Genomic DNA, 57,671 nt, shown 5'->3' with positions numbered 1-57,671 from the left:
GCTCGGAGTCGCGCAGATCGACCAGGACCAGATGGACGTCGGTGCCGCCGGAGAGGACGGCGACGCCCGCCTCGCGCACATCCGGCTGGGTCAGGCGCTCGGCGAGGATCTTCGCGCCCTCCAGGGTGCGCTCCTGGCGCTCCTTGAAGGCCGAGCTCGCCGCGACCTTGAAGGACACCGCCTTCGCCGCGATCACATGCTCCAGCGGGCCGCCCTGCTGACCGGGGAAGACCGCCGAGTTGATCTTCTTGGCCAGCTCGGCGGTGGAGAGGATCACGCCACCGCGCGGACCGCCCAGGGTCTTGTGCGTGGTGGTGGTCACCACATGGGCGTGCGGTACGGGCGAGGGGTGCAGCCCGGCCGCCACCAGACCCGCGAAGTGGGCCATGTCGACCATCAGATACGCGCCGACCTCGTCCGCGATCCGGCGGAAGGCCGCGAAGTCCAGCTGGCGGGGGTAGGCCGACCAGCCCGCGATCACCAGCTTGGGGCGGTGTTCCTTGGCCAGCCGCTCGACCTCGTCCATGTCGACCAGACCGGTCTCGGCGTCCACGTGGTAGGGCACCACGTTGTAGAGCTTGCCGGAGAAGTTGATCTTCATGCCATGGGTCAGATGGCCGCCGTGCGCCAGGTTCAGCCCCAGGATGGTGTCGCCGGGGGAGAGCAGGGCGAACATCGCGGCCGCGTTGGCCTGTGCGCCCGAATGCGGCTGGACGTTCGCCGCCTCGGCGCCGAAGAGCTCCTTGACCCGGTCGATGGCGATCTGCTCGACCACATCGACATGCTCACAGCCGCCGTAGTAGCGGCGGCCTGGATAGCCCTCGGCATACTTGTTGGTCAGGACCGAGCCCTGGGCCTCCATCACCGCCGCCGGAGCGAAGTTCTCCGAGGCGATCATCTCCAGGGTGGACTGCTGGCGGTGGAGTTCGGCGTCGACAGCAGCGGCGACGTCCGGGTCGAGCTCGTGCAGGGAGCTGTTGAGAAGCGACATCGAGGTCCCGATCGAAAGAGGAGGGTCAGTTTTCGGCGAAGGCGGTGTACTCGTCGGCGGAGAGCAGCTCCTCCGGCTCGTTCGCCACCCGCACCTTGAACAGCCAGCCGCCCTCGAAGGGGGCGGAATTCACCAGCGCCGGATCATTCACCACGTCCTCGTTGATCTCGGTGACCTCACCGGAGACGGGCGCGTACAGGTCGCTGACCGACTTGGTGGACTCCAGCTCTCCGCAGGTTTCACCGGCGGTGACGGCAGAGCCGACGTCCGGAAGCTGGACATAGACGACATCGCCGAGCGCGTTGGCCGCGAATTCGGTGATGCCGATCGTCGACACGCCGTCCGCGTCGGCGGCCGACAGCCACTCGTGCTCCTTGCTGTAGCGCAGCTGCTGGGGGTTGCTCATGGTCCGATTCTCCTGGATACGGGGGAGTGTTTGGGAAACGGGTCTTAGCTGGTGGGACGAGACGCCGGGGACACCGATGGGGTCACGGCGCCGAGGGGACGCGGTGGGCCGGAGGACGCGGATGGGACGCGGTGGGCCGGAGGACGCCGATGGGACACGGGCCGGGGCCCGCTCAGCGCTCGCGCCGGTAGAAGGGGAGCGCCACGACCTCGTACGGCTCCCGGGTGCCCCGGATGTCCACCGAGACCCCCTCGGTGCCGGGCTTGGCGTACTCCACGTCCACATACGCCATCGCGATCGGCTTGCCCAGCGTCGGCGAGGGCGCGCCCGAGGTGACCTGGCCGATCCGTGAGCCGTCGGCGGCCACCACCGCGTATCCGGCGCGCGGCACCCGGCGGCCCTCGGCGATCAGGCCGACCAGGGTGCGCGGGCTGACGGTGTCCGCCTGGCGGGACGCGGCCTCCAGGGCCTGGCGGCCGACGAAGTCGCCCGGCTTGTCCAGCTTCACCACCCGGCCGAGCCCCGCGTCGAAGGGGGTGGTGTCGCTGGTCAGCTCATGCCCGTACAGCGGCATGCCCGCCTCCAGCCGCAGGGTGTCCCGGCAGGACAGCCCGCAGGGCACCAGGCCCACCGGCGCCCCGGCCTCGGTCAGCGCGTCCCAGACCCGCTCGGCGTCGTCCGGCGCCAGGAACAGCTCGAAGCCGTCCTCGCCCGTGTAGCCGGTGCGGGCGATCATGGCGGGGACGCCCGCGACGGTGCCGGGCAGCCCGGCGTAGTACTTCAGCCCGTCCAGGTCGGCGTCGGTCAGGCGCTTCAGGATCCCCGGGGACTCGGGCCCCTGGACGGCGATCAGCGCATACGCCTCGCGGTCGTCCCTCACGGCCGTCTCGAAGCCGCTCGCCCGCTCGGTCAGCGCGTCCAGCACCACCTGGGCGTTGGCGGCGTTGGCCACCACCAGGAACTCCTCGTCGCCGAGGCGGTAGACGATCAGGTCGTCCAGGATGCCGCCCTCGGTGTCGCAGATCATGGTGTAGCGGGCCCGGCCGACGGCGAGCGCGGACAGCCGGCCCACCAGCGCGTGGTCCAGGGCCTGCCCGGCCCGCGGGCCGATGAGAGAGATCTCACCCATGTGGGAGAGGTCGAAGAGCCCGGCGCGGGTGCGCACCGCGGTGTGCTCATCGCGCTCACTGCCGTAGCGCAGCGGCATCTCCCAGCCGGCGAAGTCGGTCATGGTGGCGCCGAGCGCACGGTGCCGCGCGTCCAGCGCGGTGCGGCGTGGGGTGGGCGGGGCGTCGGTCACGATTCAGGCTCCAGAAGGTCGGGGTCGCGCTACGGCGTGGACGGACGGCAAGGACGCGTGCGTCCTCCCCATCTGTCATCGGAACCTGAGAGGTTCGCCGTGACGCCCGTAAGGGGCCCGGCTTGCACCTTGGGTGGAGCCGCGCCCGCGCGGCCCGCTTTTCAGATCTGCCTCGTCCGCGCGGTATCAGGGGCCTGAGAGATTCAAGGGAGGGCTTGCTCCTTCGGCGCCCTGGACGCCCGGCATGGATGCCGGTGACCAAGGACTCTCCCGCGCGGATTCAAACGGCCGGTATGGAGTTGCGGCCACATCATCGCATGTATGGCCGAGAAGGGAAGCCCCGAACCGAGCGGGCGCCGGGCGCCCGGCGGAGGCAGCCTTGATGGACATTACCTTTTCTTGACACTCTGCGGGTACGAGCAGCGTTGACCGACCTGGGAGGACGATCACGGTGCATGGGCAGGAAACGTACGCGACAACACAGAGGCTCCTGCCGGCGCGGCGTGGCCGTACCCCCTCCGGGTCGACGGCACGCCCCGGCCGAAGAGCCCCGGTGCACGATCTGCGCGACGAGGCGCGGGACGGCGGCGCGGGCACGCGGGAGCTCCGCTTTCCGGCGGGGGACGTGCTGGTCGCCTCCGGGCTGCCGGGCAGTGGCAAGAGCACGCTGATCAACCGGACCGTGCCGCTCCTGGACGAGACGGGCTCGGTCGTCATCAGGGTGGACTCGCAGAACACCCGCGAGGCGTGGGAGCGCCGGCTGCCCGGCTGGCTGCCGTACGCGCTCTACCGCCCGCTGGTCCGGTACACCCACTACGCCGGGCTGCGCCGGGCGCTGCGCTCGAACGTGAGCGTCGTGGTCCATGACTGCGGTGCGCTGCCGTGGGTCCGCCGCTGGCTGGCCCGGGACGTACGGCGCCGGGGCCGCAGCCTCCATATGGTGCTGCTGGACGTGGACGGCGCGGTGGCCCTGGAGGGCCAGGCCGCCCGCGGCCGCGGGGTCTCCGGCTACGCCTTCGGCCGCCATCTGCGCGCCATGCGGCGGCTGATCACCGGGATCGAGGAGGGGCGGCCGCCGGAGGGGTGCGCCTCGGCGGTGCTGCTGGACCGGTCGACCGCGAGCGCGCTGCGCTGCATCTCCTTCGAATGAGCCCCGTCTCCGGGGCGAGTGGGCCCGGTCTCCCAGGCGGACCCCGGGGGAGCCCGAGTGGACCCCGGGCGGCTCCCCGGTGAGGTGGGGGAGCGTCAGACGCCCCGTGGCCGGAAATCGGCCACGGGGCGTCACTCGCCGTCACGGCGGCCCGGCCGGGCGAGGTGGGGAAGTGCTGTGGAGATGCCGTCGCCCCGCTGGCCCTGGGCCGTCCAGCCGTTAGGGTGCTTTGGGCAGGTCGGACGAGATGGCGGTTGGACGAAGATGAGCTTCCCGGAGCAGTACGGTATGGCCCCGGATCACGGAGGATTCCCCGGCGGCGCGTATGCCGCGCATCCGGCCTTTCCCGGCAATGAGCTCGAAGAGGTGATGGCCGCCTCGATCGACGTCCCCGGAGCCGGGGCGCGCATCGTCGAGACGCTCTCCCGCAGCCATATCTGGGTGCCGCTGCCCAACGGCGGGGGCCCGGACAGCCCGAGCCTCGATCTGCCCACGATGGAGATCGAGGGCGGCGCGTATGTCCCGGTGTTCAGCTCCGAGCAGCAGTTCCTCCAGCTCGTCGGCTCCCATATGTCCTTCACCGTCGCCCCGGCCGTGGACTTCGCCCGCGGGCTGCCGCCCCAGCTCGGCATCGCGGTGAACCCCGGGGGCGCGGTGGTCGTACCGCTGCCGCCGCCCGCGGTCCGGGAGCTGTGCCGCGCCGGGCGCACCGAGCTCGACGGCCCGGCGCCCGGTGGCCGGGTGCGGCTCTTCGAACCGGACTGGCAGGACGAGCCGGTGGACTTCCTGGCCGCCGCCGGGATCGAGTTCGCCAAGGACACCGGGGTGCGGACCGCCCGGCGCGCCCTGGCCAGCGTCGAGGGCGGCGAACCGGCGCTCTTCGTCGGTGTGCAGGTCGAGGCCCCGGGCCCGGAGGGGCAGGCGCTCGCGGTGGACGCGCTGGGCCGGGCCCTCGGCTCGGTGCCGGTGCCGTGGAAGGTTCAGCTGGTGCTGCTGGACGTGGCGCAGGGGGATCCGGTGGCCGACTGGATGGTGTCGCGCGTACGGCCGTTCTACGACCGTGACCTCTGACGCGCCCCAGGGTCCGCTGCCGGGGCCCGTAAGCTGGTTTGATGACCAGGCGGGGCGCGGGCACGCGCCCCGGGGAGGTGCGGGCAAGGCCGAGAGAAGGGGCGGACCCAGGTGAGCGCGGGCGCGGATTGGGGGGCGGTGGCCGGCCAGGTCGAGCGAGCGTTGCAGCAGGTCGCTCCCGGCCGGTACGACGCCTATGAGGCGCTGCTCCGCGCCATCGGCGAGGGCCAGGTCTGGATGTTGCTGTGGCACGGTGCGCCCGGCTCGCCCGATGCCCAGTACGGGAACATGGATGTGGACGGCCTCGGTTACGCCCCGTGCGTGACCTCCGCCCAGGAGCTGGCCGCCAGTGGCTGGAACCGTGCGCATGAGGTGGTCGACGGGCGCCTCATCGCCGACTCCCTCTACCGCGACCGCTACGGCCTCTGGCTCAATCCGCACGCCCCCGGCGGCGGAGTGGGCATCCCCTGGCCGGATCTGCGCCGGATCGCGGGCGGTCTCGACCGGCTGCCCGCCGGGCCGCTGCGGCTGAGCGACCCCAGCATCGACCTGCCCCAGTTCTACGCGCTGTTGGGGCAGAACGCGCATCGCACCGCCGCGGTGCGGTCGCTGCGCCGCGCCTGGGTGCAGCCCGCGCTGGGCGCCCCGTATCTGGCGATCGGCCTGGATCTGTACGACACCGGGGCGGCGGCGGTGCAGTCGGTGCGGGTGATGATGGAGCAGTCGATCAACGCCGTGCCGGACGGGCTGCCGGTCTCCACGGTCGCGCTCTCCGACGAGTACGACCCCGTCGCCATGTGGATGCGGGCCAATGCCCGCCCCTTCTTCGACCGCGATGCCTATGGCACCGCGCCCGCCGCGCCGCCGTCCTACGGCTACGGCTATCCGCCGCCGCGCCCGGCGTACTGATCCCCGCCTCGCGTACTGATCCCGCCTCGCGCGCCGATCCATGCTTCGCGCGCCGAGCCGCGCCCGCGTACCGTTTGCCGTCTCGCGTGCTGAATCTCGCGTACCGCGTCTCGCCCACTGATCGCCTCGCGCACCGATCCGAGTCCCGTGCACCGCTCCGCGCACCGATTGACGGGATTGCCCGCCCGGCCTTCCGGTCCTATGGGGCCGAATACCCCATAGCGGGCGGGATGTTACTGCTGCGTTCTCGTGTCGCGACCGTCCGTATAGCGGAGGGGTACTCCTCACATCACGGTTAGGCATCCATTGCCCGGGAGTACTGGCGGGTGATCACAAACGCGTTGAAGACTCCCGCTCCAAGGGGTGCGGTTCCTGCGTACGACCCCTTCCAGAAAGGTTCCGTACCAGAACGCGACTTTCACCCAGGTTGTGAACGAAGCCGCCACAGCGGCGAGTCGTGGGCCGGTCACCACCGGTCGAGAGGGGTCTCCACCACGATGACGGCACCATTGCACGGCACGAGCACGGACAGCGATCCGGTCGCGACTGCCGATGTAGCGGCGGATGTGGTCAAAGCGTCCGTAGAAGGCAGATCGCTGCGGCAGATCGCCTGGTCACGCCTGAAGCGGGACAAGCTCGCCCTGGCGGGTGGCATCGTTGTCGTGTTCCTGGTTCTGGTGGCGATCTTCGCCCCGCTGATCGTGGGTCTGCTCGGGCATCCGCCCAATGAGTTCCACCAGGAGGAGATCGACCCGCTGTTCGGCACCCCGAAGGGGTCCCTGGGCGGTATGAGCCCGGACTTCCTCTTCGGCGTGGAGCCGTCCAACGGCCGCGACGTCTTCAGCCGCGTCGTCTACGGCGCCCGGATCTCGCTGCTGGTGGCCTTCCTCGCGGCGGTGGTCGCGGTGGTCCTCGGCACCATCTTCGGCATCATCGCCGGTTACTTCGGCGGCTGGGTGGACTCGGTGATCAGCAGGGTGATGGACATGCTGCTGGCCTTCCCGCAGCTGCTCTTCATCATCTCCCTGGTCTCGGTGCTCCCCAACGACCTGCTGGGACTGACCGGCAGCGGGGTGCGCATCGCGATCCTGGTCTCGGTGATCGGCTTCTTCGGCTGGCCGTACGTCGGCCGCATCGTGCGCGGTCAGACGCTGTCGCTGCGCGAGAAGGAGTACATCGAGGCCGCGCGGAGCCTGGGCGCCGGCCGGCGCTACATCCTCTTCCGCGAGCTGCTGCCCAACCTGGTGGCGCCGATCACCGTCTACACGACGTTGATGATCCCCACCAACATCCTCACCGAGGCCGCGCTCAGCTTCCTCGGCGCGGGCGTGAAGCCGCCCACCGCCTCGTGGGGGCAGATGCTCTCCAAGGCGGTCGGCACCTATGAGGACGACCCGATGTTCATGATCATCCCGGGTGTGGCGATCTTCGTCACGGTGCTGGCCTTCAACCTCTTCGGCGACGGCGTCCGCGACGCGCTCGATCCGAAGGGCACCCGATGACGGCGCGGCGCGCGACACCCCCTGCGGACCGGTCGTACCCGAACACCTCAGCCCCTGCCGGGTCCGGCAGGCGGCTCCCCGAAGAATTCCGCGGCGGAATGCCTAGGACCGCTACCCCGGAGGTTGCAACAGCTATGAAACAGCTCTCGAGAAGCAGGCGGATCGCCGGAGCGGCGGCTGTCGTCGGCGCTCTCCTGGCCACCGCCGCCTGTGGTGGCGGCGGTTCCGACGACGAGGGCTCGGGCGCCGGGTTCAACGCCGCGGTGAAGGGTGTCGCCGCCAAGTCCGCCAAGAAGGGCGGCACGCTCAAGTTCGTCAACAAGCAGGAGTTCGACTCCCTCGACCCGCAGCGTCAGTACTACGGGTTCGCCTGGGACTTCTCGCGCTTCTACGCGCGCCAACTGATCTCCTACGCGCCCAAGCCGGGCAACGCGGCCAATGAGCTGGTCCCGGACCTCGCCACCTCCACCGCCAAGATCAGCAACGGCGGGAAGACCTACACCTACACCCTGCGCGACGGGATCACCTGGGAGGACGGCTCCCCGATCACGGCGCAGGACGTCAAGTACGGCATCGAGCGCATCTGGGCCAAGGACGTCGTCTCCGGCGGCCCCGGCTATCTGCGCCAGGTCCTGGACCCCAAGGGCGAGTACAAGGGCCCGTACAAGGACAAGTCCAAGGACAAGCTGGGCCTGAAGGGGATACAGACGCCGGACGCGAAGACCGTCGTCTTCAACCTCGCCAAGCCCAACGGTGACTTCGAGCAGATGCTGGCGATGCCGACCGGCTCCCCGGTGAAGGCGGACAAGGACACCGGCGCCAAGTACACCAACCGGCCGTTCTCCTCCGGTCCGTACAAGGTCCAGTCGTACACCCCGGGCAAGAGCCTGTCGCTGGTCCGCAACACCGCCTGGAAGAAGGCGTCCGACCCGATCCGCCCGGCCCTGCCGGACAAGATCACGGTCACCTTCAACTCCAATCTCGAGGCGATCGACCGGCTGCTGATCAAGGGCGACTACGACGTCTTCCTCAGCGCCACCGGTATGACCCCCTCGGGCCGTAACGACGCCCTCAAGCAGCACAAGGGCAACGTCGACAACATCACCACCAGCTTCGTCCGGTACGTCGACTTCACCACCAAGGTCAAGCCGTTCGACAACATCCACTGCCGCAAGGCGGTCGTCTACGGCACCGACTACAAGTCGCTCCAGACCACCCGCGGTGGCCCGCAGGCCGGTGGTGATCTCGCCACCAACATGCTCCCCAAGAGCGTGAAGGGCGCGGACAACTACGACCCGTACGGCATCCTGAAGCGCGGCGGCAAGGCGGACCCGGCCAAGGCCAAGGACGAGCTCAAGCAGTGCGGTAAGCCGAACGGCTTCTCCACCAGCATCGTGGCCCGCAACGACCAGCCCGCCGAGGTCGACGCCGCCGAGGCGCTCCAGGCGTCGCTGAAGAAGGTCGGCATCACCCTCAACGTGGAGCCGATCCAGGGCAGCACCTCCGCCAGCATCACCGGTTCGCCGTCGGTGATGAAGAAGCGCGGCTACGGCCTGTCCATGACCGGCTGGGGTCCGGACTTCCCCACCGGCCAGGGCTTCTCCCAGCCGCTGATCGACGGCCGCTTCATCGAGCAGACCGGTAACTACAACGTCTCCGAGACCAATGACCCGGAGATCAACAAGTACTTCGACGACGCGCTCAAGGAGACCGACCCCAACAAGGCCGGCGCGATCTACCAGAAGATGAACCACAAGGTCAGCGACCTGGCCGTGCAGATGCCGTTCATCTACGAGAAGAACATCACCTGGCGCAGCTCGCGGCTGACGAACGCCTTCTCGTCGGCGGCCTACAACGGCCGCTACGACTACTCCCAGCTGGGCGTCGTCAAGTGACGGCAGGTCACCTGACCCGCCGCACACCCCCCCCATCGCCGCACCCGATAGGCCCGAAGGGCAGGTGATGGCCGCGGGCGGTGGTCCGTGATACCCCTCGACCGGGGTATCACGGACCACCCCCGGGCCGCGCACAGTGCTTGCTTATCTCATCCGGCGCTTGTTCGCCGTCGTCGTGATGTTGTTGGTCGTCACCCTTACGACCTTCGCCATCTTCTTCGTGATCCCGAAGTGGGCCGGTGCCGATCCCGCGCTGCTGTTCGTCGGCAAGCAGGCCGACCCCGCGGCCATCGAGGGCATCCGGCAGAAGCTCAGCCTCGGTGATCCGGTCCTGGTGCAGTTCTGGCACTTCGTCCAGGGCCTCTTCGTCGGCCGGGACTACGCCAACGGCACGGACGTCACCCACTGCCCGGCGCCCTGCTTCGGCTACTCCTTCCGCACCGAGCAGGCGGTGTGGCCGCAGCTCACCGACGCCATGCCGGTGACCCTCTCGCTCGCCGCGGGCGCCTGTCTGCTGTGGCTGGTCGGCGGCATCACCACGGGTGTCGTCTCCGCGCTGCGCCGGGGCACCCTGTGGGACCGCTCGGCGATGACGGTGGCGCTGGCCGGCGTCTCGCTGCCGATCTACTTCACCGGTCTGCTCTCGCTGGCGATCTTCAGCTACTCGCTGAAGTGGGTCAACGTGGACTACAAGGGGCTCGGTGACGATCCGGCGATGTGGTTCGAGAGCCTGATCCTCCCGTGGATCACGCTGGCCTTCCTCTACGCGGCGATGTACGCCCGGCTCACCCGGGCCACCATGCTGGAGATCATGGGCGAGGACTACATCCGTACCGCCCGCGCCAAGGGTCTGCGGGAGCGGGTGGTCATCGGCCGGCACGCGATGCGCTCGACCTGGACCCCGGTCCTCACCCTGCTCGGGCTCGACCTGGGCGCGCTGCTGGGCGGCGCGGTCCTCACCGAGACCACCTACAACCTGCCCGGCCTCGGGCGGCTCGCGGTGAACGCGATCACCGAGAAGGACCTGCCGGTCATCCTCGGCGTCACGCTGATAGCGGCCATCTTCATCGTGGTCGCCAACCTCGTCGTGGACCTCCTGTACGCCGTCATCGACCCGCGAGTGAGGCTCGGATGACCGATCTGACCAAGTCCTCCGAACAGCCCGGGAACGGCGATCTGCCGGCCACCGGTACCGCCGCCGTGGGCGAGGTGGCCGCGGCGGGCTCGCCCGCCCCCACCGCCTTCCTCGAGGTGCGCGATCTGCACGTCCACTTCCCGACCGACGACGGTCTGGTGAAGTCCGTGGACGGGCTCAGCTTCCGGCTGGAGAAGGGCAAGACCCTCGGCATCGTCGGCGAGTCCGGCTCCGGCAAGTCCGTCACCTCGCTCGGCATCATGGGGCTGCACACCGCAGGGCAGTACGGCCGCCGCAAGGCGCGGATCTCCGGTGAGATCTGGCTCAACGGCCAGGAGCTGCTGAGCGCCGACCCCGACGAGGTGCGCAAGCTGCGCGGCCGCGAGATGTCGATGATCTTCCAGGATCCGCTGTCCGCGCTGCACCCCTACTACACCATCGGCCGTCAGATCGTCGAGGCGTACCGGGTGCACCACGAGGTCAGCAAGGACGTGGCCCGCAAGCGCGCGATCGAGCTGCTGGACCGCGTCGGCATCCCGCAGCCCGACAAGCGTGTGGACAGCTATCCGCACGAGTTCTCCGGCGGGATGCGCCAGCGCGCCATGATCGCGATGGCGCTGGTCAACAACCCCGAGCTGCTGATCGCCGACGAGCCGACCACCGCCCTGGACGTCACCGTCCAGGCGCAGATCCTCGATCTGATCCGGGATCTCCAGAAGGAGTTCGGCTCCGCGGTCATCATCATCACCCATGACCTGGGCGTGGTCGCCGAGCTCGCCGACGATCTGCTGGTGATGTACGGCGGGCGCTGTGTCGAGCGCGGTCCGGCCGACAAGGTCTTCTACGAGCCCCAGCACCCGTACACCTGGGGGCTGCTGGGCTCGATGCCCCGTATCGACCGCGACCAGACCGAGCGGCTCATCCCGGTCAAGGGCTCCCCGCCCAGCCTCATCAATGTGCCGTCCGGCTGCGCCTTCCACCCGCGCTGCCCCTACGCCGATGTGCCGAAGGACAACATCACCCGCACCGAGCGGCCGGAGCTCAGGGAGCTGCGCGGGAAGGACGCGGGCGGCGGGCACTTCTCCGCGTGCCATATGACGCAGGAGGAGCGCACCCGGATCTGGACCGAAGAGATTGCGCCGAAGCTGTGACCGACACGAAGGATCCGAAGATGACGGTCCCGGAGAAGGCGACGACGTCGCCCGAGCCCCTGCTCAAGGTGTCGGGCCTGGTCAAACACTTCCCCCTCAAGAAGGGGCTGCTCCAGCGGCAGTCCGGTGCGGTGCAGGCGGTCGACGGGATCGACTTCGACGTCCGGCAGGGGGAGACCCTGGGCGTGGTGGGCGAGTCGGGCTGTGGCAAGTCCACCATGGGGCGGCTGGTCACCCGGCTGCTCGAACCCACCTCGGGCACGATCGAGTTCGAGGGCAAGGACATCACGCATCTGAACACCGCCCAGATGCGGCCGATGCGGCGTGATGTCCAGATGATCTTCCAGGACCCGTACTCCTCGCTGAACCCCCGGCACACCGTGGGCGCGATCGTCAGCGCGCCCTTCCGGCTCCAGGGCGTCACCCCCGAGGGCGGGGTCAAGGCGGAGGTCCAGCGGCTGCTGGCGCTGGTCGGGCTCAACCCCGAGCACTACAACCGCTATCCGCACGAGTTCTCCGGCGGTCAGCGGCAGCGCATCGGCATCGCCCGCGCCCTGGCGCTCAAGCCCAAGCTGGTCGTGGCCGACGAACCGGTCTCGGCGCTGGATGTGTCGATCCAGGCGCAGGTGGTCAACCTGCTGGACGACCTCCAGGAGGAACTGGGCCTGACGTATGTGATCATCGCGCACGACCTCTCGGTCATCCGCCATGTCTCGGACCGGATCGCGGTGATGTACCTGGGGAAGATCGTCGAGCTGGCGGACCGCAAGGACCTCTACGAGCGCCCCATGCACCCGTACACCAAGGCGCTGCTGTCCGCGGTGCCGGTGCCGGACCCCAAGCGGCGCGCCAAGCGTGAGCGGATCCTGCTCAAGGGCGATGTGCCCTCGCCGATCGCACCGCCGTCCGGCTGCCGCTTCCACACCCGGTGCTGGAAGGCGACCGAGGTGTGCAAGAGCCAGGAGCCGCCGCTGGTGGCGCTGGCCACCGGCCACCAGGTGGCCTGCCACCACCCGGAGTCCGTGTCCGAGGTGGAGCTGCCGCCGAGCGCCGCTGACTGAGCGGATCGGCGGAAGCCGGCCGCGGTTCGGTGGCGCCCCGAAGGGGCGCGGGGCGGTGCCGATGTGCGGCTCCGCCGCGCGGGCGCGACCGGTCACGACGGTGCCGCAGACGATTGACGGCAGGGTCGGGGCACTTCCAGCGGAGCGCTTGGGCACCGCAGGACGAGCCCGGTGCCGAGGCGGCACAGAAGGTGACGAAGAAGACCGACAGCTGAGACGGGACGGGGCCCGGACGGGGCCGGGGGCATGCGCGGATAACAATGTCGGGTGCCTTCCGAACTGTTCACCCCGTCCGTTCAGCACGCCCTCGAAGTCGCCGGGATCTTCGTCTTCGCGATATCCGGCGCGCTGCTCGCCGTGCGGAAGAACTTCGATGTCTTCGGCATGGCGGTGCTCGCCGAGGTCACCGCGCTGGGCGGCGGTGTCTTCCGTGACCTGGTGATCGGCGCGGTGCCGCCCATCGCCTTCACCGACCTCGGCTACTTCCTCACCCCGCTCGTCGCCACCGCCATCGTCTTCTTCCTCCACCCCGAGGTCGAGCGGATCACCGCGTCGGTGGGGGTCTTCGACGCGGCCGGGCTGGGGCTGTTCTGCGTCGAGGGCACGATGAAGGCGCATGACTACGGGCTCGGCCTGACGTCATCCGTCACCCTCGGCATGGCCACCGCGGTCGGCGGCGGTGTGCTCCGCGACCTCCTCGCCCATGAGGTGCCCTCGCTGCTGCGCTGGGACCGGGACCTGTACGCCGTCCCGGCCATCGTCGGCTCCTCGATAGCCGCGCTGCTGCTCCACTTCGACGCCCTTACGGCGGCCACGAGCGCGCTCGCGGCCGCCGTCGCGTTCGCGGTGCGGCTGGCGGCGATGCGGTTCGGCTGGCGGGCGCCGAGGGCGTGGAACCGGCGCAGCACGGCGACCGAGGAGACCTGAGCGGGGTACGAGGCTTCCATGCCCTTGCGGTTATATAGCCCTGTCGTTATGTTGAGGTCATGGCCATACCGTTCGATGTGCTCGCTGAGCCGAGCCGACGGCAGATCCTGGACCTCCTGCTGGAGCGGCCCCGCCTGGTCGGTGAGCTGACCGAGCACCTGGGGCTCACCCAGCCGGGCACCTCCAAACATCTGCGGGTGCTGCGCGAGGCCGGTCTGGTGCGGGTCCGCCGGGACGCCCAGCGCCGCTGGTACGAGCTCTGCCCGGAGCCGCTCCGCGAGGTGGACGCCTGGCTCGCGCCGTACCGTCGGCTGTGGACCGACCGTCTCGACGCGCTCGAACGACACCTGGACACGATGCCGGAGCCGCCCGCCGCGACCGGCGAACCCGACGCACCCGACGGAGAAGCGCCATGAAAGACACCCTTGCCCAGACCGGTGGCGGCCGCTCGGCCCTGCGCCTGGAGCGCCGGCTCGCCCATCCCCCGGAGAAGGTGTGGCGCGCGCTGACCGAGCCCGCCCAGCTCGCCCACTGGTTCCCCTCCGAGGTCCGGATCGAGCTGAAGCCCGGGGGCCGGATGGGCTTCGTCTTCCCCGGCCGCGAGGCCCCCGACATGGACGGCGTCATCACCGAGCTCGACCCGCCCCATCTCTTCGCCTTCACCTGGGGCGAGGACGAGCTCCGCTGGGAGCTGCGCCCCGAGGGCGACGGCTGTGTGCTGACCCTCACCCACACCTTCGGCGACCGCTTCGGCGCGGCCAGCTTCGCCTCCGGCTGGCACGCCTGCATCACCGGGCTCGCGGCCCTGCTCGGCGGCGAGGAGATCGCCCACGGCGACATGGCCGAGCTGCACGAGCAGTACGTCGAGGCGTTCGGGCTCGCCGAAGGGACGGTGGAGACCACCGAGGACGGCGGCTGGCGGCTGCGCTTCGAACGCCAGCTGGTCCGCCCCGCCGAGACGGTATGGGGGGCGCTCACCGGCCCCGTCGCCGACACCCCCGAACCGGCCGCCGGGGCACCGGTCCCCTTCGGCTTCCGTACGGACGCGGTCCCGGCGGGCCCGATCACCGAGGCGCGGCCGCCCCGGGTGCTCGCCTACGAGTGGGAGCGCGGCGGCCGACCCGCCGGGACGGTCCGCTGGGAGCTCACCGAGGGCACCGGCCACGGCGCCCGCCTCATCCTCACGCAGACCGGCCCGGCGGCCGCCGAGGCGGAACGCGCCGAAGCCCAAAAAGCCTGGCGCCACCACATCGGCCTCCTGGCCGCGAAGCTGTTGAAGATCAGAAGCTAGGTTGTGCCCACCCACCGGCCCGCACCCGCCCACGAAACCTCAGGTGAGAAAACCGCTCAACGCAACCGCCAGCTCCGCGGGCGCATCCTCTTGCACCAGGTGCCCCGCGCCCTCGATCAGCCGAAACCGGGCCCCAGGAATCCGAGCGGCAAGCTCCCGCCCCCGCTCGACCGGGATCCATGAGTCATCCGCCCCCCAGCAGACCAGTACGGGCAAGCGGATCTCGCCATAGCGGTCCTCGATCTCATCCGTGAACCGCTGATCGTTCTGCGCGATCTGCCGATAGAACGCGGGCTGCCCCGCCTCCCCGCACCACGGCCCCACCAGCCGCTCCAGCACCCCGTTCCCTGGCCCCACCGCGCTCGCGGAGCCCACGTACTCCCGCACCAGCGCCCGATGCAGCCCCGCGGGCAGCCGCTCGAAGACCTCATGGTGCCAGCCGAGCAGCCGATACGCGGGCGACCCCCAGGGCGCCAGCGCGACCACGTCCACCAGCGCCAGCCGGCGATAGCGCGCACCGTGCAGCAGATGCGCCCGCAGCGCGACACAACCGCCGAAGTCATGGGCGACGACGGCCGGTTCCGCCCCGGCCCCGGTCAGCCCCCACTCCTCCAACAGCTCACCGAAGACCCGGCCCTGGGCGGCCAGCGAGACATCCTGGTCGGCCCGCATCTCGGAGGCCCCATAGCCCGGCATGTCCCAGACGAACACCCGATGCCGCTCGGCCAGCGCACGGGCGACGCCCCGCCATACGTACGACGAGAACGGCGTGCCGTGCAGCAGCACGACCGGCGGTGCGTCCGGTGCGCCGAGCGCGGCCCAGCGGACCTCGCCGGAGGAGCCGCGGTAGGTGCGATCCAGGGTCCACTCAGCATCTGTCATGAGTGAAACCGTAGACACTCCTTACAGTCTCTGTCGAGGGGTTACGGCAAAGCGGCACGAATGGGCGGTGGGGGAGCCCCGCGCATCCGCACTGGGCACGCGCACCTGGTACGCGCCCCCTCGACGGCCTCGTAGAATCGAGGCCACCATGGTTTATCTCGACCACGCCGCCACCACCCCGATGCTCCCGGAGGCGGTGCGGGCGATGACCGCCCAGCTCGCCGTCACGGGCAACGCATCCTCGCTGCACGCCGCCGGCCGGCGTGCCCGCCGTACCGTCGAGGAGGCTCGTGAATCCCTGGCCGCCTCGCTGGGCGCCCGCCCGAGCGAGGTCGTCTTCACCGCCGGGGGGACCGAGGCCGACAATCTCGCGGTCAAGGGGCTCTACTGGTCCCGCAGGGACGCCGACCCGGCCCGCGTCCGGGTGCTCGCCAGCCCCGTGGAGCACCACGCCGTGCTCGACGCGGTCGACTGGCTCGCCGAGCACGAGGGTGCGCGGGTCGAATGGCTGCCGGTCGACTCCGTGGGGCGGGTGCACCCCGAGGCGCTGCGCGAGGCGATCGCCCGCGACCCCTCTGATGTCGCCCTCGCCACCGTGATGTGGGCCAACAACGAGATCGGCACCGTCCAGCCGGTCCGCGAACTCGCCGACACCGCCGCCGAATTCGGCATTCCGCTGCATGCCGACGCGGTCCAGGCGTTCGGCCAGCTCGAGGTCGACTTCGCCGCCTCGGGGCTCGCCGCGGTGACCGTCAGCGGCCACAAGATAGGCGGCCCCTACGGCATCGGCGCGCTGCTGCTCGGCCGGGAGCACACGCCCGTGCCCGTGCTGCACGGCGGCGGCCAGGAGCGCCAGGTGCGCTCCGGGACGCTCGACACCCCTGCCATCGCCGCCTTCGCCGTCGCCGGGGCCTACGCCACCGAGCACCGCGAGGAGTTCGCCCGCGAGGTCGGCGCCCTGCGCGACGCGCTGATCACCGCCGTCCGTACGGCCGTGCCCGACGCGGTGCTCGGCGGCGACCCCGACCCGGCGGGCCGGCTGCCCGCCAACGCCCACTTCTCCTTCCCCGGCTGCGAGGGCGATTCGCTGCTTCTGCTGCTGGACGCGCAGGGCATCGAATGCTCCACGGGCTCGGCCTGCACGGCCGGTGTGGCCCAGCCCAGCCATGTGGTCCTGGCCACCGGCAGCGACCCCGACCTGGCCCGTGGCACCCTGCGCTTCTCGTTCGGCCACACCTCGACCAAGGCCGATGTGGAGGCCGTCGCGGAGGCGATCGGCCCGGCGGTGGAGCGGGCGCGCGGGGCGGGGCTCAGCTGACGGCTCCGCCCGGACCGGCCCCATCCAATCACGGAATTCGAATTGTTCCGACGGCCATTTCACATAACCTACGGAACACCAATCTCCGCTTGAAAAGCCGGAGAGCCGTGGGAAAGGATTTACCCGTCAACGGACCTGGCATGCGCGAAAAGCGCACAGGTTTTCTTCACGGGGAAATCCAGGAGTTCATCGATGTCGCAGCCTTCGCTGCCACCGCACCACCAGTCGCCGCACCAGCCCGCACAGCCGCGGGGGGCGCGGCGGGCGCCGTCGCGGGGGCGGCGCGCCAAACCGGCCCTGAAGCTGATCGTGGGCGGGGTCCTCGCGGCCGCCCTGGTGAGCGGCTGTGGATCCGGGGGCGATGACGACGGGAAGAGCGGGGGCTCGTCGTCCAAGGGCGCCCAGGCGAAGACGCTGGGCAAGGTCGCCATGCCGAAGGTGGGCAAGGAGACCAACACCATGGGCACCTGGGTGACGGACACGACCTTCGCGAAGGGCGACGTCAACAAGATCGTCGGCTACTCGCTCGACGGCGCCAAGTCGCGGTGGGAGATCCCGCTCGGCGGGCAGCTCTGCTGGGCCTCGCCGCATATGACCAAGGAGGGCCTGACCGCGGTCCTGTTCCGGGACGGCGCGGGGGAGGACGCGCTGTGCACCCGGGTCGGGCTGGTGGACCTGAAGAAGGGCAAGCTGGTCTGGCAGAAGGAGGGCTCGGACAGCGAGGGCAACGCCGGGGTGCAGTTCGACGAGGTCACCATCGGCGGTGGCACGGTCGCCGCGGGCGGCACCGGCGGCGGGGGAGCCTGGTCGCTCGACGGCAAGCCGCTGTGGAAGCCCGCGTACCTCGCGGACTGCGACGACGACGGCTACGCGGGCGGCGATGACAAACTCGTCGCGATCCGCGGCTGCGACAGCGCCGAGGACTCAAGCGAGCAGCGCCTGGAGGTCCAGACGGTGGATCCCGGGACCCGCGACGTGCTCTCCTCCTACAAGCTGGACGAGAAGGTCGAATACGCGCATGTGATCTCGACCTCGCCGCTCGTGGTGGGCGTCGACACCGGCGACTCGGACGCCGGGACGGGCACCACCGACATCCTGACCATCGACGACAGCGGCAAGCAGGGCAAGCTGCTCAGCACGATCGACATCCTGGCCAAGGGGTACCAGCCCAACTGCCCGGCCACGAGCGTGGAGGGCTGCGGCGAACTCGCCCTCGACAAGGCGAGCGGCACCCTCTACCTCTCCTCGGAGGTGGATGTGGACGACGGCGGCCCCGGGGAGCGGATCACCGGCCTGAACCTGAAGACCGGCAAGGAGACCGGGAAGACGAAGATGGCGGAGAGCCGTTCGCTGATCCCCGTCCGGACCGATGACGACGGCGCCCTCATCGCCTATCTGGGCTCCATGTACAGCGAGGCCGGCGGGGTCGTGCGCGTCGATCCCGAGAACTTCGAGATGGAGACCATCCAGATCCATCCCGACGACATGAAGGACGCGGAGTCCGGCATGGATGTCTACGGGGACTGCACCATGATCTACGCCGGTAAGAAGCTCTACATCGGCGACGACCGGGCGACCAGGCCCACCAGCGGCGATGGCGCGGGCCGTCCGCTCGCCGTCGTCTTCGGCCCCTGAGCCGTGCCCATGCCCATCATGTCGAGGTCCGTGGCACGCGCACCGCTCGCACCAGCCGTATATAGCGATCCCAGTCCCAGTGGCGGCCCGGGTCGGTGTGATCGGTGCCCGGCACCTCCACATGGCCGACGATGTGCTCACGGTCCCGCGGTATGCCGTACCGCTCGCAGATCGACGCGGTCAGACGGGCCGAGGCGCGGTACATCGCGTCCGTGAAGGAGCGCGGCTCGCTCACGAACCCCTCGTGCTCGATGCCGATGCTGCGCTCGTTGTACGGACGGTTGCCCGCGTGGAAGGCCACATCCAGCTCCCGGACCATCTGGGCGATATGCCCGTCGCGGCGCACCACATAGTGCGCCGCGGCGCGGTGTCCGGGGTCCCGGAAGACCCGCACCGCGTCGTCGTAGCCGCCCTGGACCACGTGGATCACCACCCGGTCGATGACGTAGTCGTCCGGCCGGTCGGCCCACCGCCAGTTGGCCCCCGAGGCCGCGATCCACTCCGCGCCCGGCTGGTCGACCACGCCCGCCTTGCGGGGCTTGTCGATCCCGGGCAGCCGCCACCACATCCGGCTCAGCTCGTCCCGCGCGGCGTAGACCGCGATGGCGGCCGCGCCGAGCCCGGCCGCCGAGCCCCCGACCAGGAGGGTGCGCCTGCTGACGCGGCGTCCACCGCCGGGCGTGGTCTCGCTCGTGGTTTCGCTTGTCGTCTCGCTCACGGAACGGGGCTCGCTCACGGAACGCTCAACGCGCGGGGGAGGCCGTACGGTTCCGGCCGTGGGGATCATGGCGGGAACGCTTCGCTCGCGGTGGTGGCCCCCTGGTCCGCCGGGTAGATGAACGTTGAACTGTCTCTGGGGCTCCGTACCGTCGAACGGGTTCACCGGAACGTGTCCATCCGCCCGACGGGACATCCCCACTGGAATCTGTCCGTTGGAATGTGTCCATCCGCTCGACGAGGAGCTGACGGTATGCGCATCGGATTCGCCCTTCCCCAGTTCGGGCCGCTCGCCCACCACCCGGAGGACATCGCGCGGTTCGCACACCGGGCCGAGGAGCTCGGCGCGGACAGCCTGTGGGTAGGGGACCGCCTGCTGGCCCCCGTGGACCCGATCGTCGGCTATGCGGGCACCGATGTGATCCCGCCGGAATTCCGCGCCTCGCTCGACCCCTTCACCGTCCTGGCCGCCGCCGCCACGGCCACCGAGCGGGTCCAGCTCGGCACCAATGTCATCAACGCCCCCTGGTACCCGCCCGCGGTGCTCGCCCGCTCCCTCACCACCGTCGATCTGCTGAGCGCGGGCCGGCTGCTGGTGGGACTCGGCACCGGCTGGTCCCCCGAGGAGTACGAGGCGGTCGACATCCCCATGGCCGAGCGCGGCCGGCGCCTCGACGAATGCCTCGACGCCCTGGACGCCTGGTGGACCCGGAACCCGGTCGAATACCGCGGCGACCACTGGACCGTGCCCGCCTCCCATATCGACCTCAAACCGGCCTCCCGCCCCCATCCGCCCGTCTACCTCGCCGCCTTCGCGCCCGCGGCCATGCGCCGGGTGGCCCGGCGCGCCGACGGCTGGCTGCCCGTCGCGATCGTCCCCGCCGCGCCCGGCGACCCCGATCCCATCGCCGCCCTCGCCGGACAGCTCGCCGGGGTGCGGGAGGCGGTCGAGCGGGAGGGCCGGGACCGGGCGGCGTTCGACGCGATCCTGCGGATCAACCCGAACGCGGACGCCTCCGTGGACGACATCGCGACGGCCCTGGTCCGGGCCGAGCGGGAAGCGGGCGTCCAGCACGCCTTCGTCGATCTGATCTACCTCGGCAAGAACACCGACCAGGCCCTGGACCTCGTCCAGCGGGTGCTGGAGCGGGCCCGCGCGAGCTGAGCGGGCGGTGGCCGACCGCTCCGCATACCCATTTAGCCGTTGCACATGGAGCGACTTATGCTGGCCGGGTTATGACTGACTTCCCCGGTGCGCCCACAGGTCCCCGCGACGGCCGACGGCTGCGCGTCCTCGCCGCCATGTCCGGCGGTGTGGACTCCGCGGTCGCCGCCGCGCGGGCGGCCGAGGCGGGCCACGATGTGACCGGCGTCCATCTCGCGCTCTCCGCCAACCCGCAGTCGTTCCGGACCGGCGCCCGCGGCTGTTGCACCATCGAGGACTCGCGGGACGCCCGGCGCGCCGCCGATGTGATCGGCATCCCGTTCTACGTCTGGGACCTCGCCGAGCGCTTCCGCGAGGACGTGGTCGAGGACTTCATCGCCGAGTACGAGGCGGGCCGCACCCCCAATCCGTGTCTGCGCTGCAACGAGAAGATCAAGTTCGCCGCGCTGCTGGACAAGGCCCTCGCCCTCGGCTTCGACGCCGTCTGCACCGGGCACTACGCCACCGTCGTGGAGCGCGCGGACGGCTCGCGCGAGCTGCACCGCGCCAGCGACATGGCCAAGGACCAGTCCTATGTCCTCGGCGTGCTCGACGAGCGCCAGCTCGCCCATGCGATGTTCCCCCTCGGCGACACCCTGACGACCAAGGACGAGATCCGCGCGGAGGCGGAGCGGCGCGGGCTGGCCGTCGCCAAGAAGCCCGACAGCCATGACATCTGCTTCATCGCCGACGGCGACACCCAGGGCTTCCTCGCCCGGCACCTCGGTACGGCCGAGGGCGACATCGTGGACGAGGACGGTCACAAGCTGGGCACCCACGAGGGTGCGTACGGCTTCACGATCGGCCAGCGCAAGGGGCTGCGTATCGGCCATCCGGCGCCCGACGGCAAGCCGCGCTATGTCCTGGACATCTCCCCGGTGAACAACACGGTCACGGTCGGCCCCGTCGAGGCCCTGGACGTCACCGGCCTCACCGCTGTCAAGCCGCGCTGGTGCGGGGCGCCTCCGGTGGGCCCCGGCAGCTACACCGCCCAGCTGCGCGCCCACGGCGGCGAGACCGAGGTGACGGCCGAGCGGATCGGGGAAACCGAGCTGCGGGTGACCTTCACCGAGCCGGTGCGGGGCGTGGCGCCGGGGCAGGCGATCGTGCTCTACGACGACACCCGGGTGGTCGGCTCCGCCACCATCGCCGCGACCGAGCGCGCGGCGGCGGTCGCCTCGTAGCGGCGGCTCCTCCGGGCCCCGGAGGAGACCCGAGGCCCCCGGAAAACCCCGCGGAACCTCATGGGGATATCCGCTTTTGGTGAGAAAGAAGCCGAAAGTCAGGATTGGGTGGTTGATCTCCGTTTGGCGCGATCAGTTTCTCTGAAATTAACGTGCGTCCGGCCATTCCGGTGGCATGCGTCCCGGGAATCTGGGAATGCGCCCCGCGGACACGGGTGCCGTGGTCCGCTGTCTCAGCACCGGAGGTTCCGTTATTTCTGCGCAACCTGTACAGAAATTTGGCGACAATCCAGTTGATGTCAGGGACACTGATCACTACACAGAGGAGTACGTACCCAGCTTCGTCGAAAAGTGGGACTCGCTGATCGACTGGGACCGGAGGGCAGAGAGCGAGGGTACGTTCTTCATCGACCTGCTGCGGGAGCGCGGCGTCAAGAAGGTCCTCGATGTGGCCACGGGGACCGGCTTCCATTCGGTCCGGCTGCTCGAGGCCGGATTCGAGACCGTGAGCGCCGATGGCAGCGCCGAGATGCTCGCCCAGGCATTCTCCAACGGGCTCAAGCACGGTGACCACATCCTCCGCGTCGTCCAGGCCGACTGGCGCTGGCTCAACCGCGACGCCCACGGCGAGTACGACGCCATCGTCTGTCTCGGGAACTCCTTCACCCATCTGTTCTCCGAGCGCGACCGGCGCAAGACGCTCGCGGAGTTCTACGCCATGCTCAAGCACGACGGAATCCTCGTGCTCGACCAGCGCAACTACGACGCGATCCTCGATCGCGGGTACAGCAGCAAGCATGTGTACTACTACTGCGGAGAAGACGTCGCCGTCGAACCGGAGTACGTGGACGAGGGGCTGGTGCGCATGCGCTACAGCTTCCCCGACGAATCCGTCTACCACCTCAACATGTTTCCGCTGCGCAAGGACTACACGCGCAGGCTGATGCAGGAGGTCGGCTTCCAGCGGATCGAGACGTACGGCGACTTCCAGCACACCTACCGTGAGGAGCGGCCCGACTTCTTCATTCACGTCGCGGAGAAGGAATACCGCACGACGGAGGCGCCGGAGCCGGTCGGTTCGGTCACCGGGAACGCGGAGTATTCGGGCGCCGTCGGCACCGCCCGCGACTACTACAACTCCGCGGACGCCGACGCCTTCTACTGGCGGGTCTGGGGCGGCGAGGACATCCACATCGGCATCTACGACCGGCCCGACGAGCCGATCGCCGAGGCCAGCAGGCGCACCGTGGCCCGGATGGCCGGGCAGCTGGGCCTGACGGAGTCATCCGTCGTCCTCGACCTCGGAGCGGGCTTCGGCGGCTCGGCGCGCTACCTGGCCGAGACGTACGGCTGCCGCGTCATGGCGCTCAACCTCAGCGAGGTGGAGAACGAACGCCATCGCACGCTCAACGCCGAACGGGGGCTGACCGAGGCCATCGAGGTGATGGACGGCTCCTTCGAGTCCATCCCGCTGCCGGACGACAGCGTGGACGTCGTCTGGTCGCAGGACGCGTTCCTGCACAGCGGCAACCGCGCCCGCCCCCTGGAAGAGGCCGCCCGCGTCCTGCGCCCCGGCGGCCATCTCATCTTCACCGACCCCATGGCGGCCGATGGCTGCCCCGCCGAAACCCTCCGCCCCATCCTGGACCGCATCCATCTGGAGACCATGGGGTCACCCGAGTTCTACCGCCGTGAACTGGCGCGGCTCGGCTTCACCGAGGTCGGCGGCGGCTTCCAGGAGCACCGCGAGCATCTGATCACCCACTACGCCCGGGTTCTGGAGGAGACCCGCCACCAAGAGGCCGACGGCCTCGCGGAGCACGTCAGCGCCGACTACCTCACCCATATGAAGAAGGGGCTGAGCAACTGGGTCGAGGGCGGCAGAAACCGTCATGTGACCTGGGGCATCTTCCACTTCACCCGCTGAACCGCGCGGGCCGGTGCCGGAGCCCCAGGGGTCCGGCACCGGCCACCGGGGCGCTCACACGGCGCTCCAGGGACGCTCATGGGGTGTTCGCGGCCGGCGGGAGGCCCGCGACCTGATGGTGCAGCGCGGCCAGCGGCGCCGCGAGGTGTCCCTGGCCGGAGGCGGCGGAAGGGCGCGGGGTCTCGCCGGTCACGACGAGGGCGTGCCGCCAATAGCGCAGCGAGAACGATCCGGCGCGCGCTCCACGGCGGAACAGGGCGCGCAGACGGGCGCGGAACGCCGGTGTGTCGTCATGCCCGCCGATGCGGGCATAGGCGCCCACGAAGTGCCCGAGCGCTTCGGCGCGCCGATCCGGACAGCCGGTCACCAGGGCCTCGGCGGCCAGTGCGCAGGCGTCCACGACGCCGGAGTAGAACGACGCGACATCGCCCACCTGGTGGGGCTGCGGCTGGCGGCGCCGGTCGCCCGAGGCGGCCAGGGCGTGGAGCTCGGCGTAGGCGAGGACGGCCGCGGTGGTCGGGGCGGCAGGGGGCACGGGCACCGCGCCCTCGACGACGGCCCGGACCAGGCGGGGCGGCAGACCGGCCGGGAGCGCCCAGCGCCAGTACCGCACCAGATGATCGTGCGCGTCCTCCGGTGTGCCCACCCCGGCGAGGAGGGTGAGCCGGCGCAGCCGTTCCGGCGCGGGGCAGCCGTCCAGTGCGCGCAGCGTGGCCCGGCGCCAGGTGAGCGTACGCAACTGCTCCCGCACCGCGTCCAGTTCACGAGTGACGAGCTCGTCCAGCGAGCGCTCCCCCGCCATGACCGCGGCGATCGCGGCGATGGGCGTGCCGAGCGCGCGGAGGCGCTGGATCAACTGGAGCCTGGGCAGCGCGTCCGCGGCGTACCGGCGGTGGCCGCCCGGACTGCGTCCGCTCTCGGGCAGCAGCCCGATGTCCGAGTAGTAGCGGATGGTCTTCACCGGCAGTCCGGTACGCGCGGCCAGTTCGCCGATGCCCATCGCGTCCCCGCCCTGTGTGCCGCCCGTCACAGCTGCTTGAACCTCCACCGCGCAGGAGCCATTAGCGTCCGCGGCGACCGCCGTTGTCCGAGTGTGCCCGGGGCGGCACTCGCCGAGGAGGATCATCACATGCGGATTCTGATCGTGACCGCCGGTTCACGAGGGGACGTCGCACCGTTCACCGGTCTGGGACGGCGGCTGCTGGACGCCGGGCACGAGGTCGCCGTGGCCGCCCATGCGCCCTTCAGCGGACTCGTCCGCGGCTGCGGTCTCGACCACCGGCCGCTGCCGGGCGACCCCCGTGAGCTGATCCGCGCCAGGAGCCGGGCGGCATCGCCGCGGGAGGCGCGGGCGGTGACGGCGGCGTTCCTGGACCGGCTCGCCGACGGGGTGGTGGGGGCCGTGGCGGACGGCACCGACCTGGTGCTCACCGCGTTCGGCCCGGCGGGGCTCAGCCGGGCGGCGGGCGAGGCGTGCGCCGTTCCCGTCATCGGCACCTATCTCGCACCGTCCTTCGCCACGAGGGAGTTTCCGCTGCCGGGCGCGTCCGGTGTGGCTGGTGCGTCTGGTGGACCGGGTGCGCCTGGCGTGCACGGTGAGCCCGGTGGACCCGGTGTGTCCGGAGGGCCCGGCGCGCCCGGAGACGGCGGCCTCGGGCCGGAGGGCAACCTGGCCGCGGGCCGGGAGCTGCTGGCGCGGGCCGGGGGGCTCCAGGCAGAGGTCCTGACGCGGCTGAGGGCCCGGCTCGGGCTGCCCGCCACCGCGTCGCCGGAGCCGGACGCGGAGATCCGGCCGGTCCTCCACGGCTTCAGTCCGCTGGTGGTGCCGCGCCCGGCGGACTGGCCGTCCCAGGTCGAGGTGGCCGGCTACTGGTGGCCCGCCCGCCCGCGGGACTGGCAACCCCCGGCCGAGCTGACCGACTTCCTCCGGGCCGGTCCGCCGCCGGTGTTCATCGGGTTCGGCAGCATGGCGCCGGGTCAGGGGGAGCGGCTGGGCGAGCTGGTGACGGCGGCGGTGGCCCGCGCCGGGGTGCGTGCGGTGGTGCAGGCGGGGTGGGCCGGGCTGACGGCGTCCGGCGACGACGTCCTGACGGTCGGCGACCTCCCGCACGACTGGCTGTTCCCGCGCACGGCCGCCGTCGTCCACCACGCCGGGGCGGGCACCACCGCGGCCGGACTGCGCGCCGGGGTACCCGCGGTGGCGGTCCCCGCCATGGCCGACCAGCCGTTCTGGGCGGCACGGCTGCACCGGCTCGGAGTCGCCCCCCGGCCACTGCCGCTCGACGCGCTCACCGCCGAATCCCTGGGCGCGGCGATCACGGCCTGCCTGACCGACCCCGCCCTCGGCCGCCGGGCGGCCGACCTCGCCGAAGCCGTCGCGGCGGAGGACGGCGCGGCGGCGGTGCTGGCCCACATCGGCGCGGTGGGCAGGGGTGAGGCGGGGCATGGCGACAGGACGTCCGGGGAGCCCGGCGCGTCTTGAGCCTGCGGCGGGCTGCTCCCCTCCCCGCCCCTCCCCGAAACTGGGGCTCCGCCCCAGACCCCGAAAAGCAGCATCGGTATGTGGCTGCGCCGCGTGGCAGGGGCTTGGCCCCCGGGCCACGGGGTCCAGGGGCGGAGCCCCTGGTTACGGGAAGGGGCGGGGAGGGGAAAGATCCGCAGCACGGCGCGACCCGTGGCGCGGGGCGGCGGGGGTGTCCGACCCGGCTCGTAGAGTGACGCGCATGAATATCTGTGTCTTCTGCTCCGCCGCCGACCTCGACGACCGATACACCGCCCCCGCCCGCGAGTTCGCCGAGCTGATCGGCAAAGGCGGGCACACGCTGGTCTGGGGCGGGTCCGATGTCGGGCTGATGAAGGTGATGGCGGACGGCGTGCAGGAGCACGGCGGGCGGCTGGTCGGGATCTCCGTGGAGTTCCTCGCCGCCAAGGCCCGGGAGAACGCCGACGAGATGGTGATCGCCAAGGACCTCGCCGAGCGCAAGGCGCAGCTGCTCGCCCGCGCCGACGCGGTCGTGATCATGGTCGGCGGGACGGGGACACTGGACGAGGCCACCGAGATCCTGGAGCTGAAGAAGCACGGGCTGCACATCAAGCCGGTGGTGCTGCTCAACGCGGCGGGGTTCTACGACGGGCTGAAGCAGCAGTTCCAGCGGATGGAGCAGGAGGGGTTCCTGCCCCGGCCGCTGAGCGAGCTGGTCTTCTTCGCGGAGAACGGGGTGGAGGCCATGACGTACCTGGAGTCCGTCTGAGTCCTGGTCCCGCTACAGCATGCGCCGCACCCGTTACAGGATGAGAGCGCCCGGCGGGAAGTCCGCACGGGTTTCGGGTATGGGATCGCGCCAAGCCGGGACCTTCACCGGGACATGTCCGGTGGTGAGGCAAGCTGGGGACCATGGGAACGCATCTGATCACTGGGGCAGGCTCGGGCATCGGCGCGGCGGTCACCGAGCGGCTGGCCGCGCGCGGCGAGGAGCTGTGGCTGCTCGCACGGGACGCGGGACGGGCGAAGGAGCTGGCGGAGCGGTTCCCGGGGGTGCGGACGGTCGTCGGCGACCTGGGGGACCCGGACCGGCTGTCCTGGGCGCTGGGCCATCAGGCGCTGCCCGACCGGCTCGACTCGCTGCTGCACATCGCCGGGGTGGTCGACCTGGGCGAGGTCGGTGAGCTGACCCCGAAGGCGTGGAACCGTCAGCTCGCCGCCAACCTCGTGTCGCCGGCCGAGCTGACCCGCCTGCTGCTGCCGCAGCTGCGGCTGGCGCAGGGGCATGTCGTCTTCGTCAACTCCGGCGCCGGGCTGCGCGCCAACGCCCAGTGGGCCGCGTACGCCGCCAGCAAGCACGGGCTCAAGGCGCTGGCCGACGCGCTGCGCTGGGAGGAGAGCGGCAACGGCGTACGGGTGACCACGGTCTACCCGGGGCGTACGGCCACCCCGATGCAGGTGAAGGTGCACCAGCAGGAGGGCAAGGAGTACGAGGCGGAGCGCTGGATCGCGCCCGAGACCGTGGCCACGACCATCCTGACCGTGCTCGATCTGCCGCGTGACGCCGAGATCACCGACCTCCAGGTGCGCCCGCGCGGCTGAGCAGCTGTCCTCGGCTGCGGTGGGTGGCGCCCCGCAGGGGCGCGGGGCTGTGTCGATGTGCGGCTCCGCCGCGTGCGCGCGACCAGCCACAATGGTGCCGCAGACGACCGACTGCATTTCGGGGCACCCCGGAATCTCAGGGCACCCCGGCGGAGCGCTTACGCTTCGCTGGTGAGCGAGAAGACCACAACCCACCACCCATGGCCCCGCGGAGCGGCAAGCGGCGTCGGATCGATGCCGGGCGGCGACGCGCGGGAGGCCGCGAAGACGGTCACCGGGTCGCTCGAGGCCCTGCCGTACCTTCCGGAGCTGCCCGCGCGCGGGCCCGGCGCGGACATGATCGGGCGCACCGCCGGGATGCTGGCCGAGCTGTACGCGCATGTCGAGCCGAGCGGCTGGCGGATCAGCGACCGGCCGGGCCGGGACACCCGGCGGGCCCGCTCCTGGCTGGGCGAGGACCTGGACGCGCTGGAGGAGTTCACCCAGGGGCACCAGGGGGCGCTCAAGGTGTCGGCCGTGGGGCCGTGGACCCTGGCGGCCTCCCTGGAGCTGCGCGGCGGCGAGGTGGCGCTGAGCGACCCGGGCGCCTGCCGGGACCTCACGGCCTCGCTGGCCGAGGGGGTCCGCGCCCATCTGGCGGAGGTGCGCCGCCGGGTGCCGGGCGCCGAGGTGGTGCTCCAGCTCGACGAGCCGTCGCTGACGTCGGTGCTGCGCGGGAGCGTCCGTACGGCCAGCGGCTACCGTACCCACGGCGCCGTGGACCGGGGCGTGGTCGAGGGCGCGCTGCGGACCCTGGTGGAGGCGGCCGGCGGGCCGGTGGTGGTGCACTCGTGCGCCCCTGCCGTGCCGTTCGGGCTGCTCCGGCGCGCGGGCGTGGAAGGGATCTCCTTCGATCTGTCGCTGCTCACGGAGCGTGAGGAGGAGTCGATCGGGGAGGCGGTGGAAGGCGGTACGGCGCTGCTCATCGGCGCGGTGCCCGGCACGGACGCCCCATTGTCGGACCCTGCCGGTAGCGTCGGGGGTGTCAGGACGCTGTGGCGCAGGCTGGGGCTGTCACCGGAGACTCTCGCGGAGTCGGTGGTGGTCACCCCGTCGTGCGGGCTCGCGGGCGCGTCGCCCGGGTACGCCCGCGCCGCGCTGGCCCACTGCGTCCGGGCGGCGAGATCGCTCGCGGACAACCCTGAGTAACGGGAGGACGACACGGTGGCCGGCGAACAGCAGTCAAAGGTCCCCGCCGAGGCGCGGGAGAGGCATGCCAGGCTCGCTGAGCAGATCGAGGAGCACCGCTTCCGGTACTACGTGAAGGACGCGCCGGTCATCAGCGACGCCGAGTTCGACAAGCTGATGCGCGAGCTGGAGGCGCAGGAGGCGGAGTATCCCTCGCTCCGTACGCCCGATTCGCCGACCCAGAAGGTCGCGGGGGCGTACGAAACGGAGTTCACCGAGGTCGAGCACCGCGAGCGGATGCTCAGCCTGGACAACGCGTTCGACGACGAGGAGCTGGCCGCCTGGGCGGACCGCATCGCCAAGGAGCTGGGCAGCGGCTCGTACCACTTCCTGTGCGAGCTGAAGGTGGACGGCCTCGCGGTCAACCTCACCTATGAGCACGGGCGGTTGACCCGCGCCGCGACCCGTGGCGACGGCCGCACCGGCGAGGACATCACCCCCAATGTGCGGACGATCGCCAAGATCCCCAACCGGCTCAAGGGCGACCGTATCCCGGCGCTGGTGGAGGTGCGCGGCGAGGTCTTCCTGCCCCGTGAGCGGTTCGAGGAGCTCAACGCCGGGCTGGTGGAGGCGGGCAAGCCGCCGTTCGCCAACCCGCGGAACGCGGCGGCGGGTTCGCTGCGCCAGAAGGACCCGAAGGTCACCGCGTCCCGGCCGCTGGACATGGTGGTGCATGGCATCGGGGCGCGCGAGGGCTTCGACATCGACCGGCTGTCGCAGGCGTATGAGCTGCTGCACGAGTGGGGGCTGCCCACCGCCGCCCACTTCAAGGTGGTGGACTCGATCGAGGGCGTGCGCGAGTACATCGCGTACTACGGGGACAACGAGCACCGGCACTCGGTGGAGCATGAGATCGACGGCGCGGTCGTCAAGCTGGACGAGATCCCGCTCCAGGGGCGCCTCGGCTCCACTTCGCGCGCGCCGCGCTGGGCGATCGCCTGGAAGTTCGCGCCCGAGGAGGTCAACACCAAGCTGGTGGATATCCGGGTGGGTGTGGGGCGCACGGGGCGGGTGACGCCTTATGCGGTGGTCGAGCCGATCACGGTCGCGGGTTCGGAGGTCGAATTCGCGACGTTGCACAACCAGGATGTCGTCAAGGCCAAAGGCGTGCTGATCGGTGACACCGTGGTGCTGCGTAAAGCGGGCGATGTCATTCCGGAAATCCTGGGCCCGGTCGTCGATCTGCGGGACGGCAGTGAGCGGGAATTCGTGATGCCGGCCACCTGTCCGGAGTGCGATACGCCGCTTCAGCCCGCCAAGGAGGGCGATGTCGATCTGCGGTGCCCCAACGGCCGCTCCTGCCCCGCGCAGCTGCGCGAGCGGATTTTCTATCTCGCGGGGCGGAAATCCCTGGACATCGAGAACCTCGGCTATGTCGCCGCGGCCGCCCTCACTCAGCCGCTGGAACCGGCCGAACCTCCGGTGAAGGACGAGGGCGATCTCTTCGACCTGAAGATCGAACAACTGCTGCCCATTCGGTCGTATGTCCTGGACCCGGACAGCGGACTGCCCAAGCGCGATCCGGAGACCGGTGAGGAGAAGGTCGTCACCTTCTTCGCCACCCAGAAGGGCGAGCCGAAGAAGAACGCCCTGGCGATGCTGGCCAATATCGAGGCGGCCAAGGAGCGCCCGCTGGCCCGGATCATCACCGGTCTTTCGATCCGTCATGTCGGCCCCGTGGCCGCCACCGCGCTGGCCCGTGAATTCCGCTCGCTGGACCGGATCGCCGAGGCCGACGAGGAGGAGCTGGCGGCCGTGGAGGGGGTGGGGCCGACCATCGCCGCCTCGCTCAAGGAGTGGTTCGCGGTCGACTGGCACCGCGAGATCGTCGAGAAATGGCGGCGGGCCGGGGTCCGGCTGGAGGAGGAGGGCGGCGAGGACGAAGGCCCTCGTCCGCTGGAGGGTCTCACCGTCGTGGTCACCGGAACACTCCAGTCGCACACCCGGGATGGGGCCAAGGAGGCGCTACAGAGCCGTGGTGCCAAAGTCACCGGATCGGTTTCGAAAAAGACCGATTTCGTGGTAGTCGGCGATAATCCGGGCTCGAAGTACGACAAGGCCATGCAAGTGAAGGTTCCCGTGCTCGATGAGGACGGATTTGGCGTCCTGCTCGAACAGGGCCCTGACGCGGCGAGAGAGGTCGCGATGACGCCCCCGGAAGAGGCCGCGGAAGACTCCCCGGAAGAGTCCGGGGAGTAGCACGGATGGCCCGTGGAGCGGCGGTTGAGTAGCCGCTCCACCCATCCGGCGCAGCGCTCCGGCCATCTTGTCCGCTCAATGGGTTCAAAGCTGGCCGGAATGCGACTGGGAGTACTTCCCGGGCACAGCAGGAGGGCATCACCCTTACAGCGCATAGCAGAAGGTCATGGATCGTCGGGCGGCATTCGGGGAACCGTCGCCGATCGCCGCCCGTCTTCCCCTTCTGCCGCCTACTGTTGAGGTGTGCGCCCCCCGTGGCGCTGGCACCGCCGGCTGTGAGAGGGACGGGTATGAAACCGACCGAAAGCGCCGCCCCGGCGTCGCGGCTGCGCCGGGCCGTGTTGCCCGCGCTGCCGGCCGCGGCGGTCGCCATGGCGGCTTTCGCACTCGGTATCGGAGTGTTCCGAGTGCTCGACGCGGGCAATGCGCTCTTTCCCGACGGCACCGTGGGCTGGTCGCTCGCCGTGCTCACCGGAATCATCGTCGGCCATCTGGTCGCCCTCGGCCGCGACCGCTGGTGGGGCGGCACCGGCTCGGGGGCCGCGTTAACCCTGGCCGCGCTGCTGCTCTACGGCTGGATTCCGGCCGTGCTGGTCAGCCTCGCCGTGGTCGTCCTGGTCGGCGCCGCCCGCCGGTACCGTTGGCGGCAGGCCGTGCTGCACGGCGCGGTCGACATCCTTGGGGTCGGCGCGGCCGCGCTCACCCTCGCCGCCTTCGGCACCACCCCCTCCGTCGAGCGCCCCTGGCGCACCGACACCTGGGATGTCTCCGCCATCCCCCAGACGGCCCTGGCCGCCTTCGTCTATCTCGCGGTGACCCGCGCCCTGTTGTGGTGCTCCCTCGCCCCGCCCGGCGCCGGACTGCCCACCCTCGCCCGCACCGCCCTCTTCCGGCAGGCCCTCGTCGGCATCGCGCTCCTCGGCATCGCCCCGCTCATCGTGGTCGTCGCCGGGGACACCCCGCTGCTGCTCCCGCTGTTCGCGGTGCCGCTGGTCGCCCTGGACTCCACGCTGTGGATCGCCCGGGTCCGCGCCGAGGAGCAGCTGCGCGATCCGCTCACCGGGCTGCCCAACCGCCAGTGGCTGCTGGAGCGCACCTGGACCGCGCTGGACGAGTCCGAGCGGGCCGGCACCCGGTCCGCGCTGGTGCTGCTGGACCTCGATCGATTCCGTTCGGTCAACGACACTTTGGGCCATCTCGCCGGTGACCGGCTGCTGCTCCAGATCGCCGAGCGGCTGCGGCTCGCCCTGCCGCGCGGGGCGGAGGTGGCCCGGCTCGGCGGCGACGAGTTCGCGGTGCTGCTGCCCACCACCGACTCGCTCACCAGCGCCCAGCGCAGCGCCCGCGTCCTCGTCGGCGATCTCGGCTCCCCACTGGACCTGGACGGGCTGACCCTGGTGCTGGAGGCCAGCGCCGGGGTCGCCGTCTACCCCGACCACGCACTGGACGCCGAGGGGCTGCTGCGCCGCGCCGACGTCGCGATGTACCAGGCCAAGCGGGACCGCAGCGGGGTCGAGCTGTACGAGGCGCGCCGGGACGGCAACACGCCCGACCGGCTCGGTCTGCTCGGCGATCTGCGGCGCGCCCTGGACGCGGGCGACGTCGAGCTGCACTACCAGCCCAAGGTCGGCTTCGACGGACATGTGGCGGGTCTGGAGGCGCTGGTGCGCTGGGTGCACCCGGACCGGGGGAAGGTGCCGCCGGACGAGTTCATCTCCATGGCCGAGAGCTCCGGGCTGATGCCCCGGCTGACCGAGTACGTCCTGGAGACGGCGCTGGGCCAGGTCGCGCGGTGGCGTGCCGACGGCCTCGAGGTGCCGGTCGCCGTCAATGTCTCGCCGCGCGATGTCCACACCCCCGGTTTCGCGGGCGCGGTCGCCGGGCGGCTGGCCCGGCACGGGGTCCCGGCGTTCGCCCTCCAGCTGGAGATAACCGAGCACGTTCTGCTGGAGGACCCGCAGCGGGCCGCCGACACGCTGGCGGGGCTCACCGGTCACGGCGTGAAGATGTCGCTCGACGACTTCGGGACGGGCTATTCGTCGCTGGTCCATCTGCGGCGGCTGCCGGTGAGCGAGCTCAAGATCGACCGTTCCTTCGTGGCCCGGCTGGCCGTGGACAACGAGGACGCGGAGATCGTCCGCTGCACGGTCGACCTCGCCCACTCGCTGGGCCTGCTCGTGGTGGCGGAGGGCGTCGAGGACGACGAGACCTGGGAGCGGCTGCGGGATCTGGGGTGCGACGCGGTGCAGGGCTGGTTGGTGGCCGCCGCGATGCCGCCGGAGGAGATGACGGCGTGGCTGCGGGCGCGGGGGGAGGGCGGCTGGCACCGCGAGACGGCGGAGCCGTCGAGCGAATCCGCTTCCGCGGAGGCGGACGAGGACGCGGATCAGCCGGTGACGTAGGGGTGCGGCGCCGGTGCGGCGCCTTGGCGTTTCGTTGCCGGGTGCGGGCCGGTGGGTGGGTTGTGCCCACCCGTTCCGCCCCGGGGAACGATTGCCCACAACGCTGGCGCGCCAAAGCCTTTCGCGCTCTGTGTGCGGGGAGCCATAGGATTGGGCCGAAACACTCCACACTCACCCTGAGGATTCGCTGCATGCCTGGCATCACGCGCGAGGAGGTCGCCCACCTCGCCCGGCTGGCGCGTCTGGAGCTGAAGGCCGAAGAGCTCGACCACTTCGCCGGACAGCTGGACGACATCATCGGCGCGGTAGCCCGCGTCTCCGAGGTCGCCGACCAAGACGTACCGCCGACCTCTCACCCGCTGCCGCTGACCAACGTCATGCGGACGGACGAGGTCCGTCCGTCCCTGACCCCGCAGCAGGCGCTGGCCTGCGCCCCGGCCCAGGAGCAGCAGCGTTTCAAGGTGCCGCAGATCCTGGGGGAGGAGTGACCACCGTGACCGACCTGACCAGGCTCACCGCGGCCGAGATCGCCGCCAGGATCGCCTCCGGCGAGGTCACCGCCGTCGAGGTGACCGAGGCGCACCTGGCCCGTATCGAGGCCGTCGACGAGAAGGTGCACGCCTTCCTGCACGTGGACCGCGAAGGGGCGCTCGCCCAGGCGCGCGCCGTCGACGAGAAGCGGGAGCGCGGTGCGGAGCTCGGCCCGCTGGCCGGGGTTCCGCTCGCGCTCAAGGACATTTTCACCACCGAGGGGATCCCGACCACGGTCGGTTCCAAGATCCTCGAAGGGTGGATCCCGCCGTACGACGCGACGGTCACCAAGCGACTGCGGGACGCGGACGTGATCGTCCTCGGCAAGACCAACATGGACGAGTTCGCCATGGGGTCCTCCACCGAGAACAGCGCCTTCGGCCCCACCGGCAACCCCTGGGACCTCACCCGGGTGCCCGGCGGCTCCGGCGGCGGCTCCTCCGCCTCGCTGGCCTCCTTCCAGGCCCCGCTCGCCATCGGCACCGACACCGGCGGCTCGATCCGCCAGCCGGCCGCCGTCACCGGCACGGTCGGCGTCAAGCCGACGTACGGCGGGGTCTCCCGCTACGGCATGGTGGCGTTCTCGTCCTCGCTCGACCAGGGCGGACCCTGCGCCCGCACCGTGCTGGACGCGGCGCTGCTGCACGCGGTCATCGCCGGGCACGACCCGATGGACTCCACCTCCATCGACGAGCCGGTCCCGGACGTCGTCGAGGCCGCCCGCAACGGCAGTGTGCGGGGCATGCGGATCGGCGTCGTCAAGGAGTTCGCGGGCGAGGGCTACCAGGCCGGTGTCATGCAGCGCTTCAACGAGACGGTGGAGCTGCTGCGGGAGCTGGGCGCGGAGATCGAGGAGATCTCCTGTCCCTCCTTCGACAAGGCGCTGGCCGCGTACTACCTGATCGCACCGTCCGAGTGCTCGTCCAACCTGGCCCGCTTCGACGCCATGCGCTACGGCCTGCGGGTGGGCGACGACGGCACCAAGTCCGCGGAGGAGGTCACCGCGCTCACCCGCGCGGAGGGCTTCGGCGCGGAGGTCAAGCGCCGGATCATGCTCGGCACGTACGCGCTCAGCTCCGGCTACTACGACGCGTACTACGGCTCCGCGCAGAAGGTCCGTACGCTGATCAAGCGCGACTTCGAGAACGCGTTCGGGCGGGTCGATGTGCTGATCTCGCCGACCACCCCGACCACCGCCTTCCCGATCGGCGAGCGCGCCGACGACCCGATGGCGATGTATCTGGCCGACCTCTGCACGATTCCCACCAACCTCGCGGGGAACGCGGCCATGTCACTGCCCTGCGGTCTGGCGCCGGAGGACGGTCTGCCGGTCGGCTTGCAGATCATCGCCCCCGCCATGGCCGACGACCGGCTCTACAAGGTCGGTGCCGCGGTCGAGGCCGCGCTCACCGAGAAGTGGGGCCATCCGCTGCTCGAGGAGGCACCGTCACTGTGAGCGTCGCACGCGCGGCCGCCGGGCCGCGGATGATGTTGGAAGCCGCACCTCTGCGCCGCGCGGGCGGAGAAGCGAACGGAGAGACGCCCCTGTGAGCGACGCGCGAGCGGCCGCCGGGCCGCGGATGACGTTGGAAGCCGCACCTCTGCGCCGCGCGGGCGGAGAAGCGAACGGAGAGACGCCCCTGTGAGCGACGCGCGAGCGGCCGCCGGGCCGCGGATGATGTTGGAAGCCGCACCTCTGCGCCGCGCGGGCGGAGAAGCGAACGGAGAGACGCCATGAGTGCGATCAAGAAGGCCAAGGGCTTCAAGAAGTCCAAGCCCGGCACCTACCTGTCCATCGCGACCTCGCTGTTCGGCGCGGTCAGCGTGGCCAAGCAGGTCAAGAAGGCCCGATTCGAGAACGACAGGCTCCAGCTGGCCGACGCGGTGGTCTCGGCCGCCGCCATCGTCACCGGCGTCGCCCTGCTCATCCGTGAGCTCAAGCGCATGGGCGACGACGACGTCCTCGCGGACTGAGAGGTTAGTTTTCCGTGACCGTCACTGAACTGGTGTCGTACGAGGACGCCCTGGCCGCCTACGACCCCGTGATGGGGCTCGAGGTGCACGTCGAGCTCGGCACCAAGACCAAGATGTTCTGCGGTTGCTCCACGGCGCTGGGCGCCGAGCCCAACACGCAGACCTGCCCCACCTGCCTCGGCCTGCCCGGCTCGCTCCCGGTGGTCAACGCGACCGGCGTCGAGTCCGCCATCAAGATCGGGCTCGCGCTCAACTGCGAGATCGCCGAATGGTGCCGCTTCGCCCGGAAGAACTACTTCTATCCGGACATGCCGAAGAACTTCCAGACCTCGCAGTACGACGAGCCGATCGCCTTCAACGGCTATCTGGACGTCGATGTCGACGGTGAGGTCTTCCGCGTCGAGATCGAGCGCGCCCATATGGAGGAGGACACCGGCAAGTCCACCCATGTGGGTGGTGCGACCGGCCGTATCCACGGCGCCCAGCACTCCCTCCTCGACTACAACCGGGCCGGTATCCCGCTGATCGAGATCGTCACCAAGCCGATCGTCGGCGCCGGCGCGAAGGCCCCGGAGGTCGCCAAGGCGTATGTGACCGAGCTGCGCGAGCTCATCAAGTCGCTCGGGGTCTCCGACGCGCGCATGGAGATGGGCCAGATGCGCTGCGATGTGAACCTGTCGCTGCGCCCGCAGGGCGCCGACAAGTTCGGCACCCGCTCCGAGACCAAGAACGTCAACTCGCTGCGGTCGGTCGAGCGCGCGGTCCGCTTCGAGATCCAGCGCCATGCCGCGGTGCTGGGCGACGGCGGCACGATCATCCAGGAGACCCGTCACTTCCACGAGGAGGACGGCTCCACGACCTCCGGCCGGGTCAAGGAGGAGGCCGAGGACTACCGCTACTTCCCCGAGCCCGACCTGGTGCCGGTCGCCCCCGCGCGTACGTGGGTGGAGGAGCTGCGCGGCGGGCTCCCGGAGCTGCCGCGGGTGCGTCGCAACCGGCTGCGCGAGGAGTGGGGGCTGTCCCGGCACGAGATGCAGTCGGTGCTCAACGCGGGCGCGATCGAGCTGATCACCGCCACCATCGACGAGGGCGCCCCGGCCGACCAGGCCCGTAAGTGGTGGATGGGCGAGCTGGCCCGCCGCGCCAACGAGGACGGTGTGGAGCTCACCGCGCTGCCGATCACCCCGGCCCAGGTCGCCCGGGTGTGCGCGCTGGTCAAGGAGGGTTCGCTCAACGACAAGCTGGCCCGCCAGACCATCGAGGGCGTCCTCGCGGGCGAGGGCGGCCCGGACGAGGTCGTCGCCGCACGCGGGCTGAAGGTCGTCTCGGACGAGGGTGCGCTGGGCACCGCCGTGGACGAGGCGATCGCGGCCAACGCGGCCATCGCCGACAAGATCCGCGGCGGCAAGGTCGCGGCGGCGGGCGCGCTGGTCGGCGCGGTCATGAAGGCCACGCGCGGCCAGGCGGACGCGGCCCGGGTGCGTGAGCTGATCCTGGAGAAGCTGGGCGTCGAGGGCTGACCGGCCGGACGTTCGTCCGTTGCGGTTCCTGACGGCTCTTGCCTGACGGCTCTTGCCTGACGGCTCTTGCCTGACGGCTCTTGCCTGACGGCTCTTGCCTGACGGCGGCGGGGTGCGCGAGCGCGCGCCCCGCCGCCGTCGCATGCGCCCCTTCCGCGCTGTCCGGCGGGCCATGCGGCGCAGCCGCATATCGATGCTTTCCCCTTCCCCGCCCCTTCCCGCAGCGCCGATCTGCGGCTCCGCCGCGTGGCAGGGGCTTTGCCCCCGGACCCCGGGGGCCGACGAGAAGGCCGTCGCCGCGCTCAGCTCACCGGCCGGGGCGCCGACCGCGCCGCCTGGGACGCGGCGGTCGGCGGGTGGGTCGGGGCCAGGGGTGGTGGTCGTGTTGCGGCTGGCGGGTGGGTCGGGGGCCAGGGGCGGTGGTCGAGCGGCGGCTGGCCGGTGAGCCGGGGGCCAGAGCGTGCGGGGGGCGCCGTTCGGGGCGGGCGGTGAGGGCGTGAACGCCTGCACCGGCGGGCTGTTTGCGGTGGGCGCGGCGGCGCGGCGGCGCGGCGGGGCCGGGCGGAACGCCCCGGGCCATCCCGCCGGGGTCTGGGGCGGAGCCCCAGTTTCGGGAAGGGGCGGGGAGGGGGCAGCCCGCCGCAGGCGCCACGATCCACCGGGCATCCCTAGAGCAGCAGCGGCTCCAGATGCGGGACCTCGAACCCCTCGTCGTCGAAGGGGTACAGCGGCCGTGCGATGCGCCGGTGGCCCAGGCGCGTCAGGTCCTGGTCGACCCCGCCGGGGGTGAGCGCGAGCCGCCAGTCCGCCGCCAGGTCGTACAGCTCGGGCTCCAGATAGCCGATCTTGACGACGACGAGGTCATAGCCGCACGGGTCCAGCTCGCCGAAGTCGGCCCGGGTGTGGAACGGTTTGCGGCGGCTGACCAGGATCACCGTGACGCCCCCGCGCCGCACCGCCGCGAGATCCCCGCCGACCGGGTCGTCCCGGCGCAGGGCGACCACCTCGCCGGTCAGGTCGTACGGCTCGGCGTGGTCCGCCGTCCCCCGGCTGATCCCGCCGCCCACGGACAGCCGGACCGTCGCGCCCGGCCCGGCGGCGAAGCACTCCGCGACCGCCGCCGGATCGGTGATCCCGGGGTGCAGGGCGGTGGCGCGGCCGGCGGCCAGATCCTCGTTGGCCAGCAGCCGCCCGAGCATATAGGCGAGGTCCCCGGCGCCTCCGGCCGTGGGATTGTCGCCGGAGTCGCTGATCAGGAAGGGGCGGGCACAGGAGGCGACCGCCTCGGCGATGCACTCGTCGGCGCCGCCGGTGGGGCCGACGAAGGCGAAGTCGTGGCGCACCTCCCAGTACTCGCGGGCCAGGGAGCGGGTCTGCTCGACCGCGAGCACGGGGTCGTCGCCGGTCACCACCACGGCCGCCCGGCAGCGCGGCTCGTCGGCCCAGGCGTAGCCCACCCACATCGCCGCGTCCACGACGCCGTCCATCGCCTCCACGGCGGCCAGCCGCCCGTACAGCGACTTGGCGGGCTCCAGACGGGTGCTGGTGCGCTCACCGGGCAGCAGCACCGGGATCTGCACCCAGGCCAGATGCGGACGGCCCCGGCCGGAGGCCAGCCGCTCCACCAGCTTGCGGGCGGCGCGCTCGCGGGTCTCCCAGGCGTCCTCGTGCGGGGCGAGACGGTGGGCGGTGATCAGATCGAGGCGGCCGGCGAAGCGGCGGGAGACATTGCCGTGCGGGTCCATGGCGGCGGAGATCAGCGCGTCGGGGCCGATCGCCTCCCGGACGGCCTCGGTGAGATCGCCCTCGGCGTCCTCCAGACCCACCACGCTCATCGCGCCGTGGATGTCGTACACCAGCCCGTCGAGCGGACCGGCCCGCCGCAGCCGCTCGATCAGCTCGTCCTTGATCCGGTCGTAGGTGGCGCGCTCGACCGGGCCGCCGGGGAGCGAGACGGCGTGCAGGAGGGGGACCCACTCGGCCCGCCCGGTCAGCTCGCCGTCCGGCCGGGTCCAGACGTAGCGGTCCAGCAGCTCGGCGCCGCGGGTGACGCGGAAGTCGTCGTAGGCGGCGCGGTGCGGGCTGAAGGTGCTGGACTCGATGTGCATACCGCCGATGCCGATACGCGGGCGGCGGGCTCGGGACGCGGCTGGGGTCATGGTCTCCCAATTCCCGCTCATTCATGTGGTGAAGCCCACAAAGGGGGCAAAGGATCTTTTCTGCCTGACAGAGTGCTTTGGTCACAAGCACATCACGCCGCCCCCGGCGCCCGACCCCGAAAGCAGCCATGGCCGCACTCGCCCGCTGGTGTCTCAGGCGCCGCGCCATCGTCATCGTGCTGTGGCTGGCCGCCTTCGCCGGGGTCGCCGCGGCGGCTGCCGTGACCGGCTCGGCGTACTCGAACAACTACGACATCCCCGGCACCGACTCCTCCAAGGTCACCGCCCTGATGGAGCAGCGGCTGCCGGACCGGGCGGGGGACAGCGACACCATCGTCTGGCACACCGCGGACGGCGCGGGCACCGTGCGCGGACCGGGGGTCGAGCGGCGGATGACGGAGGCTCTGCGGCAGGTCGCGGACCTGCCCGGGGTCGCCTCCGTGACCGGCCCGTACGGCGCCGACGACACCAGCCGGATCAGCGCCGACCAGCACACCGCCTACGCCACCGTGGTCTTCCGCGAACCCGCCGCCGATCTGGGCGGGGCGGAGGTGCGCCAGGTGCTCGACACGGTGCGCTCCGCCGCCTCCGGGGCCCGGGGCCTGGAGGTCGAGATGGGCGGTGAGGGCGCCTCGCTCACCGAGCGGACCGGACCCGCCCATCTGAGCGAGGCCATCGGGGTCGCGGTGGCCGCCGTGGTCCTCTTCCTCGCCTTCGGCTCGCTCGCGGCCACGCTGCTGCCGATCGCCACCGCGCTCATCGGCGTCGGCACCGCGTACGCGGCCATCGGGCTGCTCGGCCACGCCATGACGATCGCCGATTTCGCACCCATGCTCGGCATGCTGATCGGCCTCGGCGTGGGGATCGACTACGCGCTGTTCATCGTCACCCGGCACCGCAAGGGGCTGCGGCAGGGGCTGTCGGTCGAACGGGCCGCACAGCGCGCGGTGGCCACCTCGGGGCGCGCGGTGGTGTTCGCGGGCGCCACCGTGTGTCTCGCGCTCCTCGGCATGCTGGTCCTGCGGCTGTCCTTCCTCAACGGGGTGGCGGTCGCGGCGGCGCTCACCGTCGCCCTTACGGTCGCCGCGTCGCTCACCCTGCTGCCCGCGCTGCTGGGTCTGATCGGCATGCGGGCCCTGAACAGGCGGGAGCGCAGACGGCTGGCCGAGCGGGGGCCGGAAGCCATGGCGGCCCAAGGGCTGTGCGCCCGCTGGGCGGTTCTCGTCGAGCGCCGCCCCAAGCTGCTGGGGGCGGCCGCGGCAGTTCTCATCGCGGTGCTCGCGCTCCCCACCTTCTCGCTGCACCTGGGCACCTCGGACCAGGGCAACGGCCCCTCGACCTCGACCACGAGACGGGCGTACGACCTGCTGGCCGACGGGTTCGGGCCAGGTTTCAACGGGCCGTTGACGCTTATGGGCAGCATCGACGGTGCCGACGACCGTATGGCCTTCACCAGGCTGCCCGAGACCCTGCGCACCATCGACGGGGTGGCCTCGGTGAGCGCCGCGGACCTGGGCGGAGGCGGTGACACCGGCGTCATCACGGTCGTCCCCGAGACCGCACCGCAGTCGCGGGCCACCTCCGAACTCGTCGGACGGCTGCGCGCCCAGGTGCTGCCCCGGGCCGAGGAGGGCAGCTCGCTGCGGGTCTATGTGGGCGGGCTGACCGCGGGCTACGACGACTTCGCCGCGGTGATCGTGAGCAAGCTGCCGCTGTTCGTCGGGGTGGTGGTGGCGCTGGGCTGTGTACTGCTGCTGCTCGCGTTCCGCAGCATCGGCATCCCGATCAAGGCGGCGGTCATGAATGTGGCCGCCGTCGCGTCGTCCTTCGGCGTGGTGGTCGCGATCTTCCAATGGGGCTGGGGGAGCGACCTGCTGGGGCTGGGCAGGGCGGGCCCGATCGAGCCCTTCCTGCCGGTGATTATGGTGTCGGTGCTCTTCGGACTCTCCATGGACTACCAGGTCTTCCTGGTCAGCCGGATGTACGAGGAGTGGCGGCGCACCCGTGACAACCGCACCGCGGTCCGGGTGGGGCTCGCCGAGACCAGCCGGGTCATCAACTCCGCGGCCGTCATCATGATCGCGGTCTTCTCGGCGTTCGTGCTCAGCGGTGACCGGATCATCGCGATGTTCGGCATCGGGCTGGCCGCGGCGGTCGCCCTGGACGCCTTCGTCCTCCGTACGCTCCTGGTGCCCGCGTTGATGCATCTGCTCGGGGGCGCCAACTGGTGGCTGCCGGGCTGGCTGGAGCGGCTGCTGCCGAGGATCAGCATCGAGGGGGAGGGCGACGGCACGGGCGGCGGCGGGGTCGGCGCGAAGGACGGCGCCAAGGAAGGCGCGGAGGACGGTGCGGAGGGTGATGGCGACGGTTCGCCCTCCGGACCGGCGTCGGTGCCTGTGGCGCTGCCGGGGCAGGCCGTGAACGGGTCGGAACGGGCCGGTACGGCACGGTCACCGGTGTCCTAAGGACCCTCCTCGGGCCTCCTCAGGCTTTCTCGGCCATGCGGGCTGGGCGCCTAAGGCCCTGGGCCGGGTGAAGATCGGGCAGCCTCCCGATGCGCCGGGCCCTTCTGGGCGACGAGAGTGGACGCATTCCATGAAACGCTCGTCACCAGGGAGAACGCCATGCTGCACCATGAGTTGCACCGCATCCGCGAGGCCGAACTGCTGCGGGAGGCCGCCGCTCAACGGCTGGTCCGGGAGGCGCCGCGGTCGCGCGGCGGCGGGTCGGCCGAGCATGAGGGCGGAGGGCGGGTGAGGCCGGTACGGCGGTGGCGCGGCCATCGCTCATCACGGTCGTACCGCACGGCGGCCTGACCGGGGCCGGGCCGTGCCGCTCGTCATGGGGGCCGGGGCGGGAGCCGGGACCGGGGCCGACGCGGTGAGGGCCGGGACCGGGGCCGGGACGGGAGCCGGGACCCGGGCCGGGGCCGACGCGGCGGGGGCCGGAAAAGCTGGTGCCGCGGTGTCAGGGCCCTGTGCGATGCTCGACGACGTGCACACCACGTCTGTCAGCCCGGTGTTCATCGGCCGTGCCCAGGAGTTGGCCACGCTCGAGGACGCGCTCGCCCGCGCCACCGCGGGCGAGCCGCAGGTGCTGCTGGTGGGCGGGGAGGCCGGGGTCGGCAAGACCCGGCTGATCGACGAGTTCCTGGCCTCGGCCGTGGCCGCGGGAGCCGTCGCGGCGGTCGGCGGCTGTGTGGAAATCGGCGCCGACGGGCTGCCGTTCGCGCCCGTGTCCACCGTGCTGCGCTCACTGCGCCGCAAGCTGGGCGGCGAGCTGGACGGGGCCGCCGCCGGGCAGGAGGGCGAGCTGGCCCGGCTGCTGCCCGAGCTGGGCGAGACCGCCCGCGCCTCCCACGACGAGGAGGGGAGGGCCCGGCTGTTCGAACTCACCGTCCGGCTGCTGGAGCGGCTGGCCGCCGAGCGCACCCTCGTCGTCGCCATCGAGGATCTGCACTGGGCCGACCGCTCCACCCGCGAACTCCTCGGCTATCTCTTCCGCTCACTGCTCAGCGCCCGGCTGCTGGTCGTGGCCACCTACCGCTCCGACGACATCCACCGCCGCCATCCGCTGCGCCCCTTCCTCGCCGAGGTGGACCGGATGCGCGAGGTGCGGCGCATCGAGCTGTCCCGCTTCACCCGGGTCGAGGTGCACGCCCAGCTCACCGGAATCAACGGAGCCGAGCCGGAGCGCGACCTGCTCGACCGGATCTTCAAGCGCAGCGACGGCAATGCCTTCTTCGTGGAGGAGATCGCCCGCTCGATCAACGAAGGGTGCCGCACCGGGCTCAGCGAATCCCTGCGCGATCTGCTGCTGGTGCGGGTCGAGGCATTGCCCGAGGAGGCCCAGCGGGTGGTGCGGATCCTCGCCGAGGGCGGCTCCTCCGGGGAGTACGAACTGCTCCGCGCGGTCGCCAGGCTGGGCGAGGACGAGCTGATCGACGCGTTGCGGGCGGCGGTCGGGGCGAACATCCTGCGTCCCACGGCCGACGACAGCGGTTACCGCTTCCGGCATTCGCTGGTGCGCGAGGCCGTGCGCGACGATCTGCTGCCCGGGGAGCGCTCCCGGCTCAACCGGCGCTTCGCCGAAGCCCTGGAGGCCGAGCCTGCGCTGGTGCGGGCCGATGAGCGGGCCGCCCGGCTGGCCAGCTACTGGTACCACGCACATGACCCCGCCAAGGCCCTGCCCGCCGTGCTCCAGGCATCCGTCGAGGCGCGGCGGCGGTACGCCCACGCGGAGCAGCTGCGGCTGCTGGAGCGGGCCCTGGAGCTGTGGGAGGACGTCCCCAAGGAGATACGGGAGGCGCAGCGGCCCATGGACTACGCCGAGGTGTACCCCGCCTGCGGCTGTGCGGACCAGGCGCTGCGCCAGCTCGATCTGCTCGCCGAGGTGGTGGTGGCCGCGCATATGTCCGGGCAGCTGGAGCGGGCGTTGGCCATCAGCAAGCGGGCGCTGCGGGCGCTGGACAGAAGCGGGCACGATCCGCTGCGCGCCGCCTGGTTCTGGACCCAGCGATGCAAGCTGATGGCGAGCCTGGCCCGCGGCGACGGCTGGGAGGAGCTGAGCCGCGCCCAGGAGCTGGTGCGCGGGCTGCCGCCGTCCCCTGTGCACGCCGAGGTCATGGCCCAGGTGGCGGGCTGGACGATGACCCACCGGCCCGGGCCCGAGGGCATGGCCGCCGCCGAACGTGCGGTGGAGCTGGCCCGTCTGGTCGGCGCGGAGAGCACCGAGCTGAACGCCCGGCTGACGCTGGCCTACTTCACCGTCGACTCGGGCGACATCGAACGTGGGCTGGCCGAGATGCGCGAGGTCTGTGGGCGGGCCGTGGCGCTCGGCGACATCAGCGTCCTGGGACGGTGCTACGTCAATCTGACCTCGGCGCTGGAAGGGGTCGGCCGGTCGGCCGAGGCGGTGGAGACCGCCGAGGAGGGCGGCCGGATCCTGGACCGCGTCGGGCTGGTGGACTCCCGGGCCTGGCTGTTCGGGAACCTGGCCGAGTCGCTGTTCTCCCTGGGCCGCTGGGACGAGGCGGAGGCAGCGGCCCTGAAGACCCTGCGGCTCGCCCTGGGCACCAAGCCGCGCGGCACCGCCGCCAACCGGCTCGCCAAGCTGGCGCTCGTGCGCGGCGACTGGGGCACGGCGGAGCGCGAGTCGGCCGCCACCCGGGAGCACTACGGCGCCCACAACACCGAACCGCAGTACACCCTCAAGGTCGCCGGGCAGGCCATCGAGCTCGCGGCGGCGCGCGGCCGGATCCTGGAGGTCCGGGCCCTGCTGGAGCAGGCCGTGGCGGCCGGATTCCCGCCCGGGATGCAGCGCTACATCTGGCCGCTGCTGTGCGCGGCCGCCGCGGCCGAGTCGGCCGCGCGCGGACTGCCCACGGCCGAGCCGGGGCGGGGCGAGGCACTGGCCCGCCTCCGGGTCGCGGTGAAGCGGGTACCGCAGCCTGTACCCGTATGGCGGGCCCACGCGGCCATGCTCCAGGCCGAACTGGAGCGTGCCGAGGGCCGGGACCGGCCCGCCCTCTGGGCCGAGGCCACGGCCGCCTTCGCCGCGCTGGACCGCCCGCACCCACTGGCCTGCGCCCGTCACCGCTGGGCGGAGGCGCTGCTGGCCCCCGGCCGGGGCGCCGCCCCGTCCCAGGCCGATCGCGAACACGCCGCCGAACTGCTCGCCCAGGCCCATGCCGTGGCCGACCGGCTGGGCGCCCGCCCGCTGCGCGAGGAGATCGAGCTGCTGGCCCGGCGCGCCCGACTGCCCCTGACCTCCGCCGCGACCCGCGCCGCGCTCGACACGTCCCCGCCCCACACCCCCGCACTGCCCCCGGCTCCGGGCGCCTCGGCCGCCGCCTCCGAGCCTGCCGAGCCCGACCATCCGGCCGATCCGGCCGAGGAGCTGGGGCTGACACCCCGGGAGCGGGATGTGCTGCGGCTGGTCGCCGCGGGCCGCAGCAATCGCCAGATCGCCGAGGAGCTCTTCATCTCGCCCAAGACGGCGAGCGTCCATGTCTCCAACATCCTGGCCAAGCTGCGCGTCTCGGGCCGCACCGAGGCCGCCGCCGTGGCCCACCGCCTCCGCCTGGTCGATGGCCTGACCGACGGCGCGCCAGCGCGCTGAGAAAGCCGCGGGGGCGGGCACAGTACGCCACGGGACCGCTCCGGTGGCGGCCGCGACACGGGCAAGGACGGCCAGCCGTCGACCCTGCCCCTGCCCGGCCCCGGAGGAGCCCCCGGAGGCCGCCTCCCCCCTGGGAGGTCCGGCCCCGGAGGACGCCCCTCGAGCCCCGGCCCCGGGGACGCTCCCCCCGGAGGCCCGGCACTGGAGGACGGGCTCCCGGTGCGCTGTCGGGGGCGCGGAGCGCGTTGACGGGAAGGACGGGCTGTTGGCGTACGCGGGACGCGTCGGCAGGACAGGGGCTGACGGGACGGACAGGCCGTTGGCGTACGCGGGACGCGTCGGCAGGGCACGCGGTGCGCTGGCGGGACGGGGGCTGACGGGACGGACGGGTCGACGGGCGTACGCGGGACGCGTCGGCGGGACGGGGGTTGACGGACGCGGGCCGACAGATGGGCGGGGCATCGGCGCCAATGCGCGGCGTGGCGTGTTGGCCGGACAGGGGTTGAGGGACGCGGGCCGACAGGATGGGCGGGGCGTTGGTGCCAATGCGCGCGGTGGTGCGTGGCGGTACGCGCGGGGCGGCGGTGGGCAACGGGGGCGCGCTCGCGGGACGGGGGCGCTGACAGAACCAGGGCAGGCACCGATGGCATCCGGGGCCGTGGCGTTCAGGCAGGACACACGCGACCGCCAGCAGGACCCGTGGCGCACCAACCCGCTGCCGGATCAGCCCTCGGCGTCCCCTTCGCGGGGGCGGATCACCACCCGGCCCGAGTCAAGGTCTATAGGGCCCTTCCCCGGGTCGCTGCTGCCGGTCTCGTCGAGCGTGATCTCCAGCCGGTTGCGCTCTTCCTCGGTGTGCTTGCGACCGGGCGCGAAGAGCTCCTCGATGAGGTTGAACATGACGACCCCCGTAGGCGTGCGACTGGTGCCAGTCTAGGCACACCCGTCACAGAACGGGCACGCCGCGACATGTCGGCCGAACTCGGCGGCATGAGCGACCCGTTCGACCTCCGCTCAGCGGACCTCCAGCCGCAGGATCCGATCGTCCTGCCGATCAGGCCGACCGCGCCCATCGGTATTGCTCGTTGCCAGCCACAGCCCTCCGTCGTCCGCGGCGGCCACGCTGCGCAGCCGTCCGTACTTCCCGTCCAGGAACGACTGGGGCTTCGCCACGGGCTTGGCGCCCTTCAGTGGAATGCGCCACAGCCGCTCACCGCGCAGCCCCGCCATCCAGATCGAGCCCTTGGCGAAGGCGATTCCGCTCGGCGAGGCGTCCTTGGGCTTCCACTGCTCGACCGGATCGGCAAAGCCCTTTTTGTCGGCCTTGCCCTCGGCCTCCGGCCAGCCGTAGTTCTTGCCCGGCTGGATCTGATTGAGCTCGTCCCAGGTGTCCTGGCCGAACTCGGAGGCCCATAGCCGCTTGTCCGCGTCCCAGGCCAGGCCCTGCACATTGCGGTGACCCCAGGAGTAGACGACCGATTGGGCGTCCGGATTGCGGGGTGCGGGCTCCCCTTCCGGGGTCATCCGCAGGATCTTGCCGCCGAAGGAGTCCATGTCCTGGGCGAGCCCGCCGTCGCCGTTCTCTCCCGTGCCCGCGTAGAGCATCTTGTCGGGGCCGAAGGCGATTCGGCCCCCGTTGTGGATCGTGCCCTTGGGGATGCCTTTGAAGAGCGTGTCCGGGGCGCCCAGCTGATCGCCCGCGGGGCGCCTGTCGTCGTACACCATCCGGGCGATGCGGTTGTCCGAATCCGTGGTGAAGTACGCATAGACCATGTGGTCCGAGCCGAAGTCGGAGGAGACCGCAAGGCCCAGCAGCCCGCCCTCACCGGAGGCGGAGACGCCCGGGACGGATCCCAGCTCGGTCTTCTTCCCCGTGTCCGCCGAGATCTTGAAGATCTTCCCGGTGTCGCGCGAGGAGACCAGCAGATCCCCGCCGGGCAGCGGTGCTAGCCCCCAGGGGGACTTCAGCTTCGTGGTGAGTGTGCGCACCACCTTCACCGAGCCCTTCGCGGGCGCCGCGGACTCCTTCGGCGAGGGCGCACCCGACGGCGAGCCCCCGCCGCCCGGCTTCGTGGGCGCGGACGACCGGCCGCCCGGTCTGATGATGCTGTCGCCGTCGGACGAGCAGCCCGCCATGAGCAACACGGCAGCGGCGGCGGCGAGAACAGAGGTGACGCGAGGACGTCGCACGGTCGGATTCCTCTCCATGGGCACGTGTGCCGCGGCACGGCACTGATTCTTATACACCGCGGCCCCGCGCCGGGTTCCCATCCCCGAACCACGCCCGGACCAGGGTCCGAACGACCCCCGACCCCCGACCCCCGACCCCCGACCCTCGGCCCCCGGCCCGCCCCCGACCCTCGGCCCCCGGCCCGCCCGAGCACCGGCCACCGTGCCAAGCCCACGAGCCGACCCCGCCCCGGTGACTCGCCCGGTGACTCGCCCGGCGACTCGCCCCGGCGACCCGCCCCGCCCGTCCGCACGCGGCCCCTCAGTCCCACGACCCCCGCGCCGGCGGCAGCTCCGCGATCTCCGCGAGGTCCTCGTGCGAGAGCGGCAGATCGGCCGCCGCGCAGTTCTCCGCCGCCCACCGCTCCCGCTTCGTCCCCGGCACCGGCACCACATGCGGCCCCTGCGCCAGCAGCCAGGCGAGGGCCACCTGCGCCGGGGTCACGCCGTCCCCGTGCCGCTGGGCGACCCGTCGCAGACCGGCCACGATCGGCTGGTTCGCGGCCATCATCTCCGCCGTGAACCGCGGATGCCGGGCCCGCGTGTCGTCCGGTTCGAAGCCCTGCCCCGGGGTCAGCGTGCCGCTCAGGAAGCCGTTGCCCAGCGGCATCGCCGCCAGGAAGCCCACCCCGCGCGAGGCGCACCACGGCACCAGCGCCTCCAGCGCGTCGGGTGACCACACCGACAGCTCCGCCTGTACACAGCTGACCGGAAAGACCTGCTGGACCCGCTCCAGCTGGCGCACCGTGGCGTCGTGCATCCGGGCACCCGTCCTCCGCTGCGCCCGCGCGCCCACCGCGCACAGCCCCAGCGCCCGCACCTTCCCGGCCGCGACCAACTCCGCCATCGCGCCCCAGGTCTCCTCTATGGGCACCTCCGGGTCGGCCCGGTGCAGCTGGTAGAGGTCGATCACATCGGTCTGGAGGCGGCGCAGCGAGGCGTCGCAGGCCCGCTTCACATAGCCGGGCCGTCCATTGGCCACGATGTGCTGCTCGCCCACCAGCAGTCCGCATTTGGTGGACACGAAGGCGTCCGCCCGCCGCTCCTTGAGCACCCGCCCCACCAGCAGTTCATTGGTGAAGGGGCCGTACATGTCGGCGGTGTCCAGCAGGCTCGCGCCCGAGTCGAGCGCGGTGTGCACGGTGCGCACCGAGTGCTCCCCACTGCGCTGCGAAGCGGTGTACGCCCAGCTCATCGGCATACATCCAAGGCCGATCGCACCTACTTCGAGCGCCGCCGCTCCGATTCTCCTGCGCTCCACCTGGCCTGACCCCTCCCCTTCCCTCGGACCCCAAACTAACCTCTGCCAACGGTCGGTGATCGCATAGCCTCCTGGCATGAGTGCAGATCACAGCGATACGTTCCGCCACCACGATTCGACTCACGGTTCATCCGAAGTGCGTGAACTGGTGTGGCTGCCCATCCCGCCCGAGGAGATCGACGGCCTCCCCGACACCCTCGAGTACGCCCACTGGGACGGCGGCCCCGACTTCCCCACCGACCCGGCGCGCTGCGCGTTCTACTGCGTCCCCTACATGAAGCCGCCGCAGGTGTGCACCCGCCCGCTGCCCGCCATGGCCAACCTGCGGGTGGTGCAGACCCTGACCGCCGGAATAGACCACATCAAGCCCGCGCTGGCGGACCTCGCCCCCGGAGTGCGGCTGTGCAACGCACGCGGGGTGCACGACGCGAGCACCGCCGAGCTCGCCCTCACCCTCATCCTGGCATCGCTGCGGGGCATTCCCGACTTCGTCCGGGGCCAGGACGCCGAGGAGTGGCGCTCCGGCTTCCGTCCCGCCCTCGCCGACAAGTCCGTACTGATCGTCGGTTACGGGGCCATTGGCAGCGCGATCGAGGATCGGCTTGTCCCCTTTGAGTGTGAGCGTGTGATGCGCGTCGCACGCTCCCCGCGCACGACCGAGCGCGGCCCGGTGCATCCGATCGCTGAACTGCCCCAATTGCTTCCGGACGCCGATGTGGTGGTGCTGGTGACCCCGCTCACCGAGGACACCCGGGGTCTGGCCGGGGCGGAGTTCCTGTCCCGGATGAAGGACGGGGCGCTGCTGGTGAATGTCGCCCGTGGTGCGGTCGTGGACACCAAGGCCCTGCTCAGCGAGGTGGAGTCGGGCCGGCTGCGGGCCGCGCTCGATGTCACCGACCCCGAACCACTGCCCACCGGGCATCCGCTGTGGCACGCTCCAGGGGTGCTCATCTCCCCGCATGTGGGCGGCCCCACGTCGGCCTTCCTCCCGCGTGCGAAGCGGCTGTTGAGGGATCAGCTGATCCGCTACGCGCGCGGCGAGTCGCTGGCACATCTCGTCGCCACGACGGGGTAGACATGCCTCTGGCACCACATACAGGCACCGATTGACTCCACTCCGTATATACAACGCCGTAGTCGGTTACGGTCCGTAGATGGCCTATGTCCCTGAGTGACCAGTCTGGTGTATCGTCCCGAGCGGGGGCTGCGCCACTGACCTGACGGCGTCAGCGACGGACCGGAACTCGAGGGGGGCGACGGGCGATGTATGGCCGATGGACCGACAACCCGACGCAGCTCAGGCGTCGACCGCGACACTTCCGCGCAGCCGCGCGGTTCTCCAACTCGACGAGGCCCGCGGGGATACCGCTTCCGGGGTCCCCGCGGCGTCAGTGGTCCGCCACGCAGTGGATGGCAGTCCAGTGAGCGCCACGGGAGCGGTGCTCGCCCGGCCGTCGGTCTCCGGCGGCGCCGGGCTGTTGCCGCAAGTGGTCCTCGCCCTGGTCTGCGGCGGTTACGCGGCCGGTGCGATCGTCGGCTGGGGGTCGTCCCGACTGGCCCTCGTCATGGGTGACTTCGGGCTGAGCGCCGCCGCGTTCGCCGCCGCGGCGTCCTGTCTGTGGCACGGCCGCGGGCACGCCGGGCGGCTGCGCCCGGCCTGGCTGCTGTTCGCCGCCTCCTCGGCCATGGCCGGGCTGGGGAACGCCGTATGGGGCTGGTACGAGGTGGTGCTCGGCCGCCCCGTGCCGACCCCCTCGGTCGCCGACTTCTGCTTCCTGCTGTTCGCCCCGCCCGCCATCGTCGGGATGCTGGTGCTCGCCAAGCGCCCCACGAGCCGGGCCCGGTGGATCTGCCTGGGGCTGGACGCCTGGCTGATCGCCGGATCGCTGGTGACCCTCTCCTGGAGCCTCGCGCTCGCCCACACCGGCCAGTTCGGCGGGAACGGCGCCTTCGTGGCCCGCGGGGCACTGGCGCTCGCCTATCCGCTGCTGGACATCGTGCTCGTCAGCATGGTGATCGTGCTCCACTTCCGGCGTTCGTCGGGCAACCGCTCCGCGATCAACACCGCGATCGCCGCCTTCGCGCTCACCGTGCTGTGCGACGCGCTGTTCACCTCGCCGCTGCTGCGTGAGCACTACCGCTCCGGGCAGATACTCGACGCCGGGTGGTTCGCCGGTTCCGCGCTGCTGGCGTACGCCCCGTGGGTCGCCCGCCGCGAGGCCGCCCAGAACCCGCCGCCGACGCGCCGCTCCACGCAGCAGCAGAGCGCCCCCATCGCGGGCTCGCTCGCCGCCCTCGCGCCCTATCTCGCCGCCGCTGTCTGCACCTTGGGGGTCCTGTTCAACGTGATGGACGGCCGGCCGATCGACGGGGTGGTGCTCCTCACCGCCTGCGCGGTCGTGCTCGCGCTCGTCGTCCGACAAGCGATCATGCTGATGGACAACATCAGGCTCACCCAGGAACTCGCCCAGAAGGAGAGCCACTTCCGCTCCCTGGTGCAGAGCTCCAGCGATGTGATCATGATCGCCGCGCCCACCGGGATCCTGCGCTATGTCAGCCCGGCCGCCTCCGGGGTCTACGGCCGCGACGCGGAGGAGCTGGAGGGCTCCGAGCTGGCCTCCCTGATCCACCCCGAGGACCTCGGCTCGGTGGTCCACGAGGTCCGCCGGTTCCTGGCCGCCCCGCCGGGCGAGGAGCCCACCACGCGCATCGAATGCCGCTTCCGCTCCGGCTCCGGCGACTGGCTCAACGTGGAGTCGACGATCAACCGCCACCACGGTGGGCTGATCTTCAACAGCCGCGATGTCACCGAGCGGGTCCGGCTCCAGGCCCAGCTCCAGCACAACGCCGAGCACGACCCGCTCACCGATCTGCCCAACCGCGCCCTGTTCACCCGGCGGGTCCGGCACGCCGTCGCCGGCCGCCGCCGTACGGACGCCGGCACCGCCGTGCTCTTCATCGACCTCGACGGCTTCAAGGCGGTCAACGACACCGTCGGCCACCACGCCGGTGACGAGCTGCTGGTCCAGGCCGCCCGCCGGCTCCAGGAGTCCGTGCGGTCCGGGTCCGGCGACTGCGCGGCCCGGCTCGGGGGCGACGAGTTCGCCGCTCTCATCGTCGGCGACGGCGTGGGGGAGGCGGGCACCCGCGAGCAGCGCATCATGGAGATCGCCGACCGGCTGCGGCTGCGGCTCTCCCAGCCCTACCGGGTCGAGGGCGGCACCGAGGTCCGCGTGGCCGCCAGCATCGGCGTCGCCTTCGCCGAGCCCGGCACCAGCCCCGGCGCCCTGATGCGCAACGCCGACCTGGCGATGTACCGCGCCAAGGCCGCGGGCAAGAACCGCGTGGAGCTGTACGCACCGCAGATGCAGGCCGAGGTGGCGCGCCGCGCCGAGGTCGCCACCAGATTGCGCGCCGCCCTGCACGACGGGGAGTTCGTGCTGCTGCACCAGCCCGTCGTCGAGCTGGCCAGCGGCCGGATCACCGCGGTCGCGGCGCAGGCCCGCTGGCGCTCGGCCCAGGGCATCCTGTTCACCCCCGCCGAGTTCCTCCGGGTCGCCGACAACGGCCGTGGCGGCGGCGAGGACACGGCCCGTACCGCCGAGCTGTCCCGCTGGATGCTGGAGGCGGCCGTCGAGCAGGCCGCCCAGCGGCGCCGGGACGGCCATCCGGTACCGGTCTGCGTCCGGCTCCCCGCGAGCCGGCTGGTGGACAAGTCGATGCCGCCCAAGGCTGTGGAGACCCTGCTGGCCCGCCATGGGCTGCCGTCCGGGGCGCTGATCCTGGAGCTCACCGACAGCGATCCACGGGTGCCGCTGGACGAGCTGGAGCACCGCCTCGGCGCGCTGCGCCGCCTGGGGGTCCGGATCGCCCTCGACGGCTTCGGCAGCGGCTATGCCGCGATCAGGGCGCTGCGCAGGCTCCCCATCGATGTGCTGAAACTGGACCCCGGACTGGTCGAGGGAGTGGTCGAGTCCTCACGGCTCCACAAGATCACCGCAGGGCTGCTGCGGATCGCCGGCGACCTGGGAATGCAGTCCATCGCGGAGGGGGTGGAATTGCCCGAGCAGATCGTCACCCTGCGCGGCATGGGATGCACCCACGCCCAGGGCCCCGCCTTCAGCGGGCCGCTCGATGAGCACCGGCTGCGCCGGGCGCTGCTGCGCGGCGGCTATCCCGTGCCGCGCCCGGAGCCCCCGCTGCTGGTCGGTGGCGCCCTGCCGATCCGGCACGGCGGTCATGTGGGGCACGGCGGCTCCCACGGGCCACGCCGTACGGAGCCGCACACCCACCCGCCGACCCGCTCAAATACTGAGACGCCCGTCCCACCCACTTGACACCCGATATGCGCCGGGGGGAGGGTCGGAGCCATGCGCACCCGAATTCTCGTACTTGGACAGCGCGTCGGCTGAGCAGGGCTCATTGAAGCCCTGCGGACCCTCACCGGCGCGCTCCCCTCGCTTGCCTTACGGCACGAGGGGTTTTTTGTTGCACCGGCACCTGGTGCACCGCCCCGCCCTCCCCACCAGCACCGAACCTCATCTTCGAGAAGAGAATGCCGATGACCGAGCAGGCCCCCGGGTCCCATCACCCCCAGCCTCGGCCCCGTAGCGGCGGACCGCAGTCCGCCCCCGTCGAGCACGTCACGGGCGCGCAGTCCCTCATCCGCTCGCTCGAGGAGGTGGGTGCCGACACCGTCTTCGGCATCCCCGGCGGCACGATCCTCCCCGCCTACGACCCGATGATGGACTCCTCGACGGTCCGGCATGTGCTCGTCCGCCATGAGCAGGGCGCGGGCCACGCCGCCACCGGCTACGCCCAGGCCACCGGCAGGGTCGGCGTCTGCATGGCGACCTCGGGCCCCGGGGCCACCAACCTGGTCACCCCCATCGGCGACGCCCATATGGACTCGGTCCCGATCGTCGCGATCACCGGCCAGGTGGCCTCCAAGGCCATCGGCACGGACGCCTTCCAGGAGGCGGACATCTGCGGCATCACCATGCCGATCACCAAGCACAACTTCCTGGTCACCAAGGCCGAGGACATCCCCCGCACGATCGCCGAGGCGTTCCACATCGCCTCCACCGGCCGCCCCGGCCCGGTGCTGGTCGACATCCCCAAGGACGTGCTCCAGGCGCGGACCACCTTCTCCTGGCCGCCGCAGATCGATCTGCCCGGCTACCGCCCGGTCACCAAGCCGCACGCCAAGCAGATCCGCGAGGCCGCCCGCCTGATCACCCAGGCCGAGCGCCCGGTGCTGTACGTCGGCGGCGGCGTGATCAAGGCCCAGGCCACCGCCGAGCTGAAGGTGCTGGCCGAGCTGACCGGCGCGCCGGTCACCACCACCCTGATGGCGCTGGGTGCCTTCCCCGACAGCCACCACCTCCACCTCGGCATGCCGGGCATGCACGGCACCGTCGCCGCCGTGACGGCCCTCCAGAAGGCCGATCTGATCGTGGCGCTCGGCGCCCGTTTCGACGACCGCGTCACCGGCAAGCTGGACTCCTTCGCCCCCTTCGCCAAGATCGTCCACGCGGATATCGACCCGGCCGAGATCGGCAAGAACCGCGCCGCCGACGTGCCCATCGTCGGGGACGCCCGCGAGGTCCTCGCGGATCTGGTCGTCGCCGTCCAGGCCGAGCACGACGCGGGCCGCGCGGGTGACTACACCGGCTGGTGGGAGGACCTGAACCGGTGGCGGGAGACCTACCCGCTCGGCTACGACCAGCCCACCGACGGCAGCCTCTCCCCGCAGCAGGTGATCCAGCGGATCGGGCAGCTGGCCCCGGAGGACACGATCTTCGCCGCGGGCGTTGGCCAGCACCAGATGTGGGCGGCCCACTTCATCGACTACGAGACCCCCGCCACCTGGCTGAACTCGGGCGGCGCCGGCACCATGGGCTACGCCGTGCCGGCCGCCATGGGCGCCAAGGCCGGTGTCGAGGGCCGTACGGTCTGGGCGATCGACGGCGACGGCTGCTTCCAGATGACCAACCAGGAGCTGGCCACCTGCGCGCTGAACAACATCCCGATCAAGGTCGCGATCATCAACAACGGCGCGCTGGGCATGGTCCGCCAGTGGCAGACCCTCTTCTACAACCAGCGCTACTCCAACACGGTCCTGCACTCGGGCCCGGACACCCCCGTCCAGCGGAACCTGGGCACCCGCGTCCCCGACTTCGTGAAGCTCTCGGAGGCCATGGGCTGTGTCGGGCTGCGCTGCGAGGACCCGGCCGACCTCGACGCCGTGATCGAGAAGGCCAACGCGATCAACGACCGCCCGGTGGTCGTGGACTTCATCGTCCATGAGGACGCCATGGTCTGGCCGATGGTCGCGGCCGGCACCTCCAACGACGAGATCCTGGCGGCGCGCGACACCCGCCCGGACTTCGGCGACGGCGAAGACGACTGAGGCCAGGACCGAGAGAGAAGAGAGACCGAGCCCATGTCCAAGCACACGCTCTCCGTCCTGGTGGAGAACACCCCCGGTATCCTGGCCCGGATCGCCGCCCTGTTCTCCCGCCGCGGCTTCAACATCGACTCGCTGGCCGTCGGCGTCACCGAGCACCCCGACATCTCCCGGATCACCATCGTGGTCAATGTCGAGGAGCTGCCGCTCGAGCAGGTCACCAAGCAGCTCAACAAGCTGGTCAATGTGTTGAAGATCGTCGAGCTGGAGGACGGCCAGGCGATCCAGCGGGAGCTCGTGCTGGTGAAGGTCCGCGCCGACAACGAGACCCGCTCCCAGATCGTCGAGATCGTCCAGCTGTTCCGCGCCAAGACCGTGGACGTCTCCCCGGAGGCCGTGACCATCGAGGCCACCGGCAGCAGTGACAAGCTGGAGGCCATGCTCAGGATGCTGGAACCGTACGGCATCAAGGAGCTGGTCCAGTCCGGCACCATCGCCATAGGGCGTGGCGCCCGCTCCATCACCGACCGGAGCCTGCGCTCGCTCGACCGGTCCGCCTGACCCCGCCCGACCAGCGTGGCCGAGGTCCGGCGCCACCCCGCGCGCCGGACCGTATGGCGAGACCCCGAAACCTTCACCCGCCCGCCCGTCATACGGTGGGAAGCACAACCCACACACGAGGAGTTCCCGAAGTGGCCGAGCTGTTCTACGACGACGACGCCGACCTGTCCATCATCCAGGGCCGTAAGGTCGCCATCCTTGGCTACGGCAGCCAGGGTCACGCCCACGCGCTGTCGCTGCGCGACTCGGGCGTCGACGTCCGGGTCGGTCTGCACGAGGGCTCCAAGTCCAAGGCCAAGGCCGAGGAGCAGGGTCTGCGCGTGGTCACCCCGGCCGAGGCGTCCGCCGAGGCCGACGTGATCATGATCCTGGTCCCGGACCCGATCCAGGCCAAGGTCTACGCGGAGTCCGTGAAGGACAACCTGAAGGACGGCGACGCGCTGTTCTTCGGGCACGGTCTCAACATCCGGTTCGACTTCATCAAGCCCCCGGCCAATGTGGACGTCTGCATGGTCGCCCCCAAGGGCCCGGGCCACCTGGTCCGCCGCCAGTACGAGGAGGGCCGCGGCGTGCCGTGCATCGTGGCCGTCGAGCAGGACGCCAGCGGCAATGCCTTCCCGCTGGCCCTGTCGTACGCCAAGGGCATCGGCGGCACCCGCGCCGGTGTCATCAAGACCACCTTCACCGAGGAGACCGAGACCGACCTCTTCGGCGAGCAGGCGGTGCTGTGCGGCGGCACCTCGGCGCTGGTCAAGGCCGGGTTCGAGACCCTGGTCGAGGCCGGCTACCAGCCCGAGATCGCGTACTTCGAGTGCCTCCACGAGCTCAAGCTGATCGTGGACCTGATGTACGAGGGCGGCCTGGAGAAGATGCGCTGGTCGATCTCCGAGACCGCCGAGTGGGGCGACTACGTCTCCGGTCCGCGGATCATCAACGACTCCACCAAGGCCGAGATGAAGAAGATCCTCGGCGAGATCCAGGACGGCACCTTCGCCAAGAACTGGATGGCGGAGTACAACGCCGGTCTGCCGAAGTACAACGAGCTGAAGAAGGCCGACGAGAACCACCTGCTGGAGACCACGGGCAAGGAGCTGCGCAAGCTCATGAGCTGGGTCGACGAGGAGGCGTAACCGCGCCTGGTGGCGCGCGGGCCGTGCCCCGGGTGCGGCGGGGGGCCGCCGTCCCCCGCCCCCCCCCCCTCCGCCCTTGTTCCCCCCCCCCCACCCCCCGCCGGGGGGCCCCCCCCCCCCGCCGTACGGGCCCCCTCACTGCCACCAACCGCCCTCAATTCGCCGCACAGGCAAGGAGAAGGAGAGCCCCATGGCCACCGCCGTCTCGC

The 57,671-nt window shown here is 71.4% G+C and carries 44 protein-coding genes and 1 riboswitch (1 of these 45 running past the window's edge); of the genes, 34 read left to right on the top strand and 10 right to left on the bottom strand.

The window, feature by feature from the left end:
* From glyA to gcvT, 3 genes are all read right to left on the bottom strand, one after another.
* Positions 1-991, bottom strand: the 5' portion of a protein-coding gene (gene glyA, locus NQU54_RS19840) for a serine hydroxymethyltransferase (RefSeq protein ID WP_257632209.1). Its footprint begins 275 nt before the window's first position; 991 of the gene's 1,266 nt are visible here — the first part of the coding sequence; it begins with the start codon at positions 989-991; its stop codon lies beyond the left edge, outside the window.
* Between the two features lie 25 nt (positions 992-1,016).
* Positions 1,017-1,397 carry a glycine cleavage system protein GcvH gene (gene gcvH / locus NQU54_RS19835; protein WP_100806081.1) on the bottom strand — a complete coding sequence of 127 codons (381 nt, stop codon included), beginning with the start codon at positions 1,395-1,397 and terminating at the stop codon, positions 1,017-1,019.
* Between the two features lie 172 nt (positions 1,398-1,569).
* Positions 1,570-2,697, bottom strand: a complete 1,128-nt coding sequence (gene gcvT / locus NQU54_RS19830; RefSeq protein WP_257632208.1) for a glycine cleavage system aminomethyltransferase GcvT — start codon at positions 2,695-2,697, stop codon at positions 1,570-1,572.
* Positions 2,698-2,868: 171 nt separating this feature from the next.
* A riboswitch (glycine riboswitch) is annotated at positions 2,869-2,980 on the bottom strand.
* 168 nt (positions 2,981-3,148) lie between these two features.
* Between gcvT and NQU54_RS19825 the strand changes: the two genes are divergently transcribed.
* From NQU54_RS19825 to NQU54_RS19775, 11 genes are all read left to right on the top strand, one after another.
* Positions 3,149-3,847 carry an AAA family ATPase gene (locus tag NQU54_RS19825; protein ID WP_257632207.1) on the top strand — a complete coding sequence of 233 codons (699 nt, stop codon included), beginning with the start codon at positions 3,149-3,151 and terminating at the stop codon, positions 3,845-3,847.
* Between the two features lie 264 nt (positions 3,848-4,111).
* Complete coding sequence (locus NQU54_RS19820; protein ID WP_372505953.1) at positions 4,112-4,918, top strand: enhanced serine sensitivity protein SseB; 807 nt, start codon at positions 4,112-4,114, stop codon at positions 4,916-4,918.
* A 111-nt stretch (positions 4,919-5,029) separates the two neighbouring features.
* A complete protein-coding gene (locus NQU54_RS19815) occupies positions 5,030-5,827 on the top strand; it encodes an enhanced serine sensitivity protein SseB C-terminal domain-containing protein (RefSeq protein WP_257632205.1) in 798 nt (265 codons plus the stop codon).
* Between the two features lie 497 nt (positions 5,828-6,324).
* Positions 6,325-7,329, top strand: a complete 1,005-nt coding sequence (locus NQU54_RS19810; protein ID WP_257632204.1) for an ABC transporter permease — start codon at positions 6,325-6,327, stop codon at positions 7,327-7,329.
* Between the two features lie 134 nt (positions 7,330-7,463).
* Entirely contained in the window at positions 7,464-9,224 is a 1,761-nt protein-coding gene (locus tag NQU54_RS19805; RefSeq protein ID WP_257632203.1) for an ABC transporter substrate-binding protein, read from the top strand.
* A 160-nt stretch (positions 9,225-9,384) separates the two neighbouring features.
* Complete coding sequence (locus NQU54_RS19800) at positions 9,385-10,359, top strand: ABC transporter permease (RefSeq protein ID WP_372505951.1); 975 nt, start codon at positions 9,385-9,387, stop codon at positions 10,357-10,359.
* Positions 10,356-11,510, top strand: a complete 1,155-nt coding sequence (locus tag NQU54_RS19795) for an ABC transporter ATP-binding protein (RefSeq protein ID WP_244453207.1) — start codon at positions 10,356-10,358, stop codon at positions 11,508-11,510. Before NQU54_RS19800 ends, NQU54_RS19795 begins: the two co-directional genes overlap by 4 nt.
* A gap of 20 nt (positions 11,511-11,530) precedes the next feature.
* Entirely contained in the window at positions 11,531-12,571 is a 1,041-nt protein-coding gene (locus NQU54_RS19790; protein WP_257632201.1) for an ABC transporter ATP-binding protein, read from the top strand.
* A gap of 267 nt (positions 12,572-12,838) precedes the next feature.
* Positions 12,839-13,498, top strand: a complete 660-nt coding sequence (locus NQU54_RS19785) for a trimeric intracellular cation channel family protein (RefSeq protein ID WP_257632200.1) — start codon at positions 12,839-12,841, stop codon at positions 13,496-13,498.
* A gap of 59 nt (positions 13,499-13,557) precedes the next feature.
* A complete protein-coding gene (locus NQU54_RS19780) occupies positions 13,558-13,914 on the top strand; it encodes an ArsR/SmtB family transcription factor (protein ID WP_069866600.1) in 357 nt (118 codons plus the stop codon).
* Complete coding sequence (locus NQU54_RS19775; RefSeq protein WP_257632199.1) at positions 13,911-14,789, top strand: SRPBCC family protein; 879 nt, start codon at positions 13,911-13,913, stop codon at positions 14,787-14,789. The genes NQU54_RS19780 and NQU54_RS19775 overlap by 4 nt, the downstream gene beginning before the upstream one ends.
* Before the next feature lie 39 nt (positions 14,790-14,828).
* Here the strand turns inward: NQU54_RS19775 and NQU54_RS19770 are convergent, their stop codons facing one another.
* Positions 14,829-15,671, bottom strand: coding sequence for an alpha/beta fold hydrolase (locus NQU54_RS19770; RefSeq protein ID WP_257632198.1), 843 nt, complete (start codon positions 15,669-15,671; stop codon positions 14,829-14,831).
* Positions 15,672-15,819: 148 nt separating this feature from the next.
* On the opposite strand from NQU54_RS19770, the gene NQU54_RS19765 reads away from it, so the two are divergent.
* On the top strand, positions 15,820-16,989 hold the full coding sequence (locus tag NQU54_RS19765; protein WP_206333375.1) for a cysteine desulfurase family protein: 1,170 nt from the start codon (positions 15,820-15,822) through the stop codon (positions 16,987-16,989).
* Between the two features lie 192 nt (positions 16,990-17,181).
* Positions 17,182-18,624: a PQQ-binding-like beta-propeller repeat protein gene (locus tag NQU54_RS19760; RefSeq protein WP_257632197.1), complete on the top strand. Its 1,443-nt coding sequence runs from the start codon at positions 17,182-17,184 to the stop codon at positions 18,622-18,624.
* Between the two features lie 16 nt (positions 18,625-18,640).
* Here the strand turns inward: NQU54_RS19760 and NQU54_RS19755 are convergent, their stop codons facing one another.
* The gene (locus NQU54_RS19755) at positions 18,641-19,411 is read right to left on the bottom strand and encodes an N-acetylmuramoyl-L-alanine amidase (RefSeq protein ID WP_257632196.1); all 771 of its coding nucleotides are present in this window, start codon (positions 19,409-19,411) and stop codon (positions 18,641-18,643) included.
* Between the two features lie 183 nt (positions 19,412-19,594).
* Between NQU54_RS19755 and NQU54_RS19750 the strand changes: the two genes are divergently transcribed.
* The 3 genes from NQU54_RS19750 to NQU54_RS19740 all read left to right on the top strand — a co-directional run bounded on the left by NQU54_RS19750 (position 19,595) and on the right by NQU54_RS19740 (position 23,656).
* Positions 19,595-20,506, top strand: a complete 912-nt coding sequence (locus NQU54_RS19750) for a TIGR03619 family F420-dependent LLM class oxidoreductase (protein ID WP_257632195.1) — start codon at positions 19,595-19,597, stop codon at positions 20,504-20,506.
* A gap of 71 nt (positions 20,507-20,577) precedes the next feature.
* Positions 20,578-21,729 (top strand): tRNA 2-thiouridine(34) synthase MnmA, encoded by a 1,152-nt coding sequence (gene mnmA / locus NQU54_RS19745; protein WP_257632194.1) that lies wholly within the window; start codon positions 20,578-20,580, stop codon positions 21,727-21,729.
* Between the two features lie 196 nt (positions 21,730-21,925).
* Positions 21,926-23,656, top strand: a complete 1,731-nt coding sequence (locus NQU54_RS19740; RefSeq protein WP_257632193.1) for a glycine/sarcosine N-methyltransferase — start codon at positions 21,926-21,928, stop codon at positions 23,654-23,656.
* Between the two features lie 76 nt (positions 23,657-23,732).
* Here NQU54_RS19740 and NQU54_RS19735 read toward each other — a convergent pair whose 3' ends face one another.
* Entirely contained in the window at positions 23,733-24,686 is a 954-nt protein-coding gene (locus tag NQU54_RS19735) for a helix-turn-helix domain-containing protein (RefSeq protein WP_257632192.1), read from the bottom strand.
* Positions 24,687-24,785: 99 nt separating this feature from the next.
* Between NQU54_RS19735 and NQU54_RS19730 the strand changes: the two genes are divergently transcribed.
* From NQU54_RS19730 to gatB, 10 genes are all read left to right on the top strand, one after another.
* Positions 24,786-26,138 carry a glycosyltransferase gene (locus NQU54_RS19730; protein ID WP_257632191.1) on the top strand — a complete coding sequence of 451 codons (1,353 nt, stop codon included), beginning with the start codon at positions 24,786-24,788 and terminating at the stop codon, positions 26,136-26,138.
* A gap of 241 nt (positions 26,139-26,379) precedes the next feature.
* Positions 26,380-26,907, top strand: a complete 528-nt coding sequence (locus NQU54_RS19725) for an LOG family protein (RefSeq protein WP_079259081.1) — start codon at positions 26,380-26,382, stop codon at positions 26,905-26,907.
* A 143-nt stretch (positions 26,908-27,050) separates the two neighbouring features.
* Complete coding sequence (locus tag NQU54_RS19720; RefSeq protein WP_069866583.1) at positions 27,051-27,740, top strand: SDR family oxidoreductase; 690 nt, start codon at positions 27,051-27,053, stop codon at positions 27,738-27,740.
* 234 nt (positions 27,741-27,974) lie between these two features.
* A complete protein-coding gene (locus NQU54_RS19715; RefSeq protein WP_257632266.1) occupies positions 27,975-28,928 on the top strand; it encodes a methionine synthase in 954 nt (317 codons plus the stop codon).
* A gap of 15 nt (positions 28,929-28,943) precedes the next feature.
* The gene (gene ligA / locus NQU54_RS19710; RefSeq protein ID WP_257632190.1) at positions 28,944-31,166 is read left to right on the top strand and encodes an NAD-dependent DNA ligase LigA; all 2,223 of its coding nucleotides are present in this window, start codon (positions 28,944-28,946) and stop codon (positions 31,164-31,166) included.
* A gap of 290 nt (positions 31,167-31,456) precedes the next feature.
* Positions 31,457-33,568 (top strand): putative bifunctional diguanylate cyclase/phosphodiesterase, encoded by a 2,112-nt coding sequence (locus tag NQU54_RS19705; RefSeq protein ID WP_257632189.1) that lies wholly within the window; start codon positions 31,457-31,459, stop codon positions 33,566-33,568.
* A gap of 191 nt (positions 33,569-33,759) precedes the next feature.
* Positions 33,760-34,056 (top strand): Asp-tRNA(Asn)/Glu-tRNA(Gln) amidotransferase subunit GatC, encoded by a 297-nt coding sequence (gene gatC, locus NQU54_RS19700; RefSeq protein WP_069866575.1) that lies wholly within the window; start codon positions 33,760-33,762, stop codon positions 34,054-34,056.
* 5 nt (positions 34,057-34,061) lie between these two features.
* Entirely contained in the window at positions 34,062-35,555 is a 1,494-nt protein-coding gene (gene gatA / locus NQU54_RS19695) for an Asp-tRNA(Asn)/Glu-tRNA(Gln) amidotransferase subunit GatA (RefSeq protein ID WP_257632188.1), read from the top strand.
* A gap of 278 nt (positions 35,556-35,833) precedes the next feature.
* On the top strand, positions 35,834-36,073 hold the full coding sequence (locus tag NQU54_RS19690; RefSeq protein WP_069866573.1) for a hypothetical protein: 240 nt from the start codon (positions 35,834-35,836) through the stop codon (positions 36,071-36,073).
* A gap of 14 nt (positions 36,074-36,087) precedes the next feature.
* Positions 36,088-37,593, top strand: coding sequence for an Asp-tRNA(Asn)/Glu-tRNA(Gln) amidotransferase subunit GatB (gene gatB / locus NQU54_RS19685; RefSeq protein WP_257632187.1), 1,506 nt, complete (start codon positions 36,088-36,090; stop codon positions 37,591-37,593).
* 668 nt (positions 37,594-38,261) lie between these two features.
* Here gatB and NQU54_RS19680 read toward each other — a convergent pair.
* The gene (locus tag NQU54_RS19680; protein WP_257632186.1) at positions 38,262-39,752 is read right to left on the bottom strand and encodes a M81 family metallopeptidase; all 1,491 of its coding nucleotides are present in this window, start codon (positions 39,750-39,752) and stop codon (positions 38,262-38,264) included.
* A gap of 128 nt (positions 39,753-39,880) precedes the next feature.
* Here NQU54_RS19680 and NQU54_RS19675 point away from each other — a divergent pair, with 128 nt between their 5' ends.
* The 3 genes from NQU54_RS19675 to NQU54_RS19665 all read left to right on the top strand — a co-directional run bounded on the left by NQU54_RS19675 (position 39,881) and on the right by NQU54_RS19665 (position 45,872).
* Positions 39,881-42,217, top strand: coding sequence for an MMPL family transporter (locus NQU54_RS19675; RefSeq protein ID WP_257632185.1), 2,337 nt, complete (start codon positions 39,881-39,883; stop codon positions 42,215-42,217).
* A gap of 159 nt (positions 42,218-42,376) precedes the next feature.
* Entirely contained in the window at positions 42,377-42,568 is a 192-nt protein-coding gene (locus tag NQU54_RS19670) for a hypothetical protein (RefSeq protein ID WP_257632184.1), read from the top strand.
* Between the two features lie 166 nt (positions 42,569-42,734).
* Positions 42,735-45,872 carry a helix-turn-helix transcriptional regulator gene (locus tag NQU54_RS19665; RefSeq protein WP_257632183.1) on the top strand — a complete coding sequence of 1,046 codons (3,138 nt, stop codon included), beginning with the start codon at positions 42,735-42,737 and terminating at the stop codon, positions 45,870-45,872.
* A gap of 723 nt (positions 45,873-46,595) precedes the next feature.
* Here NQU54_RS19665 and NQU54_RS19660 read toward each other — a convergent pair.
* The 3 genes from NQU54_RS19660 to NQU54_RS19650 form a co-directional block, all read right to left on the bottom strand.
* Positions 46,596-46,772 carry a DUF6191 domain-containing protein gene (locus NQU54_RS19660; RefSeq protein WP_167459942.1) on the bottom strand — a complete coding sequence of 59 codons (177 nt, stop codon included), beginning with the start codon at positions 46,770-46,772 and terminating at the stop codon, positions 46,596-46,598.
* Positions 46,773-46,886: 114 nt separating this feature from the next.
* Positions 46,887-48,080: a PQQ-dependent sugar dehydrogenase gene (locus NQU54_RS19655; RefSeq protein WP_257632182.1), complete on the bottom strand. Its 1,194-nt coding sequence runs from the start codon at positions 48,078-48,080 to the stop codon at positions 46,887-46,889.
* 283 nt (positions 48,081-48,363) lie between these two features.
* Positions 48,364-49,362 (bottom strand): aldo/keto reductase, encoded by a 999-nt coding sequence (locus tag NQU54_RS19650; protein ID WP_257632181.1) that lies wholly within the window; start codon positions 49,360-49,362, stop codon positions 48,364-48,366.
* Positions 49,363-49,438: 76 nt separating this feature from the next.
* Here NQU54_RS19650 and NQU54_RS19645 point away from each other — a divergent pair, with 76 nt between their 5' ends.
* The 5 genes from NQU54_RS19645 (at position 49,439) to ilvC (ending at position 57,462) form a co-directional block, all read left to right on the top strand.
* On the top strand, positions 49,439-50,437 hold the full coding sequence (locus NQU54_RS19645; RefSeq protein WP_257632180.1) for a 2-hydroxyacid dehydrogenase: 999 nt from the start codon (positions 49,439-49,441) through the stop codon (positions 50,435-50,437).
* A 346-nt stretch (positions 50,438-50,783) separates the two neighbouring features.
* Complete coding sequence (locus NQU54_RS19640; RefSeq protein WP_167503461.1) at positions 50,784-53,699, top strand: putative bifunctional diguanylate cyclase/phosphodiesterase; 2,916 nt, start codon at positions 50,784-50,786, stop codon at positions 53,697-53,699.
* A 224-nt stretch (positions 53,700-53,923) separates the two neighbouring features.
* On the top strand, positions 53,924-55,774 hold the full coding sequence (locus NQU54_RS19635) for an acetolactate synthase large subunit (RefSeq protein WP_257632179.1): 1,851 nt from the start codon (positions 53,924-53,926) through the stop codon (positions 55,772-55,774).
* Between the two features lie 33 nt (positions 55,775-55,807).
* Entirely contained in the window at positions 55,808-56,332 is a 525-nt protein-coding gene (ilvN, locus tag NQU54_RS19630) for an acetolactate synthase small subunit (RefSeq protein WP_059144138.1), read from the top strand.
* 131 nt (positions 56,333-56,463) lie between these two features.
* Positions 56,464-57,462, top strand: coding sequence for a ketol-acid reductoisomerase (ilvC, locus tag NQU54_RS19625; RefSeq protein ID WP_257632178.1), 999 nt, complete (start codon positions 56,464-56,466; stop codon positions 57,460-57,462).
* The last annotated feature ends 209 nt before the right edge of the window (positions 57,463-57,671 follow it).

The sequence above is a fragment of the Streptomyces malaysiensis subsp. samsunensis genome, assembly GCF_024519315.1.
Lineage (GTDB): Bacteria > Actinomycetota > Actinomycetes > Streptomycetales > Streptomycetaceae > Streptomyces > Streptomyces malaysiensis.
The sequence above is the reverse complement of the archived record's forward strand: the minus strand, read 5'-3'. Positions and strand labels throughout refer to the sequence as shown.

Excerpts from the sequence above, each read along its gene's own strand:
- NQU54_RS19725 (WP_079259081.1), top strand. The coding sequence starts at position 26,380 with ATGAATATCTGTGTCTTCTGCTCCGCCGCCGACCTCGACGACCGATAC.
- gatC (WP_069866575.1), top strand. The coding sequence starts at position 33,760 with ATGCCTGGCATCACGCGCGAGGAGGTCGCCCACCTCGCCCGGCTGGCG.
- gcvH (WP_100806081.1), bottom strand. The coding sequence starts at position 1,397 with ATGAGCAACCCCCAGCAGCTGCGCTACAGCAAGGAGCACGAGTGGCTG.
- NQU54_RS19765 (WP_206333375.1), top strand. The coding sequence starts at position 15,820 with ATGGTTTATCTCGACCACGCCGCCACCACCCCGATGCTCCCGGAGGCG.
- NQU54_RS19635 (WP_257632179.1), top strand. The coding sequence starts at position 53,924 with ATGACCGAGCAGGCCCCCGGGTCCCATCACCCCCAGCCTCGGCCCCGT.
- NQU54_RS19790 (WP_257632201.1), top strand. The coding sequence starts at position 11,531 with ATGACGGTCCCGGAGAAGGCGACGACGTCGCCCGAGCCCCTGCTCAAG.
- NQU54_RS19645 (WP_257632180.1), top strand. The coding sequence starts at position 49,439 with ATGAGTGCAGATCACAGCGATACGTTCCGCCACCACGATTCGACTCAC.
- NQU54_RS19755 (WP_257632196.1), bottom strand. The coding sequence starts at position 19,411 with ATGATCCCCACGGCCGGAACCGTACGGCCTCCCCCGCGCGTTGAGCGT.
- NQU54_RS19730 (WP_257632191.1), top strand. The coding sequence starts at position 24,786 with ATGCGGATTCTGATCGTGACCGCCGGTTCACGAGGGGACGTCGCACCG.
- NQU54_RS19750 (WP_257632195.1), top strand. The coding sequence starts at position 19,595 with ATGCGCATCGGATTCGCCCTTCCCCAGTTCGGGCCGCTCGCCCACCAC.
- NQU54_RS19720 (WP_069866583.1), top strand. The coding sequence starts at position 27,051 with ATGGGAACGCATCTGATCACTGGGGCAGGCTCGGGCATCGGCGCGGCG.
- NQU54_RS19680 (WP_257632186.1), bottom strand. The coding sequence starts at position 39,752 with ATGACCCCAGCCGCGTCCCGAGCCCGCCGCCCGCGTATCGGCATCGGC.
- NQU54_RS19770 (WP_257632198.1), bottom strand. The coding sequence starts at position 15,671 with ATGACAGATGCTGAGTGGACCCTGGATCGCACCTACCGCGGCTCCTCC.
- NQU54_RS19655 (WP_257632182.1), bottom strand. The coding sequence starts at position 48,080 with ATGGAGAGGAATCCGACCGTGCGACGTCCTCGCGTCACCTCTGTTCTC.
- NQU54_RS19670 (WP_257632184.1), top strand. The coding sequence starts at position 42,377 with ATGCTGCACCATGAGTTGCACCGCATCCGCGAGGCCGAACTGCTGCGG.
- ilvN (WP_059144138.1), top strand. The coding sequence starts at position 55,808 with ATGTCCAAGCACACGCTCTCCGTCCTGGTGGAGAACACCCCCGGTATC.
- NQU54_RS19810 (WP_257632204.1), top strand. The coding sequence starts at position 6,325 with ATGACGGCACCATTGCACGGCACGAGCACGGACAGCGATCCGGTCGCG.
- NQU54_RS19660 (WP_167459942.1), bottom strand. The coding sequence starts at position 46,772 with ATGTTCAACCTCATCGAGGAGCTCTTCGCGCCCGGTCGCAAGCACACC.
- NQU54_RS19780 (WP_069866600.1), top strand. The coding sequence starts at position 13,558 with ATGGCCATACCGTTCGATGTGCTCGCTGAGCCGAGCCGACGGCAGATC.
- NQU54_RS19715 (WP_257632266.1), top strand. The coding sequence starts at position 27,975 with ATGCCGGGCGGCGACGCGCGGGAGGCCGCGAAGACGGTCACCGGGTCG.
- NQU54_RS19665 (WP_257632183.1), top strand. The coding sequence starts at position 42,735 with ATGCTCGACGACGTGCACACCACGTCTGTCAGCCCGGTGTTCATCGGC.
- NQU54_RS19740 (WP_257632193.1), top strand. The coding sequence starts at position 21,926 with ATGCGCCCCGCGGACACGGGTGCCGTGGTCCGCTGTCTCAGCACCGGA.
- NQU54_RS19820 (WP_372505953.1), top strand. The coding sequence starts at position 4,112 with ATGAGCTTCCCGGAGCAGTACGGTATGGCCCCGGATCACGGAGGATTC.
- NQU54_RS19675 (WP_257632185.1), top strand. The coding sequence starts at position 39,881 with ATGGCCGCACTCGCCCGCTGGTGTCTCAGGCGCCGCGCCATCGTCATC.
- NQU54_RS19805 (WP_257632203.1), top strand. The coding sequence starts at position 7,464 with ATGAAACAGCTCTCGAGAAGCAGGCGGATCGCCGGAGCGGCGGCTGTC.
- mnmA (WP_257632194.1), top strand. The coding sequence starts at position 20,578 with ATGACTGACTTCCCCGGTGCGCCCACAGGTCCCCGCGACGGCCGACGG.
- NQU54_RS19795 (WP_244453207.1), top strand. The coding sequence starts at position 10,356 with ATGACCGATCTGACCAAGTCCTCCGAACAGCCCGGGAACGGCGATCTG.
- NQU54_RS19690 (WP_069866573.1), top strand. The coding sequence starts at position 35,834 with ATGAGTGCGATCAAGAAGGCCAAGGGCTTCAAGAAGTCCAAGCCCGGC.
- NQU54_RS19775 (WP_257632199.1), top strand. The coding sequence starts at position 13,911 with ATGAAAGACACCCTTGCCCAGACCGGTGGCGGCCGCTCGGCCCTGCGC.
- NQU54_RS19705 (WP_257632189.1), top strand. The coding sequence starts at position 31,457 with ATGAAACCGACCGAAAGCGCCGCCCCGGCGTCGCGGCTGCGCCGGGCC.
- NQU54_RS19760 (WP_257632197.1), top strand. The coding sequence starts at position 17,182 with ATGTCGCAGCCTTCGCTGCCACCGCACCACCAGTCGCCGCACCAGCCC.